The 42,344-nt window shown below is 61.4% G+C and carries 35 protein-coding genes, 1 tRNA gene and 4 pseudogenes (1 of these 40 only partly in view); 33 read left to right on the top strand and 7 right to left on the bottom strand.

The features are described from left to right. Positions 1 to 19 precede the first annotated feature (19 nt). Complete coding sequence (locus EU805_RS12660) at positions 20 to 961, bottom strand: hypothetical protein (protein WP_129764339.1); 942 nt, start codon at positions 959 to 961, stop codon at positions 20 to 22. A 117-nt stretch (positions 962 to 1,078) separates the two neighbouring features. Continuing rightward, positions 1,079 to 1,627, bottom strand: coding sequence for a hypothetical protein (locus tag EU805_RS12655; RefSeq protein ID WP_129764338.1), 549 nt, complete (start codon positions 1,625 to 1,627; stop codon positions 1,079 to 1,081). Between the two features lie 1,128 nt (positions 1,628 to 2,755). Between EU805_RS12655 and EU805_RS12650 the strand changes: the two genes are divergently transcribed. The 15 genes and pseudogenes from EU805_RS12650 to EU805_RS12580 all read left to right on the top strand — a co-directional run bounded on the left by EU805_RS12650 (position 2,756) and on the right by EU805_RS12580 (position 18,434). After that, complete coding sequence (locus tag EU805_RS12650; RefSeq protein ID WP_370318206.1) at positions 2,756 to 4,495, top strand: histidine kinase N-terminal 7TM domain-containing protein; 1,740 nt, start codon at positions 2,756 to 2,758, stop codon at positions 4,493 to 4,495. A 155-nt stretch (positions 4,496 to 4,650) separates the two neighbouring features. Continuing rightward, positions 4,651 to 4,734: pseudogene (locus EU805_RS17465) on the top strand (transposase); the annotation flags it as partial. A 97-nt stretch (positions 4,735 to 4,831) separates the two neighbouring features. Then, positions 4,832 to 5,125, top strand: coding sequence for a transposase (locus EU805_RS12640; RefSeq protein WP_129764335.1), 294 nt, complete (start codon positions 4,832 to 4,834; stop codon positions 5,123 to 5,125). Between the two features lie 367 nt (positions 5,126 to 5,492). After that, positions 5,493 to 5,789, top strand: a complete 297-nt coding sequence (locus tag EU805_RS12630; protein WP_129764333.1) for a DDE-type integrase/transposase/recombinase — start codon at positions 5,493 to 5,495, stop codon at positions 5,787 to 5,789. Between the two features lie 71 nt (positions 5,790 to 5,860). Beyond that, positions 5,861 to 6,947: pseudogene (locus tag EU805_RS12625) on the top strand (IS3 family transposase). A 39-nt stretch (positions 6,948 to 6,986) separates the two neighbouring features. Continuing rightward, positions 6,987 to 7,157: pseudogene (locus tag EU805_RS17715) on the top strand (integrase core domain-containing protein); the annotation flags it as partial. 296 nt (positions 7,158 to 7,453) lie between these two features. Further along, positions 7,454 to 7,786, top strand: coding sequence for an Hpt domain-containing protein (locus tag EU805_RS12620; protein WP_129764332.1), 333 nt, complete (start codon positions 7,454 to 7,456; stop codon positions 7,784 to 7,786). Next, positions 7,783 to 9,711, top strand: coding sequence for a cellulose biosynthesis cyclic di-GMP-binding regulatory protein BcsB (locus tag EU805_RS12615; RefSeq protein WP_129764331.1), 1,929 nt, complete (start codon positions 7,783 to 7,785; stop codon positions 9,709 to 9,711). The genes EU805_RS12620 and EU805_RS12615 overlap by 4 nt, the downstream gene beginning before the upstream one ends. 6 nt (positions 9,712 to 9,717) lie before the next feature. Further along, positions 9,718 to 11,598, top strand: coding sequence for a glycosyltransferase family 2 protein (locus tag EU805_RS12610; RefSeq protein WP_129764330.1), 1,881 nt, complete (start codon positions 9,718 to 9,720; stop codon positions 11,596 to 11,598). Next, complete coding sequence (locus tag EU805_RS12605) at positions 11,595 to 13,004, top strand: hypothetical protein (RefSeq protein ID WP_129764329.1); 1,410 nt, start codon at positions 11,595 to 11,597, stop codon at positions 13,002 to 13,004. The genes EU805_RS12610 and EU805_RS12605 overlap by 4 nt, the downstream gene beginning before the upstream one ends. 9 nt (positions 13,005 to 13,013) lie before the next feature. Continuing rightward, complete coding sequence (locus tag EU805_RS12600) at positions 13,014 to 13,940, top strand: response regulator (RefSeq protein WP_129764328.1); 927 nt, start codon at positions 13,014 to 13,016, stop codon at positions 13,938 to 13,940. A 182-nt stretch (positions 13,941 to 14,122) separates the two neighbouring features. After that, a complete protein-coding gene (locus EU805_RS12595; protein WP_165351941.1) occupies positions 14,123 to 15,958 on the top strand; it encodes an ATP-binding protein in 1,836 nt (611 codons plus the stop codon). After that, positions 15,955 to 16,323 (top strand): response regulator, encoded by a 369-nt coding sequence (locus EU805_RS12590; protein ID WP_129764326.1) that lies wholly within the window; start codon positions 15,955 to 15,957, stop codon positions 16,321 to 16,323. The genes EU805_RS12595 and EU805_RS12590 overlap by 4 nt, the downstream gene beginning before the upstream one ends. Positions 16,324 to 16,327: 4 nt before the next feature. Further along, on the top strand, positions 16,328 to 16,999 hold the full coding sequence (locus tag EU805_RS12585) for a hypothetical protein (RefSeq protein ID WP_129764325.1): 672 nt from the start codon (positions 16,328 to 16,330) through the stop codon (positions 16,997 to 16,999). A 238-nt stretch (positions 17,000 to 17,237) separates the two neighbouring features. Further along, positions 17,238 to 18,434: pseudogene (locus EU805_RS12580) on the top strand (IS3 family transposase). A 67-nt stretch (positions 18,435 to 18,501) separates the two neighbouring features. Here the strand turns inward: EU805_RS12580 and EU805_RS12575 are convergent. The 4 genes from EU805_RS12575 to EU805_RS12560 all read right to left on the bottom strand — a co-directional run bounded on the left by EU805_RS12575 (position 18,502) and on the right by EU805_RS12560 (position 24,148). After that, on the bottom strand, positions 18,502 to 19,878 hold the full coding sequence (locus tag EU805_RS12575; protein ID WP_129764324.1) for a phosphomannomutase: 1,377 nt from the start codon (positions 19,876 to 19,878) through the stop codon (positions 18,502 to 18,504). After that, positions 19,865 to 21,280: a mannose-1-phosphate guanylyltransferase/mannose-6-phosphate isomerase gene (locus EU805_RS12570; protein WP_129764323.1), complete on the bottom strand. Its 1,416-nt coding sequence runs from the start codon at positions 21,278 to 21,280 to the stop codon at positions 19,865 to 19,867. Before EU805_RS12570 ends, EU805_RS12575 begins: the two co-directional genes overlap by 14 nt. 733 nt (positions 21,281 to 22,013) lie before the next feature. Beyond that, a complete protein-coding gene (locus EU805_RS12565; RefSeq protein WP_129764322.1) occupies positions 22,014 to 23,786 on the bottom strand; it encodes a site-specific integrase in 1,773 nt (590 codons plus the stop codon). Between the two features lie 287 nt (positions 23,787 to 24,073). Further along, positions 24,074 to 24,148, bottom strand: a tRNA-Asn gene (locus EU805_RS12560). Positions 24,149 to 24,346: 198 nt separating this feature from the next. Here EU805_RS12560 and EU805_RS12555 point away from each other — a divergent pair. The 13 genes from EU805_RS12555 to EU805_RS12505 all read left to right on the top strand — a co-directional run bounded on the left by EU805_RS12555 (position 24,347) and on the right by EU805_RS12505 (position 37,243). After that, positions 24,347 to 25,429 carry a TRAP transporter substrate-binding protein gene (locus EU805_RS12555; protein ID WP_129764321.1) on the top strand — a complete coding sequence of 361 codons (1,083 nt, stop codon included), beginning with the start codon at positions 24,347 to 24,349 and terminating at the stop codon, positions 25,427 to 25,429. Positions 25,430 to 25,542: 113 nt separating this feature from the next. Then, on the top strand, positions 25,543 to 26,493 hold the full coding sequence (locus EU805_RS12550; protein ID WP_129764320.1) for a TRAP transporter small permease subunit: 951 nt from the start codon (positions 25,543 to 25,545) through the stop codon (positions 26,491 to 26,493). 10 nt (positions 26,494 to 26,503) lie between these two features. After that, positions 26,504 to 29,149, top strand: coding sequence for a TRAP transporter large permease subunit (locus EU805_RS12545; protein WP_129764319.1), 2,646 nt, complete (start codon positions 26,504 to 26,506; stop codon positions 29,147 to 29,149). An 84-nt stretch (positions 29,150 to 29,233) separates the two neighbouring features. Continuing rightward, positions 29,234 to 30,163, top strand: a complete 930-nt coding sequence (locus tag EU805_RS12540; RefSeq protein ID WP_129764318.1) for an ABC transporter ATP-binding protein — start codon at positions 29,234 to 29,236, stop codon at positions 30,161 to 30,163. Further along, positions 30,160 to 30,921: an ABC transporter permease gene (locus EU805_RS12535; protein WP_129764317.1), complete on the top strand. Its 762-nt coding sequence runs from the start codon at positions 30,160 to 30,162 to the stop codon at positions 30,919 to 30,921. The genes EU805_RS12540 and EU805_RS12535 overlap by 4 nt, the downstream gene beginning before the upstream one ends. A 38-nt stretch (positions 30,922 to 30,959) precedes the next feature. Then, complete coding sequence (locus tag EU805_RS12530) at positions 30,960 to 31,754, top strand: S49 family peptidase (protein ID WP_129764316.1); 795 nt, start codon at positions 30,960 to 30,962, stop codon at positions 31,752 to 31,754. A gap of 1 nt (position 31,755) precedes the next feature. Then, positions 31,756 to 31,923, top strand: coding sequence for a hypothetical protein (locus tag EU805_RS17460; protein WP_165351940.1), 168 nt, complete (start codon positions 31,756 to 31,758; stop codon positions 31,921 to 31,923). Further along, positions 31,923 to 32,852: a calcium/sodium antiporter gene (locus tag EU805_RS17710; RefSeq protein WP_242494147.1), complete on the top strand. Its 930-nt coding sequence runs from the start codon at positions 31,923 to 31,925 to the stop codon at positions 32,850 to 32,852. Before EU805_RS17460 ends, EU805_RS17710 begins: the two co-directional genes overlap by 1 nt. Next, positions 32,849 to 33,622, top strand: coding sequence for an SDR family oxidoreductase (locus EU805_RS17705; RefSeq protein WP_242494146.1), 774 nt, complete (start codon positions 32,849 to 32,851; stop codon positions 33,620 to 33,622). Before EU805_RS17710 ends, EU805_RS17705 begins: the two co-directional genes overlap by 4 nt. Before the next feature lie 294 nt (positions 33,623 to 33,916). Beyond that, positions 33,917 to 35,788: an excinuclease ABC subunit UvrC gene (gene uvrC, locus EU805_RS12520; RefSeq protein ID WP_129764315.1), complete on the top strand. Its 1,872-nt coding sequence runs from the start codon at positions 33,917 to 33,919 to the stop codon at positions 35,786 to 35,788. 102 nt (positions 35,789 to 35,890) lie between these two features. Beyond that, positions 35,891 to 36,553: a CDP-diacylglycerol--glycerol-3-phosphate 3-phosphatidyltransferase gene (gene pgsA / locus EU805_RS12515; RefSeq protein WP_129764314.1), complete on the top strand. Its 663-nt coding sequence runs from the start codon at positions 35,891 to 35,893 to the stop codon at positions 36,551 to 36,553. Position 36,554: 1 nt separating this feature from the next. Further along, positions 36,555 to 36,800, top strand: coding sequence for a molybdopterin converting factor subunit 1 (moaD, locus tag EU805_RS12510; protein WP_129764313.1), 246 nt, complete (start codon positions 36,555 to 36,557; stop codon positions 36,798 to 36,800). 2 nt (positions 36,801 to 36,802) lie between these two features. Continuing rightward, entirely contained in the window at positions 36,803 to 37,243 is a 441-nt protein-coding gene (locus tag EU805_RS12505; protein ID WP_129764312.1) for a molybdenum cofactor biosynthesis protein MoaE, read from the top strand. Here EU805_RS12505 and EU805_RS12500 read toward each other — a convergent pair. Then, positions 37,230 to 37,799, bottom strand: a complete 570-nt coding sequence (locus EU805_RS12500; RefSeq protein ID WP_129764311.1) for a DNA-3-methyladenine glycosylase I — start codon at positions 37,797 to 37,799, stop codon at positions 37,230 to 37,232. The two genes, EU805_RS12505 and EU805_RS12500, sit on opposite strands and share 14 nt — an antisense overlap. Before the next feature lie 86 nt (positions 37,800 to 37,885). Between EU805_RS12500 and EU805_RS12495 the strand changes: the two genes are divergently transcribed. The 5 genes from EU805_RS12495 to EU805_RS12475 form a co-directional block, all read left to right on the top strand. Continuing rightward, positions 37,886 to 38,686 carry an EAL domain-containing protein gene (locus tag EU805_RS12495; protein ID WP_129764310.1) on the top strand — a complete coding sequence of 267 codons (801 nt, stop codon included), beginning with the start codon at positions 37,886 to 37,888 and terminating at the stop codon, positions 38,684 to 38,686. A gap of 113 nt (positions 38,687 to 38,799) precedes the next feature. After that, positions 38,800 to 39,975: an acetyl-CoA C-acetyltransferase gene (locus EU805_RS12490; RefSeq protein WP_129764309.1), complete on the top strand. Its 1,176-nt coding sequence runs from the start codon at positions 38,800 to 38,802 to the stop codon at positions 39,973 to 39,975. A 36-nt stretch (positions 39,976 to 40,011) separates the two neighbouring features. Next, the gene (locus EU805_RS12485; protein WP_129764308.1) at positions 40,012 to 40,845 is read left to right on the top strand and encodes a patatin-like phospholipase family protein; all 834 of its coding nucleotides are present in this window, start codon (positions 40,012 to 40,014) and stop codon (positions 40,843 to 40,845) included. A 28-nt stretch (positions 40,846 to 40,873) separates the two neighbouring features. Then, positions 40,874 to 41,596, top strand: coding sequence for an acetoacetyl-CoA reductase (phbB, locus tag EU805_RS12480; RefSeq protein WP_129764307.1), 723 nt, complete (start codon positions 40,874 to 40,876; stop codon positions 41,594 to 41,596). Between the two features lie 68 nt (positions 41,597 to 41,664). Then, positions 41,665 to 42,344, top strand: partial view of a DMT family transporter gene (locus tag EU805_RS12475; protein WP_129764306.1) — the 5' portion only. Its footprint extends 205 nt past the window's final position; the window shows 680 of its 885 coding nt (coding positions 1-680); it begins with the start codon at positions 41,665 to 41,667; its stop codon lies beyond the right edge, outside the window.

Raw genomic sequence — 42,344 nt, 5'->3', positions numbered from 1 at the left:
ACGGGACCCTCCCTTGGTGTCAGCCGGAGCTATCCGGGCCGCCGTGGCGCGCCGCGATCCGGTCGAGGAGGGCCTGCAGGACGGGCAGGGCGGTGGCGTGGTAGATCTCGCCTTGCGTGTTGATCGCATCGCCGAAGACCGCTTTCGGCACGATCGCGCCGGGGTGCCTGGCGCGCATGTGGCGGTGGCACGCACTCTCGTCGCGCACCGCGAGATTGCCGGAGGCCAACGGCACCACCCGCAGGACCTCGGTGCGCACCGCTCGGTCGATCCCGAGCTGATGCCGCAGCCGCTTGGCGGGCCGGGCGCTGTAGCCCAGTTTCACTACCGGCAGGCCGGCGAGGTCGATGCGGAAGAGGTAGACGAAGGACGGCTGCCCGGACCAGTCGGTGCCGCAGCCGCCGCAGGAGCAGTCCCCCCAGGCCATGTTGCCGATACTGATGTCCTGCCCGTGCCCGCAGCCGTGCCGGTAACGGCGGTAGCCGCTGCGGCCGCTGGTGGCCGGCCCGACAAGCGTCCAACCATAGGCACAGGCCTCATCGGCGTAGCGCACCTCGCGACAGGTCTCGCAGTCGATGGCGTGGCCTCCGGCCGCAGCGGTTGTCATGCGGTGAAACTGACGCCGCACGATGTGGCCGCAGGACAGCAGGTAGTGTCCGTAGTGCCGGTCACGGGAATCGGGCCCAAGCAACTCGGCGCCGAGGGTCGCAGCGTCAGCCTCCCGCCGGTCCCGGATGCAGGCACGGCACAGCGCGGTGCGGTCACGGAAGACGTTGATGCGCGTGAGCGAGACCGCTTTGCAGGTCCGACAGCGCAGCACGCCGTGGTAGCGGTCCCAGGCGCGGCCGATCAGGTCGAAGCCGTCGTCTGCGGCGCCCTCGATCCAGGACGGCTTGAGCGGCATGGGCAGGGCGGGGTGGACGACCCCGTCGATGACGAAGGAGGTGGGGAAGTCGTTCATGGGAACGCTCCTTTCGAAGAGAGATGACTCTGGACAGAGCTCGACCGGCAGCACCCGGCAGATCCGGGTGCCCGAGACGGTCAGGCAGAGGGGGAAAGAGAGGAAAGACTGTGGAGGTCAGAGACCCCAGTCGGTCCAGGGCTCTTCCTGCCCCGTGCGCGCGGTGTGATCCGCAAGCGCGATCCATATCATCTCTTCGAGCAAGTTGGCCGCGGCGTGCAGCGGCTCTGCCAGGACACGCTCGCCCGGCAGCGGGCTGCGCGCGCAGACCTGCGCACGATAGCGGATGCCGCCCCCGCGCTGTGACAGCCGCGCAAGATCGTCGCCGTCGTCCTCGAACAGGAGCAGGAACACCCAGGCGGCTTCGGAGAGGTCCGACGGCGCATTCCCACCGAAGCGGAACGCCCAGAAGGCCTCGTCCGCCCGGGCCCAGGCGTCCGCGGCCGCATCGGCGAACCGCATCACGGAAGGGTCGGACCCCAGCGTCTCGACGGCCGCCTCGGCCTCGATGGCAGCACGGGTGAGATGGAGGCAGGCAGCGAAAGCCGCGAATGCGCGGGCAAGCTCCGGCGACGGCAGTGGGGAGGGGGCTCCGGGAACACCGGGAGGCGTGATGCAAGGGGTGTTGGACACGCCGCGAGGCGTGGTAGGGACAGTGTTAGACATAGAGATCTCCATACGATCTTTGTGTTTAGAGCCGAGACGAGGGTTGCCGCCCTCGTTTTGGCTCGTTATGAACACCTTTATAACGCCGTAAAGTTAAGACGTCAAGGTGGTAAAGCGTATGACTTCGGATAAACCAAAAATAGGCAGACCAGTGGTAGAAACTGAACCACTTACGGTTCGCCTACCAAAGGCTCTTCTCGAAAAGATCGACAGTCTCCGCGGACAAGAGCCGAACCCTCCGACCCGGCAGATGTTCATACGCCGCCATCTCGCCGAATGGCTCGAGATCGACGATTGAGATCAAAGCCGTGTTGACGGAGGCGGCAAAGATGATCCGGTGCAGGGGCGAGGATCTGCTGAAGTAGAGCGGCCTGCTCGCAAAGGGCACCCGGGTCTTGTCGAGGTGGCCGCGTCGTCACGGGGGTTAGACTGGCCTTTCCAATCGGCAGGCGAACCGTTGCTTTGCAGATAGTGCAGGCTCTCAGTCTTTGGCTATTGGTTGAACCCGCAATACGGAAAGTTGGTTCATCGGCCTCGGCGCAAAATGCCGGGCTCTGCCAAAGTAATTAGTCTTCGGGTCGTAGCAGTCTGGGTCCAGCGACGCGGGCGAACTTGAGGTGCCGGATTCGGTCCGGTTTAAATGCTATCTGGAAAACATGGACCATATGGTCCAGAAGTTCCAGATGCGCTCCATTCTCCTTCCAACCGGCTTCGACACGTCCGGAATTACCCTTTAGGGCCTCGCGCGCGATAGCGGTCTGGCCTAGGATACCGTGCCGGATGTTTTGCAAGGAATGGGGACCATCAGTTCGCTGGACCGGTTGCGCGCCGTTCTCGGGCTGCGGTGGAGCTGGACGGCGGAAGAGGGGACACTTCAGTTCTACAAGCGTCGCAGAATCGGTAATGGCTCGAAGCTACGCGTAAGTAAAAAATCTTCACAAGCTTCCGCCTTCTCCACAATATGGCTTTTCTAACACAGGTTGAACACGGGGGTTTCGGCTCGCGCGTTTGTGATTACTTCCTGCAGAATGGTTTTGTATCGTAGCTTACCCCGAAGTTTAATCGGAGAGGCATTTGTCCTGTTTTAATCGCCTCCAGCTTGATGGCGCTTTCGCGCTTTCTTCCATTATGATGGCCCTTCTTTTGGTCCTTACGATATGGGCATGGTCGCGTCCGTTTGGGCCAGGGCATAAAATGTTTCGGCTTGCTCATTTAGGCCTGATTGCGTGGCTTGCCTTCGCAACGTTGCAGCTAGCATCGCCGTCTCTTGATTGCCAAATTCTCTGGATGTCGATGACGACACCAGCCCTCACGTTTACAACTATGGCTTGGTCACTTTTTCTCGTCGACTTCAGCCCGCAGCCGACACAAGTATCGATTCGCTGCCGCTATTCTATGCTAGGAGCCGCAACTCTTGCCGTCCTTTTTATCGCCTTAACAAACTCTTGGCACAAAGAACTTTTTGGTAATGGGACCCTTCTCGCTCAGGTCGCAGGCCGCCCTTCCGCGATCATCGAGCGCGGGATCTTCTACTACTTGCTGTCCCTTCACAATTATGGCTGGGTCTTCTTTGCATCTGTAATCTCAATTAAGGGATACCGGAAATCGAATCCCTCGTTTAGGCCTCTATTCGCAGGGTTGCTCGCAATGACTTTAGTCCCAGTAGGGCTGAATGCGAGTTACAATCTTGCTGGCTTGACAGTTTTCGGCGTTGACCCAACCCCATTTGGCCTGGTGATCTCGATTGCGATCTATTCTTGGCTTTTGGTCTTCAATCGATTACTTGATGTGTCGCTGGTGGGTGAGCAACATATCTACCGTGACGCTCAAGTTTTTATGGTGGTCTGCAACAGATCAGGTAGCATGGTCTCGACCAATCCATTCGCTAAAAAATTTCTTGACGGGCCTCAGGGAAACGAAGCCAGAGAGGTCTTGGCAGAAATTTGCAGAAAGCTGCAAATGGATGCCAAAACACTCACTGAGCAACATGTCGCAATCGGTGAGAGCATTTTTCAGCCGTATGCCCTGCGCATCGATGACCCAGTGCATTGTAATCGTCCATTCCTTGGATGGACAGTAACCCTTATCGACGTGACGCGGGAAGAGGAAATCGCTAAAGCGCTTATCGAAGCAAAAGAGCGCGCTGAGGAGATGACACGGCTTCAAACAGAGCTAATTGCTGTTATCAGTCATGAGCTTCGCACGCCGCTTACCTCTATCAGTGGCACGCTTGCCCTGCTCGACGCCGGGCAGTTGGGAGAGCTTCAGGGGCAGGCTAGACGCGGTGTTGAGATCGCCCGGCGCAACTGCGCACGCCTAGCCAAGCTTATCGACAATCTTCTTGATCTCCAGAAGCTGGAAGCCAGACGTCTGGAACTGAAGTTCGAAAGTATTGATCTCCGATACCTCTTGTCCTCCTCGCTTGAGGAGCTTGAAGGCTACGCGCAGCAACGGCCTGTCCATCTTGTCGTGACGGAAACCGACCGCACCATTGAAGTGCTGACAGATGCGACACGCCTCAAGCAGATCATCACTAACGTCATCTCGAACGCGATCAAATTCTCTCCCGAGGATGGAACGGTCGTCACGAGCCTACGTAAGTCCGGCGCAATGGCCGAATTATGCATCAGTGATCAAGGCCCCGGTATCCCGGCCGGAGCCGAAGCCAAGGTGTTCGGCCGCTTTGCCCAAGTCGACAGCTCGTCCTCACGCGGGCATGAAGGCACTGGGCTTGGGATGAACATTTCAAAGCTGATGATAGAACAGCTTGGTGGCGAGATCTTTTATCGGAGTGAAATTGGAACAGGAACGACATTCTTCCTAAAAATTCCACTTTCGGAGGCGGCTCGCAAGAAACATATCCCTTGAAGTTTATTGAGAAAAGTTGATGTCGTTAGAGGTGTCTTCGCGAAATGAGCTTTCGTTGACCACACACCTCCTTTCCAAAAGCCACCATTTAATAGCCTGCTGCCCGTTTCGTGGACACGAAGATAAGATCGTGACCAAGGAACTGGAGAGGGGAAATGAAGAGACGGAAGTTCAGCCGTGGTTTCAAGATCGAAGCGGTAAAGCTAGTGAGCGAGCGGGGCGTGTCGGTCTCTCAGGCGGATTGCCCCCATCGAGTTGAGGTGGACCCCAAAAACTGGACACTGACGTAAGCTCTGATTTGCTGTCTGTTGATCTTCATCACGAAGGAGATCGAAGATTTCGAAACGAAAACAGCATACCCCTGAGTTCAAGGCGAAGGTGGCGCTGGAAGCGCTGAGAGGCGAGGCGATCGTGTCGGAGCTGGCGAGCCGGTTCGGGGTGCATCCGACGATGATCAATCAATGGAAACGTGCGCTGCTGGATGGCGCATCGGGTGTCTCCGAACGCGGCAGCCGCAAGGCACCCGTCATCAATGAAGACCAGGTCAGGGATCTGCATGCCAAGATCGGAGAGCTGGCTGTGGCCAACTATTTTTTCGAAAGAAAGCTCAAGCCCTGGGGCGGAATGTGAGGCGCGCCATGATCGAGCGCGACCATCCTGACCTGTCGATTTAACCAACAGTGCGCGCTTCTGTCGATACCGCGGTCATCGTTCTACTACACGCCGCAGGGCGAGACCGAGCAGAACGTCGCGCTGATGCGGCTGATCGACGTACAGTTCCTCGAGACACCGTTCTTTGGCGTCCGCCAGATGACCTGGCACCTGCGTGGGCGAAGGCCATGCGGTGAATGAGAAGCGCATCCGTCGGCTCATGCGCCTGATGGGATTGATGCCAATCTATCAGAAACCCAACACTAGTAGGCCTGTGAAGGGGCACAAGACCTACCCCTATTTGCTGCGCGGTCTGCGGGTGGACAGGCCAAACCAGGTCTGATGCGTGGACATCACCTACCTGCCGATGCGCCGCGGGTTCCGCTATCTGGTGGCGATCATGGATTGGCATACCCGGATGGTTCTGTCGTGGCGGATCTTGAACACGCTGGATGCCGACCTCTGCGTCAAGGCGCTGAACGAGGCCATCTACCAATTTGGGCCGCCGGACATTATGAATGGCGACCAGGGATCGCAGTTCACATCCTTTGTCTGGATAGACCGCCTGCGCCGCTCGGGCTTCCGCATATCGATGGACGGCAAGCGTCGCTACCTGGACAACATCTTCATCGAACGACTGTAACGGTAATCCCCCCCAATTTTAAGGGGATGCGAAAGTAGAATTTTCTCGGCAGGATGAACGAGGGGATTCCAATGAAGAAGACACGTTTCACCGAGGCCCAGATCATGGGCGTGCTGCGCCAGATGGAGGGCAGTGTTCCTGCTGCCGAGCTTTGCCGCGAACATGGCATGAGCAGTGCGACGCTTTACGAGTGGCGGGCGAAGTATGGTGGCATGAATGCGAGCCTGATCTTCGAGATGAAGGCCATGGCCGAGGAGAACCGCCGCCTGAAGCGCATGTTTGCTGATGTCAGCATGCAGAACGACCTGCTGAAGCAGGCGCTCGGAAAAAAATGAAGCGGCCAGCTCAACGCCGAGAGTTGGCCGTGAAAGAGGTGGCGATGCAGGGCGTCAGCATCGCGCTGGCGTGCCAAGCATTTGATGTCAGCGAGACCTGCTACCGATACAGCCCGAAGCTGGACGATGAGAACGAGCAGATTGCCGACCTGCTGCTTGGGCTGACGAAGGCGAAGAAGACCTGGGGCTTCGGCCTGTGCTTTCTCTACCTGCGCAATATCCGGGGCCATGGCTGGAACCACAAGCGGGTCTACCGGATCTACCGCGAGCTGGAGTTGAACCTTAGGATCAAGCCGCGCAAACGGCTGAAACGGGAGAAGCCCGATGAGCTGGCCGTGCCTGAGGCGCCGAACGAGGTCTGGTCGATGGATTTTATGGCAGATCGCCTTGGGAACTATTGCCAGTTCCGGCTGCTGAATGTCTTGGACGACTTCAACCAAGAAGGGCTTGGTATCGAGGTCGACTTCTCGCTACCCGCGGAACGCGTCGTCAGGGCGCTGAACCAGATCATCGAATGGCATGGTGCGCCTCGAACCATTCGAGTCGACAACGGCCCGAAATACATCAGCGGCACCCTCATGGAATGGGCCGAACAAAAGGGCATCGCTTTGGCCCACATACAGCCGAGGAAACCACAGCAGAACGCATATGTCGAGCGCTACAACAGGACGGTCCGGCACTATGGCTGGACCTCCATATCTTCGAAACCATCGACGAGGTGCAGCAGATTGCCACCGAGTGGCTTTGGTCTTACAACAACGAGCGCCCAAACATGGGCAACGGCGGGATGACCCCCGCCCAGAAACTGAGATTGGCCGCGTAAATTCTACGAACAAGTCCCCGCAAAAACGGGGGGATTACCTGGCGGACGCTGAAATACGAGTGCGTCTACCTCCACGCCTGGGAGACAGGGTCCTAGGCCCGCGCGGGTGTCGGGAACTGGATGGCGTTCTACTACCAGCGCCGCCCGCACAAAGCCCTTGGCGGACAACCACCAGCGGTGGTCTACTCGCTGGAAATCGAAGCAATGTAACCCGATCAGCAGGAGCAGATCAGAGCTTGAAAAGCGCCAGATCCTGTCCAAGAGATGGGGAGCACCTCAGCATATGCGAGTAGAGGGGGTGGGAATGGGTCTGAGCTCCTCGGACATTGCGGTGTTGCAAATCCTCAACACTCAGCCGGTCGTATCTTAGTTTATCTACCTGAGAAGCTTTTTTCAGAAGATTTCGGGCACGCTTCCGACAAGTCTGGTATGAGCAAAATTGATGCGTTCGTTTGCGAAAGTTGGGCCAACAACGTTGACGATTCCTCCATCAAGCGGAATATTTAATGTCGGACTACAATCAGAAATTTCGCTCAATACAGAGAAAATTCCTGAATTCCATCGATGTCCGCGTTGCGAGGATGCGAGAAGCTCTCGAACTGTTCGCGTCTGGGAAGACGACCGACCGGAGTAAGCTACATCTTCTCATCCACGATTTCACGGGCAACGCCGCGATGCTGGAATTGCACGAGATCGCCCTCGAAGCTCGGAAGGCCCTCAACATTTTTGAAGGTAGTGAAGAGGCGCAAAATCAGGAGGCCACGGGGTGGATAGAAGAGATTGGAGGCTCGTTAGATCGGGTCGTCATTTTGAAGGAGAAGCATGAGGCTTTGAAATGAAGCGCTGGTATATCGTGCTCTTTGCCTGCTTCGCTGCTGCGCCGTTCGGTGCTTTGGCACAAACTTCTTCCACCATGACCGATAGCAGCAATGTAATTTTGACCCGGGTTCTGGATTTGGCAGAGATCGGGTTTCAGAACGGTGTGGAGTTTGAACAGCTCTCCGGCGGGGCGACGTTCTTCTTTCCGACAGGCACGCGTGACGCAATCGACGAGATGAGTCTCGTCCTTGACTACGTGAGCGGCCAGACCATTCCTGTCGAGCGAAACCTCCAGGTCCGTGTTAGCGGTCAAGTAATGCACGTCGAGCGGATCGACGGTGAGACGTCACGTGGGCGCATCGAAATCGAGCTGGATAGAGACGCGATCCAGTCAGGCTTCGTTGAAGTCGGTATCGACTATGCTGGTGCAAGTTCTGAGAGCATTTGTATCGACGAACGCGCCTCGGGTGATTTTCTCCGGATCGAACCAAGTACACGCATTATTTTGTCGCTGGATCGGGCGGCGCTTGACGATGTGGCGCGGGTTGCCGATGTGATGCCGCCGCGCAAGCGCCTCGTGACTGTGCCCAGCACTTCTGCCGACCGCGCATTATCGTTCGCGCTACGCGCAGCGGCGGCCTATGATGCCGAAGCCGGTATGATCACTTTTGAAAGCGGCGACAGTGACAGCGGTGACAGCTGGACGTCGACCACCATTAGACTGAGCAGCACAGAGACAGGCGGCGTAGGCGGTGCACAGGTCTCTGTCACAAATACCCCTAAGCCTGGATTGCTGTTCGAAGGCAAAGAGCCGTCGCTTGGGTTCGATGTCATCGGTAGTCCTTGGGGGCCATTATCGTCGGGTGCAACGTATCGAATCGACGGATCGCGGTCGACACAAGACACAATCACGTTCGCAGATCTGAATATTGGAACGCTTGACCAGTTGGTGACCGGTAGCACCACGTTCGACATTAGCGCGTCGATAGACGCTTTTCCCGTCGGACAGATCCCGATGGGCGTTCAGCTTTTGATCGCCGCCGCGCGCAGCGTCAACGGCCAGGGTGTGACGGCGTCAGCATACATGAACGGAACCTTACTTGGTAGTCGGCCCTTAGACAACGAAGGCCCGACTTGGATGAGCTTCACGATCCCCGCGGGGCTGGTCGTGCGAGATAATCAGATTGAAGTTCTCGTCCAGCGCCAGATTGAAGGGGGAAGTTGTCGCTTCGGTCCACAAGGCTATCCAGCGCAGATCTTTCCCGAAAGCCGCTTCATCCTTGGCAAAGCGCCCGATCCAATAGATGATTTTTTCTTGCTTCGACAAGCCTTTGGAAACGGCTTGGACGTCGTTCTGGGTGAGGATGTCGGAGCGCAAGAGGCGATGCCGTGGCTTCTGCCCGTCGCAGGTGCCATCTTGCCCGACGCAGTCGTAATTACGCCGCAGTCCCAGATCATAGCCCCAGTTGACGGCGACAGGCCGCGGCCGTTCCTTTACGTCGGGTTCCAAGCCCCCGCGGGCGCAGACGCAAAAGTGCGTTTTGATCAGGGGCGGGTAGAGGTTAGAGACAACCAAGGAAGTGTGCTATTCAACGGCGAGATGCTCAATGATGTGGGTCTTGTGCAAATCGTAGAGGTGAATGGCCGGTCTGGGTTGTGGCTGCGTCCCGGCGCGGGCGCCCCGCCGGCGCCGACGCCAGTTGCGCCGCTGCTGCTTGATCGCGGGGATTTGGCTTTCATAAGTAGCGACGGGGTGCAGATTGTCACCTCAACTCGGCGCGCCTCGCTTATCGATGTGGTCTACCCGGAGCGTTTCGACGCGATGCAGCTCATCGCCACCTACAGGCCCTGGATTGTCGGCGCGTTGTGGATTGCGTTGACGCTGATCGTAATTCGTTTCTTGCAGGGGGTTTATCACCGCGCCGGACGCGGAAAGAAGAGTTGAGGCGCAATGCTCGACAGTGAAAGCGCCGAGATCGGAGAGCTTCTGCTTGATCGCGGTCTTCTGACGAGCGCGCAGTTGGACGAGGCAACTGCCTTGGCCGAGGCATGGCAGGTTGGGCTTGTCGATATACTGCATGCGCGGAACTGGCTCAAACCTGGTGCGCTCTACAGGGCGCTGGCATTCTACTACGATCTTGGAATGGGAGATCTCGTCGCGGATCCTCCGGATCTGGACTTGATCCGGGCCTACGACGTCGACGAGATGACCAATGCCATGACGATCCCGCTGCGCGACAAGCTCGACGGCGGGGTTGTTGTTGCGACTGCGCGGCCCGGCTCAAAAACCTTGCTGCATATCCTGCAGACCTACCCGGGCGAGGTCGAGATCGTGGTCGCTCCACAGCTTGAAATTTCGCTGGCTCTGCGACGGGCGTTCCGCGAGGAGCAGTCGCACAAGGCTGTCTTTGGCCTGGCCGAGACTGACCCGGTGATGTCGGCGGCCACCGTCGTTACGACGCCACAAGTTGTGGTGATTTACGGCCTGCTAAGCGCGGTGCTGTCCGGGTTTGCTTTGGCGCCGGTAGCAACGCTGGTCGCACTAAACCTCGTAATGACGTTGTTCTATACCGGAAATTTCCTCTTCAAAGCGGTATTGGTCTGGGTTGGTGGCGAAACGCAGGAGCGGTCCTCGCGAGCAATCGCGGCAGAGGCGGCCATCCTGCGCGACGAGGAGTTGCCGGTCTATACCGTACTTGTGCCAATGTTCCGCGAACCCGAAGTCTTGCCGATCCTTACCGCTGCGCTGCGCCGGCTCGACTACCCGTTGGCCAAGCTCGACATCAAGATCGTCCTGGAGGAGAGTGATCATGAGACCATCGAGGCGGCGCGCAAGCTTGAACTTGAAGGCATCTTTGAAATCGTGGAGGTGCCGCAGTCGCACCCTCAAACCAAACCGAAGGCCTGCAACTACGCTCTACAATACGCCCGCGGTGACTACCTCGTAATCTTCGATGCCGAAGATAAGCCTGAGCCGGATCAGCTTAAAAAGGTGCTCGCGGCTTTCCGTCAGAGACCTGCAAACACTGCCTGCATCCAATGCCGCCTTAACTACTACAACGCGCGCGAGAACTGGCTGACGCGGATGTTCACGCTGGACTATTCTCTGTGGTTTGACCTGATGCTACCGGGGCTGGAGCGTCTGGGTGTGCCGATCCCGCTGGGTGGGACGTCGAACCATTTCCGTATGGACGTGCTGCGTGAGCTTCATGCATGGGATCCGTTCAACGTTACTGAGGATGCGGATCTAGGTATCCGGCTGACGCAAAAGGGCTACCGCGTTGGCGTAATTGATAGCACCACTTACGAAGAGGCCAACGTCTCTGTGCCAAACTGGATCCGGCAGCGCAGTCGGTGGATCAAAGGTTACATGCAGACCTTCCTTGTGCATACGCGCAGGCCCCTGCACCTATTGAGAAGTGTCGGGATCCGGGGGGTGATCGGGTTCGTCTTCTTCATTGGGGGCACGGTGCTATCCGGGCTCCTGAACCCGATATTCTGGGGAATATTTATTCTTTGGATGGTCTTCGGGGCAGCGGCGATCGAACCTTACTTCCCGCCGGTGCTTCTCTATCTCTCCTTGATCAACCTTTTGGCTGGAAACTGCTTGTTGATCTACCTGACGATGGTTGCCCCGTTCAGGCGGCGCTGGACGGATCTCGCGCCGTGGGGGATCACCATCGTGGGATATTGGGTGCTGATGACGATTGCCTCTTACAAGGCGCTTAAGCAGCTGGTCACGAATCCGTTCTACTGGGAAAAGACACAGCACGGTCTGTCGAAACACACAGAACAGGAACTTCAAAGTGCGCAGGCCGAGGCGCAGACATGAATAGATTGATACAAAAGCTGACTATCGCGTCGCTGTTATTCGCTGCTCTGCTGAGTGGTCTATTCTGGCTAGACCTGCGTGGGTTCATGTCTGAATCGATCGAGCAGATGTGGGCACGCGCTATCGTGCAAATAGAAGGACCGCCGCGGTTTCGCGCGACCGAGGCGTTCTACCCACCATTACCATACACGATGACGCTGATCTTGCAGCAAGTTAGGCCGGGAAACCTACTTCCGACACCGCTGCTGCTGTCGGCCGCGCTGTCGGCCGCGATGTTGCTTGCGTGGTATGCGAACCTGCGTGAGCGTGGCGAGCTTGGCCGAGGAGCAGCGCTCATCATTCTCGTCCTGCTGGCTTTCAATCCACTCTTTATCCGCGCCGTAGCCGAGGGGCCGAACGCCGTCCTATTACTTTTCGGCTTCTGGATCTACGCACGCGGCCTTCTGAACCTGCGGCTAAACGGGGCCGCGCCCGATATGATGAAAGTAGCCGTTGGCCTATTGGTTATGCCGCTGTCGCATAGTTACGGGATCTTGCTGGCGCTGGGAACCTTGCCGTTCATTGTGATCTCAGCCCGGCCCAGCATGCTGGCGATGTCTTCCACAGGTTATCTCACAGCAATGTTCTTCCCGGTGCTGGCCGCGATTGGGTCGCTTTCATTCGTAAGCTTCGTTCTAAACACAGAGTTCTTCTCATCGTCATTTGTTCGCGGCGGTGCGCCAAGCCCGGCATCAGGACTGACGCCCCTAGCGCTGTCGCTTTGTCTTCCACTGGCCGCGTTGATCAGACTGATCCTATTGCCACGCTACGCACTACCAATTTTGGCGGGGATTGGCAGTCTCGCAGGCGGAGCGACACTGAACCTTGCCTACGGGTTTGAGAATGACTCCGTCATCGTGGCCACTCCGGTTCTTGGTCTTTGCGTTGTGGCGGTTCGCAGTTGGCCACTGGGTAGCATGCGCGTAGGATTGGTCTGTGCGCTGCTCGCGACGTCGTTACCACTGGCAATTCTCGGAATGCGCTCGGCAGGATCATCTGAAAGCCAGAGAATGGTCAAGGTGCTGTCGGGACAGACAGTTGCCGATCCCAGAACCCTAAACCGCGATCTTGCCAAAGTGCTTGCGGGGCGACAGGAGATTCTGGTCGATATTGAGCGGCATCCCGGCCTGGTCGCGGCTATTGGCGACATCCAGTCCTTCCTTATAACGGGCGACCCCGACTATGATATCACTATCGAAGGCGGTCGGCCCCGTGGTGACTATTTACTTGTCCGGCAGGATCTGATGGCCACGGCTCAAGACGACCGCTTACTACGTGCCTTTCCGCAACTCGCGGACGGCGAAGCCGAGCCCTTCGACTTACTTTACTCTCGAAACGGATGGCGACTTTTCGAGATAAATCGTTAGAATGGAACAATGACCAGAAAAATAATTGCCATAGATGATTCCGAGATCGCCCGCGACCTTGTGGTCGCGACCCTTGCAAAATTCGGATTCGATGATGTCGAGACCTTCGAGGATCCTCTGGCAGCGCTGGAGTCCCTTTCGGGCCCTGAGCAGACCGCTGATCTTGTTTTGCTTGATATTATGATGCCGGGGATGGATGGTATCGAGCTTTGCGCACGGTTACGACAGTTGGCCCAATGGCGTGATGTGCCAATTGTGATGCTGACCAGTCGCAGCGACAAGGAGTCGCTGTCGCGCGCCTTTATGGCCGGGGCGAATGACTACCTTACGAAGCCCTTCGACCACATCGAATTTCAAGCTCGACTTAAGTCTCAACTACGACTCAAATCGGAACTGGATCGGCGGAAAATCGCGCCCCCCGCCCGCTTTGTGCGAGACCTGCCTGAGGCGCAGGAGGCGGCTCACCGACCCTTCGTTGGCAACCGGGATACACTACTCACCGCGCTGACGAGCTTGAAACCCCAGAGCATGTTGTCGATCTACGTGATGTCTATCGACGCACTTGCGCATGATACAGTTGATTTCTCGCCGCCGGAGCGCGAAGCGGTATTACAGAAAGTTGCCCACGCGTTGGCCGGGATACTTCAGCCAGCAAGCGACATTCTGGTGCACTGGGAGGACGAGGCATTCTGTGGTGTGAGTCTTCGACATGACGCAAGGACGATGCGCAGGCAGCTTGAGCAGATCCAATCGGACGTGCAAAACGTCTTGATCGGCCTTGGCAACCGCATGAAAGGAGCCCCACCGACGGTCAGCATCACGCTGGCCTCCTCGGCTTCGCAAACCCCATCAAAAATTATGGGCGATGCTTTCCGCGCCCTCGAGACTATACGCCCCGAAGACCGGGGTAAGATTTGGGTCGTAGGGCAAGAGTGAGCGAAACCTTGGATTCCTTTCGAACTTCAATGCATGGTCTTTCTGGGCGACTAAAGGAGCGCACGTTTCGGCCAGTAATTTACGTAGGCCTTCGCAGTTCGGCACTGCTAGTTTTCGTAGGAATCGTAATTTTTTTTGATTATAAGCGCTCGATCGCGGCTGGGGAGGAACGGTTGGCACACGTGGCTTCCCAGTTTAATCAGACGTTTACGGGCTCGCTGGGTATCGCAACAGCGCAACTTTTCGATTTGAATGAAGAACTGGCTCGCAACGGGTTGCCCCAGACGGCGATGCAACAAAACCAGTTCGACGAAAGATTGGTGCAGATCACGGATAATTCCGATCAATTGAAGACCGTTCTTGTTGTGGATGACGAGGGCATCATTCGGTTCTCGACGTCACCGTCGTTGATCGGAATTTCAGTAGCGGACCGCGCTTACTTTAAAAAAGGAATGGCATCCGACAACGGCACTTTCGTGGTGGAGTCGCCGATTATCTCCCGTGCCACTGGATCTTATGTTACGCCAATTGCTTGGCCTATCGGAGAGGCCGGGCCCAGCCGCAGCGGTGTCATCGCCTCATCTCTGGAGGAAGCCTATTTCGAGACATTGTTGGAAGAGACGCGAATTGACCAACGCATGGTAGTTGAGGTTGTTGCAGATGATGGTTCCGTAGCGTTTTCTTCGAATAAAGGCGTCGAGCGGACGCGGTGGTGGGTAGAGGCGAGCACTTCAATCCTCAACGCCCCGCTCGCAACGCGGGTCGCTACCCCGCGTTCGGAACTTTTGGACGGGTTTGCGCTTCGCTCACTACTGACCGCGGCAATGGCGGTCGTTCTGTTTACCAGCGCCATTGTTGCAGGACTGCAGGCTCAGAAGCGTCTTGCGTTGTTGACCCGAGCGTTTCAGGTATCCGAACAAGCGGCGAAGAAAGCAAACGACGCGGCACGGCAGTTCCAGGCGGTTTTTCAGAACGTTGAGGACGGGATCGTCATATTTGACGACAAAGCTTCAATAATGGATGCAAACAGGCGGGCGCGCGACCTGCTGCAAGTCAATAATATTGTGTCAGCCGTCGAGATCGTGAAATCTTACACCGAACTTTTCAAACTCAATGGGCGCGGAGAAGAAAGCAACCGGGTTTCGTTCAAAGTTGAACTACCTGAAATTAATGACGGGCGCGACATCCGTTGCCGCATGGATATGATTGAGACCGTAACAGGACCGGTCTATTTCGGCGTTCTCACGGACGTTGGTGCTGAAGAGCGCCTGACCAATACGCGCCTACGGTTCATTGAATCGATTAACCACGAATTGCGAACCCCACTCACCTCGCTCAGCGGGTCGTTGGACGTCTATTTGGCCCGCTTCGGCAAGGACCTAAACGCGAGCGGCAAAAAATTGATCGAACTGGCCAAGGGAAACGCCGATCGTCTGCTTATCCTCGTTAATGATATTCTGACCTTGCACGCGGTCGATCAGAAAGGTCTTTCTATATCCAAGAAAGAAATAGGGGCCGATGTTGTTCTGTCAGACGCGGTCGCGAACTTGCGCGGCTACGCCGATAGTTTTGGTGTCAACTTAGAGATCGAGCGCCCCGTGCCCAATGTAAACATCTCCGCCGACCCAAACCGGATGCAACAGGTGATGGGGAACTTAATTTCAAATGCGATTAAATATTCCCCGCGCGGAGAAACGGTCATGGTCGGGGCGAGCCTCAGCGAGAATAAAACGGTCACCCTGTGGTGCCGCGACAAGGGACCTGGCATTCCGGTCCATTCGCGCACCTCAATCTTCGAACGTTTCGCTCCTCCCGCGCACGACCACGAGCGTCAGGTGACCGGCACTGGTCTGGGGCTTGCTATCGCCCGCGAACTGGTCGAGCGGCAAGGCGGAAAGCTGTTGCTGAAAACGATTCATACCAGCGAAGCGATTGATGACGGCGCAAGCGGATCGACATTCATCGTCAAGATGCCCGCTGCTACTAAACTACCCCGTGTCGAGGAAGAGAAGACATGAAGATCCTGTTTGTCGACAACGAGGAAGATATGATTTCTTTGATAGACATCGTGCTTGAAACCGAAGACGACATCGACCTCTCAACCGCGAATACTGGGCAGGCGGGGATCGACCTGATTGACTTTGAAGAATTCGATGCCTACCTTTTCGACCTGATGATGCCGAAGCCTGACGGGCGCGACTTGTTGGCACATGTCAGGTCGCGCCCTGAAAGCTCAACGAAGCCGGTCATCATGTGCACTGCGAAATCCGATGAAAGCTTTGCCGAAAAGCTGCTGCAGGCCGGTGCGACCCGCGTCATATCAAAACCATTCAATGCGCTCACGATCGCGGATGTTATCCGCGACGTGGTCAATGGAGGGTAATCGTTTGGCTCAGCTTCCTCACGTATTTGCACTTGGCGTGACCTTAGGATTAATGCCGCAATTGGTCGACGCCTCGGCCTGGCCGCGAGGGGAGGAAAATAGTTTTTTCTCCCTGTCCTACCAATATCAACTGAATGAAACTGAAGACCAAGACTACGGCTCCATCTTCGCGGAATACGGTCTGACCGAAGCGCTGACCTTCGGTCTTGACCTTGGCTACAACCCAGTGGCGCGCGACCGGTCAGGGATCGTTTTTTTGCGGCAATCCTACACAATGCCGTCCGGTCCGGATGTCTATGCGCTCGAACTTGGAGTCGGAGTCGTCGATATTAGCGATAACACCTACGCCGTTGTCCGACCCGGTGCCAGTTGGGGCCGCGGCTGGCAATCCGGAGACCTTTCCGGCTGGGCCGGAATAGAGGCAAGCTACGCGTTCCGCGGCGATGGTTCGCAACTTGGCAAGGTGGACGTCACCGGCGGGATCGCTCATGAGGGCGGATCCCTGTCACTCATTCAAATTCAAACCTCAAAGCCCTCAGACAATGATTGGGTAGCGACGCTTGCGCCCTCCTACGTCTACGCGGTCGAAGATGACTGGTTTTTAGAGATCGGAACCAGTCTTAAACTGTCGAACGGCGCCAAATCATTCAAGCTCGGCGTTTGGCGAGAATTCTAACGGAAGCATTGTAGGCAACCGAACTAAGACGGAAACAACTCATAGTTCGTCTATCGGAACGAGAGGGCAGGCGAACTGTGAGGTGCCCCTAGGTTCCAAGACACCTGCCTGATCCAGTTTCTGCTGTCTGATTTCGAAGTCAACGGGCGACTGCATTCCGTTGTTCGCGTGCTTGTGACCTGCCACGGGATTTTTCCTCCACCGCCGATTAGAGTCCGCCCCAACTTGAGGACGGACAATGAAGCGAACGAGATTCACGGACGAACAGATCATCGGCATTCTGTTGGAGCATGAGGCGGGTGCGAAGTGTGCCGACCTGTGCCGTAAGCACGGCATGTCGGAAGGCACGTTCTACAACTGGAAAGCCAAGTTCGGCGGTATGACGGTGTCGGAGGCGAAGCGGCTGAAGGCGCTCGAGGACGAGAACGCTAAGCTGAAGAAGCTGCTGGCAGAGCAGATGCTCGATCTGGCTGCGATGAAGGATCTGGTCGCAAAAAAATGGTAGGGCCCGCCGTGAAGCGCGAAGCGGTCGCATACCTTCAGGCCGGTCACGGTCTGTCGGAGCGGCGGGCCTGTCGGATCGTCGGAGCGGATCGCAAAATGGTCCGCTATCAGTCGCGGCGTGCGCCGGATACGGAGCTGCGAGGGCGGCTGAGGGAGCTGGCCAATGAGCGTCGGCGGTTCGGCTATCGTCGGCTGTTCGTTCTGCTTCGCCGTGAAGGCGAGCCCTCGGGGATCAATCGGATCTATCGGCTCTACCGCGAAGAGGGGCTGACGGTGCGCAAGCGAAAGGCCCGGCGCAAGGCTATCGGGACGCGAGCCCCGATCCTGGTCGAGGCGTGGCCCAATACACGCTGGTCGCTGGTCGCTGGATTTCGTCCATGACCAGTTCGCGGGCGGCCAGCGCTTCCGGGTGCTCAACGTGGTCGATGACGTCACCCGCGAATGTTTGGCGGCAATCCCTGACACTTCGATCTCAGGGCGCCGTGTAGCACGTGAACTTTCGGCCCTGATTGAGCGCCGCGGGAAGCCCGGAATGATCGTCAGCGACAATGGGACGGAACTGACCAGTAACGCCATCCTGCGGTGGTGCTCCGAGAACAGCGTCGAATGGCATTACATCGCGCCGGGCAAACCGATGCAGAACGGCTTCGTGGAGAGTTTCAACGGTCGGATGCGCGACGAACTGCTCAACGAGACGATGTTCCGCAATCTCGCCCATGCGCGCGTCGTGATCGCCGCCTGGGCCACCGACTACAACACAGAACGCCCACATTCGGCCTTGGACTACCAGACCCCGACCGACTACGCGCGAATCCTGACCACCGCAATCGCCCGCCCCGCTGCGCGAGATGAAAGCTCCGCCCGTCGGGCGATTGCTCAACCTGCGCCGATGGGCGTAAACACTGATCGGGCTCCGGTCGCGGCTGGATGAAAGTTCAGTGGCAGGTCATCCGCCGTTTAGTCCTTCTCACCAATCGGAGCTCCGTTCCGTGCTTTCTTCATCGGACCATGGAGCAGGCCCGTTTCAAACCACGGTTTAACAGCATCTGGGCTGCGCCCAGTGTGACCGCCTCGGCGTAAACTCGCAGTTCCGGCGCGTTGCCGGACAAGCGCAGGTGCAGGATGTCGCCGTTCGGATGGATCATCCGTGGCCCGTCGGTCACGTCGAGCGCCGCAGGCGCGCCGTCCCAAAATGCGGCCCGGGCCCGGTCGTCTTGGGTCAAGGTCTTAATCCAGGCCGCGGCGCGGGTGCGGTCGATGCCTTGCAGGCGGTCGGCCAAGGCCACGCGGCGCGGCAAGGCGGCGACGAGCGTGGAGAGGGGCGCGCCGCGCGCGGCCAGAAGCGGGGTGATCAGCGGCAGCACCGCGTCGCGGGTCGGCAAGGCAGGCAGGGGGCCCGCGTCGAAGCCCAAGAGGACGCCGCCGTTCGCCTCGAACCCCACGACGCGGGCGGGGGCCACGTCGGCCATGCCCGCGATGACGTAAGGCGAACCGACGCGCGTGCGCCGCACCTGCGCGAACCCCATCGCGTCGAGCGCCGTGGTCGAGGTCACCGGCGTCACCACGTGGGTCGCGCCGAGATGCCGGGCGGTGATCGCGCCGAGGAGGTCGCCGCGGATGACCTCTCCGGTTTCGTCCGCGAGCAAGGGACGATCGGCGTCGCCGTCGGTGGAAAGGATCGCGTCGAGCCCTTGCGCCGCCCAGGCCTTGAGCCGCGCGCGGGTCGCAGGATCCACGGCTTCGGTATCGACGGGGACGAAGGTGGTGGCGCGGCCCAGTTCGGTGACCTCTGCTCCGAAGGCGCGCAAAAGCTCCGCCAGCAGATCGCGCGCGACGCTGGAATGGGTGTACAGGCCAAGCCGCAGGCCGCGCAGCGCGCCCGCGCCGAAGGCGTCGAGATAGCGCGCCCGATAGCCCGTGAGTGCCCGCGCGGCTGCCGCCCGGTCGATCTCCACGACCTCCCCGAGCATCGGGGCGGGAATGCGGGCGGCCGTCACGATGGCGGCCTCGTCGGGCTTGTCGATCTCCGATCCGCCACGACGATAGAACTTCAGCCCGTTGCGGTCGGCGGGGATATGGCTGCCGGTGACCATGATGGCCCCGGACCCCTGCGCCTGGGCCGCCAGCGCCAGGGCGGGCGTGGGCAGCGGCCCCAACCGGACCGGCTGCGCGCCCGCCGCGCGAACCGCACGGGCCGCGATCTGCGCGATCTCGGGTGAGGAGGGGCGCAGGTCCTCGCCGATCAGCACCGTGGTGCCTGCGTCGCAAGCGGTCACGAAACCCGCGACATGGGCCGCCACCACGTCTGGCGTCAAGGCGGTGACCAGCCCGCGCAGGCCCGAGGTGCCGAAGCGCGCCGGCTCAGTCGCGGGCATAGACATCCTCGAAGCGCTGGATGTCGTCCTCGCCCAGGTAGGCGCCGGTCTGCACCTCGATCAGCACCATCGGCAGCTTGCCGGGGTTCTCCAGCCGGTGGCGGGTACCGAGGGGGATATAGACGCTCTCGTTTTCCGAGATCAGCTTTACCGTCTCGTCGATCGTCACCTGCGCCGTGCCCTCGACCACGATCCAGTGCTCCGAGCGGTGGTGGTGGCTTTGCAGCGACAGGGCCGCACCCGGGTGGACGACGATGCGCTTGACCTGGAAGCGCTGGCCGTTCGTCAGGCTCTCGTACCAGCCCCAGGGCCGGTAGGCGCGGGGCAAGGTTCTGGCCTGCGCGTGCCCGTCCGCATGAAGCTGCGCCACCGCCTGCTTGACCTGTTGCGCGCGGTCCTTGTGGGCCACGAGCACCGCGTCGGGCATCGCCACGGCGACGATGTTGTCGAGCCCGATGCCGACGATGGCCTGGCCCTCGTTCTCGGACCGCAAAAGCGTGTCGGTGCAGTCTATCGCAAGCGCAGGGCCTTTCGTGGCGAGGCCGGCGTCTTCCGTCTCGCGCCAGACGGCGGTCCAGTCGCCCAGATCGGACCAGGCCCCGTCGTAGGGCATGACCGAGAGGTTGTCCGCCTTCTCCATCACCGCGTAATCGATCGAGATCGGGTCGATCCGCGCCCAGGGCTCGGGTGCCAGCCGGGTGAAGCCCAGATCGCAGCGCGCCTGCGCGAGTGATGCCTCGACCAGGGCCAGCGTGTCGGGGGAATGCGCCTCGAAGGCCGCGCGCATGACGTCGGCGCGAAACAGGAACAGGCCCGCGTTCCACAAATGATGACCGTCGTCGAACATCGCTTGCGCGGTTGCCGCATCGGGCTTCTCGACGAAGCGCTTCAGGGGCTGCGGACCTTCGCCCGCGCTCCCGGGGTCGAGGTAGCCGTAGCTCGTCTCCGCCCGGGTGGGGCGGATGCCGAAGGTGACGATCCGCCCCGCCTCGGCCGCGGGTCGCGCGGCGGCGGCGCAGGCGGCGAAGGCGGTGGCGTCTGCGATCAGGTGATCCGACGGCGCAATAAGCACCAAGGACCGCGGGTCGTTCCGGGCCGCTAGCAACGTGGCAGCCAACACGGCAGCGGCGGTGTCGCGCGCTTGCGGCTCGATAAGCACCGCATCTGGATCGATCCGGCAAGCAGCCATCTGCTCGGTCACAATGAAGCGAAAATCGTCCGTGGTTACGATCAGCGGGGCCGCTAAACCCGTCCGCGTCAGCCGCGTGACGGACGCCTGAAATAGACTGTCATCACCGATCAGCTGCGCGAACTGTTTAGGGTAACTGGCCCGGCTGAGTGGCCAAAGACGGGTGCCAGACCCGCCGGAGAGGACAACGGGTGTAATTGAAGCTAAGGTCATTAGGCGGACTCCCCGGAGTAACTATACCGTAGCGAATTACTTGTCCAGAAAGTATGGCTTGAAGATGTCAGAGTTGGGTGAGTTTAGCAAAATTTTAAGGTGCCGGTGGAATTATCCTGCCCGATTTTGACGCCCGATAAGGCAGAAGTCCGAGATAGCAAGTCTATACTCACTACGAAGCCCTATACTTGCAGGCATAATAGCACAAACGAAACTAGGTAGTAGATAATCCCTTGTTCTACATAAATGCAAGAAACTCGACAGACGTCCTTAGCTTAGCCGGAATTACGTGTGAGACGAATACCTATCCGTTTGATTTCTGCATCACTGCGAGTTTTTCGCGGGGCTGAGGTCGTTTTGGTCACGCTTGGTTAAAAAGAGTTTACGTGCTTTTTCAGTAAATCCATACTTTTGGATATACTCCGCAAGGACTGTTTCAAGAACGACTATGTGCTTTTGTTCTGCGGACATTCGATGTTCTTCCGTCAATAAAAGTTTCGCCCGATAAGCCTTAAGATATGATTTCCGGATTTTGTGCTCTAACTGCTTCAAGCTCAAGACGTATCTACAGACTTGAAGTTAATTAAGTATACGGCTCTGTTGAACAAATACGTTGCTGGCTGCTCTCCGACGAATGCCAGATTAGTCCGAATAGTAGCCGGTAGCGCTGAGTGCAGCGAATGTCCAGTTTCAGCCTTTTTTACCTTTCTCCTCAACACCGGCAGATGAAGCCTCATGATTGAACATCGCTATGCGGCCCCATGAGGCTTTTCGCGCTACTCCAACAAACTGGCAACCGACTGATAACATCGAGCATCACGGGCAGTTCACTATCCTCTGCATAAACACGGTCGTTAGTGTCCTCGGCCTCTTGTCCCAGGATGTTGAGGCGAACGAGCTTAGGCACGTCGTTCATGTCACGGATGGCCTTGTTTACGAAATGACGAATACTGTGAAAGCAAAGCTGGCGCGGGTTCCCGTCTAGTGCAGTATCAAGGGCGCGGCGCCAATTATATCCAAGATGCTTTCCATATCTCGATTTCGCTCCCTTACCGGGGGCCATTTCAGGGAAGATCGCGACGGATTTCTTGCATCGCATTCGTTCGACATGATCCAAGAAGCCAATTGCAATCAAGGCGGGGTGGATGGGCACCCGGCGCCGCGATGCCAAGGTCTTCAGGTTGCGGATCTCGTTTTCGTCAAAGCTAAAGTAATAGATACCGTCTTCGACGCCGATGTCTGTCACGGTCAAGGCGGCGATCTCTTCGAGACGCGCGCCTGTGACGCTGGCAATCAGCGGGCACCAATACTTTCCATCCTTGATCAGGAATTCGCCGGCCTCGTGGCGCCGCTCGGGACGCCGGTGGCCTGTCCAGAGAGAATGAGCAAAGAGTGTCTCCAGCTCCTTTTTGCGAAACGATGCACGCTTGTCTCGATCACGTTTCGAATCTTTCATGCGTAATTTCGTCGTATTCACCTTGTGACGAAGAGCGATCCCGTCTTCCTCAGCCTTATTGAGGATCTGTTTCAGGTGGTCGATATGACGGTTGACAGTCGTTGGCGACAGGCCGACCTTTTCATCGGGAAGTGCGTCGGCCTTATTTACCAACTCGGCAAAGCTCAGGTCCCTATCTTTAGGACTCTTTCCGTAGCTCACGGGAAGCTTGCGAAGACCGGCCTTGAACACGGTTGCGACGTCCTGATCAATTTTTCGGACGTCCTGAATTCCGGTAATTTTGATGAAGAGGTCAATGGATGAAGCGTATTGAGCGATCGTCGCTTCCCTAAGCTCCTGACTTCGCTTTTCGGCCATAAGCCGTTCTGCGACAGCGGAAAGAGTGGGGTCTGGTTCAGGGATTGCTGGCTTGCCAGCATCTTCTTCACAGACGGCTTTGGTGAGTGACAGGGGACTGGCGATCAGGGAACCGAGCTTCTGTGAAGTTGAGTCGTGAGGCTGCTGCAAGTTGCCTTCGGGGCTGGTGGCAACTGCCTCAGTAGCCAGAATCTCCTTTAATGACGCCTGAAAGATGGCATGGTTTGTTTCATCGCGTCCCTGAACAAGGCTTGGCGCAGCATGGTGCGCGTGTGCCATTGCCTTAATGTAGGCCTCACGCAACTGAAGGGTGTGAAAGAGGGACGTGACGCTCTGACCGGTAATTTCTGTGAACCAGGCGGCGTTCTTGCGAGTCCTACCTTCGGATACGAGATTTAGAGCGAGCGTTTCCAGCATCATCTGTGTTGCCTGCTCCTCCTTCTTGGTGAGGCCACAGGAGAAGCCTTCGCCGGAAGTGGGCAATTGTGCATTCATTCCGTCACGGTCCAGCAAACCCCACGCGCGCTCGGCCGCTTGATCCCAAAGGTCGTCATCTGCCTCCGCATCTCGGCCAAACGTCCGGTTCACGGTCGCAAGCCGGGTCATATCAGCCAGCTTCTTTGCAAACACCTCTTTCATCCACGCAGTAAGGTCTGCCGGTGCCAAGGTTTTCGGATCATGAATGTCCAGCATGCGATCGCACTCCACGCTCATCAGTCTGGCCAACTTAACAGCTGCGCGGCGATCTGTCGTCCTTAATGACACTTGTAGGATGTATGAACCTGTGGACAGACCGCAAACGCGTCTGCGCCACTGCCAAACCGATCCTCGGCGAAAGAGGTGTCTATCGTATCCCATCAGGCGTCTCCACAACTGGAGCGACGCCAAGCAGACTAAAAACGAAACGTGTGACACTCGGGTGTGACACATCAGAGCGACTGACGCGACTGCCAATCTTTTCAATCACTTGAGGGATGTATTGGCTCCGGCGGTAGGGATCGAACCTACGACCAATTGATTAACAGTCAACTGCTCTACCGCTGAGCTACGCCGGAAAACCTGGAGCGGCTATAGCAACGGTGTTTTGGAGCGTAAAGAGGAAAAATCGTCAGTTTTCGACGCCGTATGAGAGGACGACGTTGGGTAAGAAAGGCGAACTGCCTAAAATTTCATCTGGATCGGATGGAACCGGGTCGTCTATCTTCTTCCGGCGCACGAGGCCTGGGGGGGGCCTCGGCACTAGGGAGGACTTAATGAAACGCAGACAATTCCTGACTTCGGCCGCCGTTGGTGGGGCCGCGACCGCACTTGCGACGCCAGCATTGGCGCAATCGGCGATCGAGATGAACATCGTCTCGACCTGGCCGCGGGACTTCCCGGGCCTCGGGACCAGCGCCCAGCGACTGGCCGAACGGATCGGCGAACTGACCGAAGGCCGCATCGCGGTGAACTACTTCGCCGCCGGAGAGCGGGTCGGGGCCTTCGACAGCTTCGACGAGGTCGCTTCGGGCAATTCCCAGGCCTACATCGGTGCGGATTACTACTGGAAAGGCAAGCACGCGGGCTGGTCGCCCTTCACCGCGATCCCGATGGGCCTGACCTACACCGAGATGGACGCTTGGATGAAGTTCGGCGGCGGTCAGGAGCTCTACGAGAAGCTTGGCGACGAGTTCGGCGTCATCGGCTACCCCGCTGGCAACACCGGCGTGCAGATGGGCGGCTGGTTCAACAAGGAGATCGAAAGCGCCGACGACCTGCGTGGTCTGAAGATGCGGATCCCCGGCCTGGGCGGCGACGTCATGGCCAAGCTCGGCGCCTCTCCGGTGTCGCTGCCGGGCGGACAGATCTACGAGAACCTCGTCTCGGGTGCGATCGACGCGACCGAATGGGTGGGGCCGTGGAACGACTTCTTCCTCAAGTTCTACGAGGCCGCGCAATACTACTACTGGCCCGGTTTCCACGAGCCCGGCGCGCAGCTTGCGCTCGGCATGAACAAGTCCTGGTGGTCCAGCGTTCCCACGCTCGACCAGGAGATCATCAAGGCCGCCTGCGCCGAGGAGAACGCCGTCTCGATGGCCGAGGCGAACTACAACAACGGCACCTACCTCAACCGTCTGATCGACGAGTACGGGGTCGAGTTGCGCGAGTTCAACGATGACGTCTACGAGGCCTTCGGTTCGGCCTCGGCCGAGGTGATCGAGGAGGCGCGCGACCACAGCGCGCTCGCCGCCGAGATCTTCGACAGCCACCTGGAGGCGCGCGCCTCCGTCGGGGCCTGGACGAACCTGTCGGACGCGCCCTACGTCGTGAAGCGCAACCGCATCCTAGACCTGTAAGTCGACGCGCCGGCCTGACCTCAAGCGGGGTGGGCCGGATGGGGCGGACTGGCGGTCCGCCCCGACGCTTGCCGAAAAGGCTTAGTTTCTGAAGATCGGGGAGGAGCAGCAGGATGCATGCGCCCGCACGTCTTGCACGGGGGTTCGGATGGCTCGTCCTGGCTATCACCGCCGCTTACATGGTCAATGCCGTGCTGAATTTCTGGTTCGATTTCCCGGGCGCCACGGCAGGTTCGGGGGATCCGCTGTCGTGGGTGCAGATCGCGGTGTACGGTCTCGCGGCTCTTTTCGCGGTGGGATACGTCCTGCGCTGCCCCGATCTGAGCTTGCGCGCGGATGCGGCCCGGATATCGCTGTTCAATCGGTTCCTGGTGCGCGCTGCATTCTTCGTGGTGCTCTTCGTGGGGCTGGGTGATGCGCTCGTCTCCTTCCTGCGGGTGCAGAACCTGCTGGACGGCGTGGTGGGCGCGGATCTGGCGCGCGACCTGGGGCGCGCCGATTTCCGCGGCACCTTTCTTCATCTGCCGCTGGTCATCCTCGGGATCGTCGCGGGCGCCCTGACACGGGGGCTGGGGTTCATCTGGCTGTCGCTTCTCGTCGTCATCGCAGAGCTTGCCATCGTCTTCAGCCGCTTCGTCTTTTCCTACGAACAGGCCTTCCTCGCCGACCTCGTCCGCTTCTGGTACGGGGCGCTGTTCCTCTTCGCTTCCGCCTACACGTTGCTGGAGGACGGGCACGTGCGCGTCGACCTGCTCTACGCCTCGATGCGGCGCGAGACGAAGGGGCGCGTGAACAGCATCGGCGCGATCCTGCTGGGCATGACGCTGTGCTGGACGATTCTGATCGTGGGCTTCGGCACCGCGAGCAGCGTCATCGTCGGGCCGATCCTGGTCTTCGAGGTCACGCAGGCGGGCTTCGGCATGTACGTCAAATATTTCATGGCCGGGTTCCTGGCCGTCTTCGCGATCACGATGATGATCCAGTTCGTGGCCCAGTTCCTGGACGCCGTGGCCGACCGCCGCGGCGAGCCGGGCGGGCGCGACGCCTCCACCAACGCGATGTAGGGCAGACCGCATGGAACTCGTCTTCTTGTTGATGTTGCTGGTCGTCATGGCGACCGCATTGGGATCGGGTTACCCGGTCGCCTTCGCGCTTCCGGGATCGGCGATCCTGACCATCGGTGCGGCGGCGCTGACCGGGCTGGTCTTCGCGGGCGATTCCGGGGCCTTCTTCGCGAATTCGGGCCCCGCTCAATGGCTGAGCGCCGGGGTGACCAACCTGCGCGGCGTCTACTGGGAGCCGGAACGGGACACGCTCATCGCGATCCCGCTCTTCATCTTCATGGGGATCATGCTGCAACGCTCCAAGATCGCCGAGGATCTGCTGGTCACCATGGCGCAGCTATTCGGTCCGGTGCCGGGGGGGCTGGGGATTTCCGTCGTCGTGGTGGGCGCGCTTCTGGCGGCGACAACGGGTATCGTGGGGGCGACGGTCGTTGCGATGGGCATGATCTCGCTGCCCGCGATGATGCGGAATGGCTATGCCAATTCGCTCTCCACCGGGGTCATCGCGGCCTCCGGCACGCTGGGGCAGATCATCCCGCCCTCCATCGTGCTCATCATCCTGGCCGACCAGTTGGCCAGCGCCGTGGATCAGGCTGGCCAAGCTCGCCAGACGCTCTACCGCGATGCGACGGGCGAGCTTACGATGCCGACCGAGTTCGCCGTCAGCTCCACCAGCGCGGGCGATATGTTTCTGGGCGCGATGGTGCCGGGGCTGCTGCTGGTCGGGCTTTATATCGCCTTCATCCTCGCGGTCGCGATCTTCCGCCCCAAGCTCGCCCCGGCGGTCCCTTACGAGGGCAAGTACGACACCGCCTTTTTGGGCAAGGTCCTGCTGTCGATGATCCCGCCGCTGGCGCTGATCCTGCTGGTGCTGGGGTCGATCATTGCGGGTGTCGCCACCGTGAACCAGGCCGGCGCCATCGGGGCTGTGGGGGCCATGATCATGGCGGGCTACCGGCTGCACCCCGAAGGCCGCGGCCACCGGTTCACGCCCGCGATCCTCGCGGTGCTGGGTCTTGCCGTGATCGCCTTCGCCATCACGACCTACGACACCAACGTTCTGAACGTGCAGACCGCCGCAGACCGCATCGGCATCACCATTGCCGCCATCGGGGTGGCCCTCGTCGCGATCTCCATCGCTTGGTCCGGCGTGCGTGCCTTCTTCAACGAGGACGCCCTGCGCGGCGTCATGGTCGAGACCGCCAAGACCACGTCGCTGGTGTTCATCATCCTTCTGGGGGCCGCGATGCTGACGGCGGCCTTCCGCGCCTTCGGGGGAGAGGAGCTGGTCAAGCATTTCCTTGAAGGGCTGCCAGGCGGGTTCTGGACCAAGTTCATCATCGTCATGGCGGTGATCTTTGTGCTGGGCTTCTTTCTTGACTTCATCGAGATCGCGGTCGTCGTGGTGCCGATCGTGGCCCCGATCCTGCTGGCCGATCCGCAGGCCAACGTCTCTGCCGTCTGGCTGGGGGTGATGATCGGGCTGAACATCCAGACCTCGTTCCTGACGCCGCCCTTCGGCTTCGCGCTCTTCTACCTGCGCGGCGTCGCCCCCGCGGCGGTCCGGACGATCCAGATCTACCGCGGCGTCGTAGCCTTCATCGGCCTGCAACTGGCGGCGTTGATCATCGTCGCCTTCAACCCGCCTTTGGTGAACTACCTGCCGGCCCGGACATCGCTTACGTCCGATTCCGCTCCGCCGCCGATCAACCCCGCGCTGCAATATTGTATCGAAGAGTACGTCGCGCTTGAGTTCGCAGCCAAGTCTGCCACGGTCGCCTCGGCCATCGACGCGGCAGGCACGCTCGACGTCTCCTACCTTCCCGAAGGCCTGCGCGACGACTGGCAGGACGGATTGGAAAACGCAGCCCAGGCCATGCCCCTGATGGCGGAGATCCAGACCACCGCCCGCGCGCAGACCGCCGCAGCCGAGGACTACCGTCCGGTGCACACGGTCGTGCGCGCCCTGCAGCGCGACGCGGGCCGCCTGATGGAGGAGGTCGAGGAGCTGCGCCTGCGCGCCTCCCGCGGGTTCGGCGACAGCGCGGCACAGACCGCCCGCGCCGATGCGGCCGAGGCGGAAGCCGAAGCACTGTTGGCGCAGATCCCCGAGGGCTGGGAGGACCTGCAATCGGAGTTCAACGCGCTGAACCGCGCCAACACCGCGGCCCGCATGACCTATCGCCGCACGGTCGACCGCGCCTATGCCCCCGTGCCGGAGCTGCGGGCGGTGATCGACGGCACCGAGGCGCTCGCCACCTTGGGCCCGCGCATCGACGCGCTGGCCGCCGACCTCGACGGCATGGACGCGGAGACCGCCGATGCCCGCTTCTCGGAGGTCGAGAGCGCGCTGGGCGAGGTCGAAGGTGCGCGGGACATCCGCAGCCTTCTGGCCGACGCACGGCGAGAGATCGACGACCGCTCCCCCGATCCGGAGGCCGCGGCGGAGCTGGTGGCCGAGGCACAGGCGCTCCACGCGGCGGAGCTGGCGTGGCGCAGCCGCGCGCAGACCGACTTGCTGGCTGGCCTGAGCACTTACGACGCGGCGATCCGCGACACTATCGGCCTGCGACAGCAGCCGCGCCTGCCGCGCGAACAGGCGCTCTACGTGGCCGAGTGCAGGTCGCACCACCGGGATATCTCGCTGAACTTCTGACGCCAGACCCTTGTGCGATTATGCAGCTATCCCGGGTGCGCCCCGCGGGATAGGGTGCGCGCGAACAGACAAGGATCGCCCGTCATGCCCGCCATCGTTTCCGTCAAGGACCTGCGCAAGACCTACGACACCGGGTTCGAGGCACTCAAGGGCGTGAACCTCGATATCGAGCGGGGCGAAATCCTGGCGCTGCTGGGTCCCAATGGTGCGGGCAAGACGACGCTGATCTCGGCCATCTGCGGGATCGCCGTTCCGACTTCGGGCACGGTGACCGTCGATGGCCATGACACGATCCGGGACTACCGCGCGGCCCGCAGCCTAATCGGCCTCGTCCCGCAGGAGATCAACCTGGAGCCCTTCGAGAAGGTCGAGGATTCCGTCGCCTTCTCGCGCGGGCTCTTCGGCAAGCGCAAGGACCCCGCGAAGGTGGCGGAGATCCTGCGGCTGCTCAGCCTGGACGACAAGGCGAAATCCAAGATCAAGGAGCTTTCGGGCGGGATGAAGCGCCGGGTGCTGATTGCGAAGGCGCTGGCGCACGAGCCGCGGGTCCTGTTCCTCGACGAGCCGACCGCCGGGGTCGACGTGGAACTGCGCCGCGACATGTGGAACGTCGTGTCCGATCTCAAGGATCACGGTGTCACGATCATCCTGACCACCCATTACATCGAGGAGGCCGAGGCCATCGCCGACCGCGTGGGCATCATCAGCAAGGGAGAGATCCTGCTGGTGCAGGACAAGGCCGAGATGATGACCCAGATGGGCCGGAAGGAGCTTCAGGTCGAACTGGCCGAGCCTGCAAGCAGCCTGCCGGAGGCCTTGAGCGACTACGACCTCGCCCTCTCCCCGGACGGGCGGACGGTCACCTATACCTACGACACCCGGGCGAACCGCACCGGCATTCGCACCATGCTCAACGATCTGGACGCGGAAGGGCTGCGGATGGTCGACCTCAAGACCCAGCAGTCCAGCCTCGAAGAGATATTCACCCAGCTCGTGAAGGAGCAGCAGTCATGAACTGGACCGCCATCCGCGCCATCTACGCCTTCGAGATGACCCGCTTTTTCCGCACCATCACCCAGTCGCTGGTCAGCCCGGTGCTGTCCACCTCGCTTTACTTCGTGGTCTTCGGCACCGCCATCGGCAGCCGGATCGACAGTGTCGAAGGCGTGAGCTACGGGGCCTTCATCGTGCCCGGGCTGATCATGCTCTCGGTCATGACTCAGGCCACCACCAACGCGAGCTTCGGGATCTATTTTCCCAAGTTCATCGGCACGGTCTACGAGTTGCTCTCGGCGCCTGTAAACTTCCTCGAGATCACGATCGGCTACGTGGGGGCTGCGGCCACGAAGGCGCTCTTCATCGGGACGATCATCTTCATAACCGCCTTCTTCTTCGTCGATATCGAAGTGCAGCATCCCGTGGCGATGGTGGCATTCCTGGTGATGACCTGCGTCAGCTTCGCGTTGCTGGGGTTCATCATCGGCATCTGGGCGGGCAACTTCGAGCAGTTGCAGCTTATCCCGCTGCTGGTCATCACGCCGCTCGTGTTCCTTGGCGGGTCGTTCTACTCGGTGACGATGCTGCCGCCGCTGTGGCAGACGATCACCATGTTCAACCCGGTGGTCTACCTGATCTCGGGCTTCCGCTGGGCGTTCTTCGGGGCGGCGGACGTGCCGGTGGGGATCAGTCTTGCCGCGATCGCCTTCTTCATGGCCGCCTGCATGACCGCGATCTGGTGGATCTTCCGCACTGGCTGGCGACTTCGGCAGTAAGGCTTGTGGCGCGGGGGGAAGGGTCCTAGATCGGGGGGATGAAAAACCTCCTTCCTTTCCTGAACGCCGATCCGCGCGTCAACGTGGTGCGCCTGCAGGGCACGATCACCACCACGGGCCGCGGCCTGGACGACGCGACGCTGGCCCCCGTGCTGCAAAAGGCCTTCACCCGCGGCAAGCCCCGCGCGGTGGCCTTGCAGATCAACTGCCCCGGCGGCAGCCCCGTGCAATCCTCGCTGATCGCCGCCCGGATCCGCCGCCTCTCGGTCGAGAAGGAGGTTCCGGTCTATGCCTTCGTCGAGGATGTCGCGGCTTCCGGCGGGTACTGGCTGGCCTGTGCCGCGGACGAGATCCACGCCGACGTGGGCAGTCTTCTGGGCTCCATCGGAGTGATCTCTGCGGGGTTCGGGCTGCACGCGTTCATCGACCGCCACGGGGTCGAGCGGCGGGTGCATACCGCGGGTGCGTCGAAGTCGATGCTGGACCCGTTCCGTCCGGAAAAGCCCGAGGATGTCGACCGGCTGAAAAGCTGGCTGACGCAGTTGCACGAGGTCTTCATCGCCTACGTCAAGTCCCGGCGGGAGGCGCAACTCGACGACGATCCCGCACTCTTCACCGGAGAGGTTTGGATTGGCGAGCGCGCCCGCGAGAAGGGTCTGATCGACGGCATCGGTCACCTCGTTCCGGTCATGAAAGGCCAGTTCGGCGACAAGGTCCGGTTCCGCAAGTTCGGCCCGAAGAAGTCGCTTTTCTCCCGCCTCGGCGCGCGGATGATGGGTGAGGCCGTGGGCCAGATCGAGGACCGCGCAGCGTTCGCGCGCTTCGGGCTGTAGCATGATCGTCAAGGCCGTCATCCTGTTCCTCATCGGCATCGGCGTGCTGGGCATGTTCGGCAAATGGCGCTTTCCAGGCCAGGCCCGGCTGGCGCGGGCGAAATGTCCGTCCTGCGGGCGCTACCGGATCGGCAAATCACCGTGCCCCTGCCAGGAAGGACGCCCCTGATGGAATGGATCTTCCTGGTCGCGGGGCTGGCCATCCTGCTGGTGGCGGGCGATTGCCTCGTGAAGGGTGCGGTGAACCTGGCCCTTCGCCTGGGTGTGCCGGCGCTGATCGTGTCGTTGACAGTGGTGGCTTTCGGCACCTCCGCACCGGAGTTGCTGGTCTCCATCCAGTCTGTTCTGGACGGGGTGCCGGGACTGGCGCTGGGCAACGTGGTGGGCAGCAACACCGCCAACGTGCTGCTGGTCCTGGGCGTACCCGCGATCCTGGCCACCATGCACACGGCCGAGCACGACACCCGGTCGAGCTACTGGCAGATGCTGGCGGCGACGGTCCTGTTCATCGCCCTTTGCTGGGCTGGTGTCCTCACGTGGATCAGCGGTCTCGTCCTGCTGGCGGGGCTTGTCGCGATGCTGGGGTGGTCGTTGATCGAGGCGCGCCGCGCGCGCGCGGATGCCCCGCCGGAGCTCGAAGGCGCCGATCCGGGGCTCGGCGGCTTCCGCATCGCCCTCTTCCTCGTGCTGGGCCTCGTCGGGCTGCCGCTGGGGGCCGAGTTGCTGATCCGCGGTGCCACGACCATAGCACAGAACTTCGGCCTGTCCGAAAGCGTGATCGGGCTGACGCTGGTGGCCCTCGGCACATCCCTGCCGGAGCTTGCGACCACCGTGATCGCGGCGCTGCGCCGGCAGGCGGACGTGGCCCTGGGCAACGTGATCGGATCGAACATGTTCAACTTGCTGGCGATTACCGGCGTCGCGGCTCTCGTAGGGCCAATCCCGGTCGACGACCAGTTCCTGACCTTCGATCTGTGGGTCATGGCGGGCGCGTCCCTCCTCCTGATCGCCTTCGTTCTGTTCCGCCAGAACCTGACCCGCGTCTGGGGCATCCTGCTGACCGCGGCTTACGGAGCCTATATCTGGTCGCTCCTGTGACCCGCGCATTGGTGACCGGGGGCGCCCGTCGCCTGGGGCGCGCGATGGTGCTTGCCCTGGCGGAGCGCGGTTTCGACGTGGGCATCCATTACCACGGGTCGGACGAGGCGGCCGAGGCAACCGCCGATGCGGTCCGCGCTTTTGGGGTGCAGGCCACGACCCTGCAGGCGGATCTGCTCGACGAGGATCAGGCGGATACCCTCGTCGCACGGGCCGCCACCGCGCTGGGCGGTCCGCTTACCGTGCTGGTGAACAACGCCTCCATCTTCGAGCCGGACGAGATCGGGGACGCCACCCGGACGGGCTGGGACCGCCACATGGGCAGCAACCTGCGCGCGCCCTTCGTGCTGAGCCAGGCGTTCGCGGCACAGGTGCCGGACCCCGGCCATGACGGAGAACCGGTTGCCCGGGGCCTCATCGTCAACATGATCGACCAGCGGGTGGCGAAACTGACCCCGCAATTCGCGACCTACACGCTGTCGAAGGCGGCGCTTTGGACGCTGACGCAGACCTCGGCCCAGGCGCTTGCCCCGCGGGTGCGCGTCAACGCCATCGCCCCCGGCCCGACCCTGCAGGGGGCGCGACAGGACGATGCGGCCTTCCGCGACCAGCGGCGGGCCACGATCCTGAACCGCGGCGCGGATCCGCGCGACATCGTGCGGGCACTGGTCTACCTGTTGGACTCGCCTTCCGTCACCGGCCAGACGATGTTCGTCGACGGCGGCCAACACCTTGGCTGGCGCACGCCGGATACCCATCTTCCGGAATGACGACCCAAGTTGTGCACTTCGCCATCGCGCTGTCACGGGTCTTTGACAAATCCGTTACAAACCAAGGGATTGCGGGACGTGGATAAATTAAGTCGTCTAAATACAACGGGTTAGGTTTTCGCCCAAAAATCGGGCAGATCGTCCGATGGCCTTTGTTTGCTGGACGAAGCGCCCGTCGCGAGATTTAACCCCCCGACTTATCCCCAGTTTCTGGGGATGCCTTTCGCCTTGATGCCGGGTGACGCCCGGGGCAGGGCGTGACAGAATCGTTGCGATCCATCCGTAGCAGGCCTCATGACCGACACCGACACCCAGACACCCAAGACCGGCTATGCCTGCATCGCGGGCTACCTGCGCACGCTCGACTCCTCTCCCGGGGTCTACCGGATGCTGGATGCAGAAAGCCGGGTGCTCTACGTCGGCAAGGCGCGCAACCTCAAGGCGCGGGTCGGCAGCTACTCTCGGCCCTCGCCGCAGCATTCGCGCCGGATCACCCAGATGATCCGCGAAACATCCGCGATGATGTTCCTCACCACCCGGACCGAGACGGAGGCGCTGCTGCTGGAGCAGAACCTCATCAAGCAGCTCAAGCCGCGCTACAACGTGCTCTTGCGCGACGACAAGTCGTTTCCGAACATCCTGGTGACCACGGCGCACGACTATCCGCAGATCAAGAAGCACCGCGGTGCCAAGAAGGAGAAGGGTGACTACTACGGTCCCTTCGCGGGCGCGGGGGCGGTGAACCGCACGTTGAACCAGCTTCAGCGGGTGTTCTTGCTGCGCAATTGCTCTGATCAGGATTTCGAGACGCGGACGCGGCCCTGCCTGCAATACCAGATCAAGCGCTGCAGCGCGCCTTGCGTGGGCCATATCTCGGCGGAAGACTACGGGCGGTCCGTTCAAGACGCGCAATCCTTCCTGCAGGGCCGGACGAAGGGCATCCAGCAGAAACTGGCATCGGAGATGAACGCAGCCTCCGCCGACATGGAATTCGAGCGCGCCGCGGCCCTGCGTGACCGGATCAAGGCGCTGACGCAGGTGCAATCGACGCAAGGCATCAACCCCCAGACGGTGGAGGAAGCGGACGTCATGGCGCTTCACATCGACGGCGGGCAGGCCTGCGTGCAAGTTTTCTTCATCCGCGCGGGCCAGAATTGGGGCAACCACGACTATTACCCCCGCGTCAGCGGCGAGGAGGATCCGTCAGAGGTGATGGAGGCCTTCGTCGGCCAGCTTTATTCCGACCGTGAGCCGCCGCGCGCGCTCATCCTCAGCCACGGGTTGGATAACGGCGACCTGATGGCCCAGGCCCTGAGCGAACGGCTGGGCCGCAAGGTCGAAATCCTCGTCCCCCAGCGCGGCGAGAAGGCGGAGCTCGTGCAGGGGGCCCTGCGCAACGCCCGCGAAAGCCTCGCCCGCAAGATGAGCGAGACGGCGACGCAGGCCAAGCTCCTCCGCGGCGTGGGGGAGGCGTTCGATCTGCCCCAGACGCCCAAGCGGATCGAGGTCTACGACAACTCTCACATCCAGGGCGCCCATGCGGTCGGGGCCATGGTCGTCGTCGGCCCCGACGGGTTCGAGAAGAACCAGTACCGCAAGTTCAACATCCGCGGCGATCAGCTTACCCCGGGCGACGACTTCGGCATGATGAAGGAGGTCCTGACCCGCCGCTTCCAGCGCCTTCTGAAGGAAGACCCCGAGCGAACCACGGGCACCTGGCCCGACCTTCTGCTGATCGACGGCGGGGCGGGCCAGGTCAGCGCGGTGCGCGAGATCATGGAAGACTTGGGGGTCGGCGATATCGCCATGGTCGGCGTGGCCAAGGGGATCGACCGCGACGCCGGCAAGGAAGAGTTCCACCGCACCGGCAAGACCGTCATGGCCCTGCGGCACAATGATCCCGTGCTCTACTTCATCCAGCGCATGCGCGACGAGGTTCACCGCTTCGCGATCGGCACCCACCGGGCCAAGCGATCGAAGGCGATCAGCGCCACCCCCCTGGACGAGGTGGCGGGCGTCGGCGCGGGACGAAAGCGCGCGCTTCTGGCGCACTTCGGATCGGCGAAGGCCGTGGCGCGGGCCAATGTCTCCGATTTGCAGGCGGTGGAGGGGATCAGCCAGAACATGGCGCAGAAGATCTACGACTTCTTCCACGCGTCGGGCTAATCCGGCCCTCGGTCTGCCGCGGTGATCGCCTGTCGTGCATTATTCGGCGCGGCCCGTGGTCCCTCTCTGGTCACACCCGCGCCGCCTCGTTAGGGTGCGGCCATGACGTTGAACCTGCCCAATATCCTGACGATCCTCCGGCTGCTGGCCGCGCCCGGCGTCGCCGTCATGTTCCTCTACTTCAACCGCCCCTGGGCCGACTGGTTCGCGCTGGTGCTGTTCTCGGGGGCTGCGCTGACCGATTTCCTCGACGGCTACCTCGCCCGCGCCTGGGCGCAGGAGACCAAGCTGGGTGCCATGCTGGACCCGATCGCCGACAAGGCGATGGTCATCATCGCGCTGGTGGTCATCACCGGATTCTCGGGCATGAACCCCTGGATCCTGCTGCCCGCGACGCTGATCATCTTCCGGGAGGTCTTCGTCTCGGGCCTGCGGGAGTTCCTTGGCGATACGGCGGGACTGTTGAAGGTCACGAACCTTGCGAAGTGGAAAACGACCGCCCAGATGATCGCCATCGCGTTGCTTTTCGCCACCGGCGCGTTCGAACATTATCTCGGGATGCAGACCTTCGGCATGGACCAGGAAACGACGGACCGGGTCCTCTCCGGCGATCTGCCGGACGAGCTGGGTCTGGTTTGGAAATACTGGGGCATGCTGCTGTCGTGGTATGCCGGGATCGCGGGACTGTGGATCGCCGCCGTGCTGACGCTGCTCACCGGTTGGGAATATTTCCGCAAGTCGCTGCCCTATCTGAAGGATGCCTGAGATGGACGTTCTCTACTTCGCCTGGGTCCGCGAACGGATCGGTGCCCCGCGCGACACGCTGACCACGCAGGCCGCGACCGTCATGGATCTGGTGGAGGAACTGCGCGCCCGCGAGGATCGCTACGCCGCGGCCTTCGAGGATCTGTCCGCGTTGCGCGTGGCCGTCGACCAGGAGTTGACCGATTTCGACGCCCCGCTCGCCGGCGCGCAGGAGGTCGCCTTCTTCCCGCCGATGACGGGCGGTTGAGCGTGACCGTCCGCATCCAGTCCGAACCCTTCGACGCGGGCGCGGAGCTCGACCGTTTCACGCGCGACGCCTCCGGCGCGGGAGCCGTGGTCAGTTTCACCGGCCTCGTGCGGGATCTGGACGGGCGGTTGCAGCACATGACGATCGAGCATTACCCCGGCATGACCGAACGCGCGATCTCGGACCTCGTGGCGCAGGCGCATGCGCGCTGGGATCTGGCGGACGCGCTGGTGATCCACCGTTTCGGGGATCTGGGCCCGGGCGCGCAGATCATGATGGTCGCCACCGCCTCGGCCCACCGGGCGGAGGCTTTCGCCGCGGCCGATTTCCTGATGGATTACCTGAAGTCCCGTGCCCCCTTCTGGAAGAAGGAAGTGACCCGGGACGGTGCCGATTGGGTCGCGGCCAAGGACGCCGACGAAGAGGCGCTCAATCGTTGGTAAGGCCCGCGTGGCAATGGCACGCGACGATATGGTCGTTGACGAACCCGCAGGCCTGCATGAACGCGTAGACGATGGTCGGACCGCAGAACCCGAACCCCGCGCGCTTGAGATCCTTCGAGACCTGCTCCGACAGCGTCGTCTTGGCCGGAACATCGGCCATCGTGGCCCGGTAGGGCTGCAGGGGCACGCCATCCACGTAGTCCCAGAGGAACCGGTCGAAGCCTCCTTTCGCCTCGATCTCCTGCCAGGCGCGGGCGTTGCGGATCGTCGTTTCGATCTTGCCGCGGTGGCGCACGATGCCGGGATCCTTCAGCAGCGTCTGGACCTCCGCCTCACCCCATTCGGCGATGACATGCGGGTCGAAACCGGCGAAGGCCGCGCGGAAAGCCTCGCGTTTGCGCAGGATGGTGATCCACGACAGGCCCGCCTGGAAGCCGTCCAGCACCAGCTTCTCGAACAGGGCGCGGCTGTCGCGTTCCGGCACCCCCCATTCGGTGTCGTGGTAGGCGCAGTAGAGCGGGTCGTCCCCGGCCCAGGCGCAACGGATCACGGTCATGTCGGGGGCCTTCCACGAAATCGCTTTAACGCGATCTTAGACCGACCCCGGGCAGAACGACAGCATCGACTGACAGGATACCCGCGATGCAGACCCACCCGGCGCCGGACGCACCCACGACCTTTCGCTCCCCGCTCGAGGCCGCCTTCGCGAGCCAGGATGCGGACACCGGCAGCATGGTCGCCCGCGCCCTGGCGGAGAAACGCGCGCGGCTGGCGTTCCAGCCGGTCGTTCTGATGCGCGACACCCGGCAGGTCAGTTTCCACGAGGGCCTGCTGCGGTTGAATGACGATCAGGGGCGGATCATCAACGCCGGCCAGTTCATCGACGAAGTGATCGACACCGACGTCGGCCGCCGGATCGATTGCCTCGCGCTGGAGCTGACGTTGCAGATGCTGCGCGAGCGGCCCGACCTGCGACTGTCGGTCAACGTCTCGGCCCGGTCCTTCGGCGACTGGCGCTGGCGCACGACCCTGCACGACGCGCTCAGCCAGGCGGGCCACCTGGGCGATCGGCTGATCCTGGAGATTTCCGAAGGCTCCGCCATGCTCCTGCCGGAAATCGTGACGCGGTTCATGGCCGACGTGCAGCCCCTGGGGGTCTGTTTCGCGCTCGACGGCTACGGCGGCGGTGCGCTGTCGTTCAAGCACCTGTCGAATTTCTACTTCGATCTCGTGAAGATCGACCGCTACTTCACGCGGCGCATCACGCGCGCGCCAGACCACCAGGCGATCGTGGCGGCGCTCGTGTCGGTCGCGCGCCAGTTCGAGATGTTCGTCGTTGCCGACGGTGTCGAACACAAGGAAGACGCGGCCTTCCTGCGCACCTACGAGATCGACTGCCTTCAAGGTTACCTGACCGGCCGGCCGCAGTTCAAGCTGCAGTGACCCGGCGCGGGATTGGCGAATTTCCGGTTTGCGCAGACCACGCGCGCGCTCTAGCCTGAGCGACGAGGAAAGGCCCCGCAGGTGGCGGGTCGCCAAGTGACAAGAGGTAACTGATGACGAATGTGGTGATCGCATCCGCGGGCCGGACCGCGGTGGGCAGCTTCATGGGGGCCTTCGCGGCCACGCCCGCGCACGATCTCGGCGCGGCCATGCTGGAGGGCATCGTCGCACGGGCCGGCATCGACAAGTCCGAAGTTTCCGAAACGATCCTGGGCCAGGTCCTGACGGCAGCGCAAGGCCAGAACCCCGCGCGCCAGGCGCATGTCAACGCGGGCCTTCCGATCGAATCTTCTGCCTGGGGCATCAACCAGGTCTGCGGTTCGGGCCTTCGGGCGGTGATGCTCGGCGCCCAGCACATACAGTTGGGCGATGCGACCATCATCGCGGCCGGCGGGCAGGAGAACATGTCCCTCTCCCCCCATGCCGCGCACCTGCGGGCGGGTCACAAGATGGGCGACGTGAAATACATCGACACGATGATCCGCGACGGCCTGTGGGACGCTTTCAACGGCTACCACATGGGCCAGACCGCCGAGAACGTCGCCGAGAAATACCAGATCAGCCGCGACGCCCAGGACGAATTCGCCGCCAAGTCGCAGAACAAGGCCGAGGCCGCCCAGAAGGACGGCAGGTTCGAGGACGAGATCCTGCCCTTCACCGTCAAGACCCGCAAGGGCGAGACGGTCGTGGACCAGGATGAATACATCCGTCACGGCGCCTCCGTCGAAGGCATGCAGAAGCTGCGTCCGGCCTTCACCAAGGACGGCAGCGTGACGGCGGGCAATGCCTCGGGTCTGAACGACGGGGCTGCGGGCGTGATCCTGATGACCGCCGAGGAGGCGGAGAAACGCGGGATCGAACCGCTCGCGCGGATCGTCTCCTATGCGACCGCGGGGCTCGATCCGACGATCATGGGCGTCGGCCCGATCCACGCCAGCCGCAAGGCGCTCGACAAGGCGGGCTGGGCGCCCGGCGATCTGGACCTCGTCGAGGCGAACGAGGCTTTCGCCGCCCAGGCCTGCGCGGTGAACAAGGAAATGGGCTGGGATCCTGACATCGTGAACGTGAACGGCGGCGCCATCGCCATCGGTCACCCGATCGGGGCCTCCGGCGCGCGGATCCTCAACACGCTGCTGTTCGAGATGAAGCGTCGCGGCGCGAAGAAGGGTCTCGCCACCCTGTGCATCGGCGGCGGCATGGGTGTCGCCATGTGCGTCGAACGTGCCTGATGCCGCGGGTTTCTCACCCATCGGCGTAGTCACGGCATGAGCCCCTATCCGCAGTTCGACCAGGTGGTCTTTTCCGGCGGGGGCCTGCGCTGCTTCTGGCAGGGCGGGTTCCTCGAAGAGGTGCGCGACAGGCTCCCGCTTGAGCCTGCGCGGATTTCCGGGGTCTCCGGCGGGGCGCTGACCGCGGCGGGGTTCGTCACGCGCCGCGGGCAGAAGGTGCTCGAGACGATGTGCCGTCACTTTGCGCAGAACGACACCAACCTGCCCGATGACATCGACGCGCAGGGCATGTCGCCGCATCAGCAGATCTATCGCAACGTGATCGAGGAGATCCTCGACGCCGACGCCGTTTCGGACGTGGTGAACGGTCCGTCGTTCCAGGTGCTGATCGGGCATCCGCCGTCTGGAGATTTTCCGCGGCTGTCGGGTACGGCGGCCACGATCGCCTACGAAGCGGAACTGCACACCATCGCGAGCCCGCACTTCGACTGGTCGGAGAAGATCGGCGTGGAATCGAGTCTCGTTGACGCAAGACAGGCGGCGAAGGACGGCAAGCTGGCCGACCTGATCTGCGCGGCCGCGACGATCCCGCCCCTGTTCGAACCCCCGACCTGGAACGGCCGCGAGGTGATCGACGGCGGTATGGCCAATCAGGCGCCGATGCCCGATCCGGACAAAGGTGACACGCTGGTCCTGCTGACTCGCACCTACAGCGGTCTGGAGCCGGTGGAGGGGCGCCTTTACACCGATCCCAACGAAGAGACGCCGGCGGACAAGATCGACTTCACCGACGGGGACAAGCTGCAAAAGACATGGGCCTGCGGCGTGAAAGATGGACGACGGTTTCTTGCGCAGTATACTGATGATTGAGACATAATATTTCTGGGAGGAGATGAGTATGGGCAAAGTCGCACTGGTGACCGGGGGCACCCGCGGTATCGGAAAGGCCGTCAGCCTTGCGCTGAAGGCAGAGGGTTACACGGTGGCCGCAACCTATGCCGGCAACGACGAGAAGGCCGCGGCCTTCACCGACGAGACCGGGATCGCCACCTACAAATGGGACGTGTCCGATTACGAGGCCTGTGCCGCCGGGATCGCGAAGGTCGAAGAAGACCTGGGCCCGATCGAGGTTCTCGTGAACAACGCGGGCATCACGCGCGACGCACCGTTCCACAAGATGAAGCCCGAGCAATGGCGCGAGGTGATCGACACGAACCTCTCGGGCGTCTTCAACATGACCCACCCGGTCTGGCCCGGGATGCGCGAGCGCAAGTTCGGCCGGATCATCATGATCAGCTCGATCAATGGCCAGAAGGGCCAGTTCGCCCAGGCCAACTATGCCGCCGCCAAGGCGGGCGACATCGGTTTCACCAAGGCGCTGGCCCAGGAAGGCGCGCGGGCGGGCATCACGGTGAACGTGGTCGCGCCGGGCTACATCAACACCGACATGATGGCGACCATTCCCGAGAAGGTGATGGACAGCATCGTCGGCGCAATTCCCGTCGGCCGGTTGGGCGAGGCGGAAGAAATCGCGCGCGCCGTCGTCTTCCTCGCCTCCGAGGACGCAGGGTTCATCACGGGCTCGACGCTGACCGCGAACGGCGGGCAATACATGGCGTGAGGGTTTCGCCCCGTGACGCCGCGTGACACAAGGGCCGGGTTCTTTCCCGGCCCTTTCCGCGAGATCCCATGACCCGCCGCACCGCCACCTTGATCGGTTTCACGGCCGTGCTGCTCTGGGCGCTGCTGGCGGTCTTCACCGTCGCGGCCGCCCCCGTGCCGCCGTTCCAGTTGACCGCGTTGACCTTCGCGATCGGTGCCTGCGTGGGGCTCGTCTGGGGTGTTGCTACCGGAACCTTGGGGGCACTCGCCCGGGTGCCGTTGCGTGTCTACGCGGCAGGGACGGTCGGCCTGTTCGGCTACCACGCGCTTTACTTCTTCGGCCTGCGATTGGCCCCGCCGGCCGAGGCCGGGTTGATCGCCTACCTCTGGCCGCTGCTCATCGTGCTCTTCTCCGGCCTTCTGCCGGGCGAAACCTTGCGCCGCGGCCATGTGTTGGGGGCGCTGGCAGGCTTCGCGGGGGCCGCGCTGATCATCGTGGCGGGGCGCGGCACGCCGGGCAGCGGCGCCTTCCTGGGCTACGGGCTGGCGCTGTTGTGCGCGCTGTTCTGGTCGAGCTATTCCGTCCTGTCGCGCCGCCTGGCGGATGTGCCGACCGTCAGCGTGACGGTCTTTTGCGCGGCCACGTCCGTATTGGCGGGACTCGTTCACGGGGCGACCGAAACCTGGGTCCTGCCAAGCTTGGTGAACTGGGGCGCGATCCTCGGGCTGGGGCTGGGGCCGGTGGGGCTGGCGTTCTTCGCCTGGGA

The organism is Salipiger sp. IMCC34102 (assembly GCF_004145405.1).
Taxonomy (GTDB): Bacteria; Pseudomonadota; Alphaproteobacteria; order Rhodobacterales; family Rhodobacteraceae; genus Loktanella.
The sequence above is the reverse complement of the archived record's forward strand: the minus strand, read 5'-3'. Positions and strand labels throughout refer to the sequence as shown.

Excerpts from the sequence above, each read along its gene's own strand:
- EU805_RS12660 (WP_129764339.1), bottom strand. The coding sequence starts at position 961 with ATGAACGACTTCCCCACCTCCTTCGTCATCGACGGGGTCGTCCACCCC.
- EU805_RS12655 (WP_129764338.1), bottom strand. The coding sequence starts at position 1,627 with ATGTCTAACACTGTCCCTACCACGCCTCGCGGCGTGTCCAACACCCCT.
- EU805_RS12650 (WP_370318206.1), top strand. The coding sequence starts at position 2,756 with ATGATGGCCCTTCTTTTGGTCCTTACGATATGGGCATGGTCGCGTCCG.
- EU805_RS12620 (WP_129764332.1), top strand. The coding sequence starts at position 7,454 with ATGTCGGACTACAATCAGAAATTTCGCTCAATACAGAGAAAATTCCTG.
- EU805_RS12615 (WP_129764331.1), top strand. The coding sequence starts at position 7,783 with ATGAAGCGCTGGTATATCGTGCTCTTTGCCTGCTTCGCTGCTGCGCCG.
- EU805_RS12610 (WP_129764330.1), top strand. The coding sequence starts at position 9,718 with ATGCTCGACAGTGAAAGCGCCGAGATCGGAGAGCTTCTGCTTGATCGC.
- EU805_RS12605 (WP_129764329.1), top strand. The coding sequence starts at position 11,595 with ATGAATAGATTGATACAAAAGCTGACTATCGCGTCGCTGTTATTCGCT.
- EU805_RS12600 (WP_129764328.1), top strand. The coding sequence starts at position 13,014 with ATGACCAGAAAAATAATTGCCATAGATGATTCCGAGATCGCCCGCGAC.
- EU805_RS12590 (WP_129764326.1), top strand. The coding sequence starts at position 15,955 with ATGAAGATCCTGTTTGTCGACAACGAGGAAGATATGATTTCTTTGATA.
- EU805_RS12575 (WP_129764324.1), bottom strand. The coding sequence starts at position 19,878 with ATGCCCGCGACTGAGCCGGCGCGCTTCGGCACCTCGGGCCTGCGCGGG.
- EU805_RS12570 (WP_129764323.1), bottom strand. The coding sequence starts at position 21,280 with ATGACCTTAGCTTCAATTACACCCGTTGTCCTCTCCGGCGGGTCTGGC.
- EU805_RS12565 (WP_129764322.1), bottom strand. The coding sequence starts at position 23,786 with ATGCTGGACATTCATGATCCGAAAACCTTGGCACCGGCAGACCTTACT.
- EU805_RS12555 (WP_129764321.1), top strand. The coding sequence starts at position 24,347 with ATGAAACGCAGACAATTCCTGACTTCGGCCGCCGTTGGTGGGGCCGCG.
- EU805_RS12550 (WP_129764320.1), top strand. The coding sequence starts at position 25,543 with ATGCATGCGCCCGCACGTCTTGCACGGGGGTTCGGATGGCTCGTCCTG.
- EU805_RS12545 (WP_129764319.1), top strand. The coding sequence starts at position 26,504 with ATGGAACTCGTCTTCTTGTTGATGTTGCTGGTCGTCATGGCGACCGCA.
- EU805_RS12540 (WP_129764318.1), top strand. The coding sequence starts at position 29,234 with ATGCCCGCCATCGTTTCCGTCAAGGACCTGCGCAAGACCTACGACACC.
- EU805_RS12535 (WP_129764317.1), top strand. The coding sequence starts at position 30,160 with ATGAACTGGACCGCCATCCGCGCCATCTACGCCTTCGAGATGACCCGC.
- EU805_RS12530 (WP_129764316.1), top strand. The coding sequence starts at position 30,960 with ATGAAAAACCTCCTTCCTTTCCTGAACGCCGATCCGCGCGTCAACGTG.
- EU805_RS17460 (WP_165351940.1), top strand. The coding sequence starts at position 31,756 with ATGATCGTCAAGGCCGTCATCCTGTTCCTCATCGGCATCGGCGTGCTG.
- EU805_RS17710 (WP_242494147.1), top strand. The coding sequence starts at position 31,923 with ATGGAATGGATCTTCCTGGTCGCGGGGCTGGCCATCCTGCTGGTGGCG.
- uvrC (WP_129764315.1), top strand. The coding sequence starts at position 33,917 with ATGACCGACACCGACACCCAGACACCCAAGACCGGCTATGCCTGCATC.
- pgsA (WP_129764314.1), top strand. The coding sequence starts at position 35,891 with ATGACGTTGAACCTGCCCAATATCCTGACGATCCTCCGGCTGCTGGCC.
- moaD (WP_129764313.1), top strand. The coding sequence starts at position 36,555 with ATGGACGTTCTCTACTTCGCCTGGGTCCGCGAACGGATCGGTGCCCCG.
- EU805_RS12500 (WP_129764311.1), bottom strand. The coding sequence starts at position 37,799 with ATGACCGTGATCCGTTGCGCCTGGGCCGGGGACGACCCGCTCTACTGC.
- EU805_RS12495 (WP_129764310.1), top strand. The coding sequence starts at position 37,886 with ATGCAGACCCACCCGGCGCCGGACGCACCCACGACCTTTCGCTCCCCG.
- EU805_RS12490 (WP_129764309.1), top strand. The coding sequence starts at position 38,800 with ATGACGAATGTGGTGATCGCATCCGCGGGCCGGACCGCGGTGGGCAGC.
- EU805_RS12485 (WP_129764308.1), top strand. The coding sequence starts at position 40,012 with ATGAGCCCCTATCCGCAGTTCGACCAGGTGGTCTTTTCCGGCGGGGGC.
- phbB (WP_129764307.1), top strand. The coding sequence starts at position 40,874 with ATGGGCAAAGTCGCACTGGTGACCGGGGGCACCCGCGGTATCGGAAAG.